Source organism: Geothermobacter hydrogeniphilus, from assembly GCF_002898515.1.
Classification (GTDB): Bacteria; Desulfobacterota; Desulfuromonadia; order Desulfuromonadales; family Geothermobacteraceae; genus Geothermobacter_A.
In genome coordinates this window covers 56734-112965 of the sequence record NZ_PPFX01000003.1, presented here as the reverse complement: position 1 = coordinate 112965, position 56232 = coordinate 56734, and the positions used below count along the sequence as shown (strand labels likewise).

Below are 56232 nucleotides of genomic sequence, written 5' to 3'. Positions count from 1 at the left end.
ACCGGGCTACGCCGATCGAAGTCTACTACCTGCTGGCTCTCTTCTCCGGCATCGGCGGCGGTAACTTCGCCTCCTCGATGTCGAACATCAGTTTCTTCTTCCCCAAACGGGTGCAGGGGACCTCGCTCGGATTGAACGCGGGACTGGGCAACTTCGGTGTCACCACCATGCAGATCGTGATCCCGCTGGTGATGACCTTCGGACTGTTCGGTGGTGAGCCGCAGACCCTGATCAATACCAGCGGCACCCTGATCGGCAAGATCCCGGCCGGCACCGAGACCTTTATCCACAATGCCGGTTTCGTCTGGCTGCTGCTGCTGGTGCCACTGGCCTTTGCCGGTTTTTTCGGCATGAACAACATCACCACCGAAACCGTTTCACCGAACCTGGCATCGACGCCGAAATGCTTCGCCATGATCCTCGGCCTGCTGGCGATCGCCTTCGTTACCTCGATTGGCGGCCTCTACCTGTTGCTGCCGCCACCGGTCGGCCTGGGGCTGCTGAGCAAGTGGATCGTGCTGCCGCTGGTGATCGCCGCCACGGTCTATGGCATGAAGCACCTGACCACCGGCGGGCTGCGTGAAAATCTCAACCGCCAGTACCGGATTTTCAACAACAAGCACACCTGGGCGATGACCATCATCTACACCATGACCTTCGGATCCTTCATCGGCTACTCGGCGGCCTTCGCCCTGTCGATCAAGGTCATCTTCGGTTTTTCGCACATCATGGTCAACGGGGTCATGACCCACAACACGATCAACCCGAACGGTCCCAGTGCGCTGATGTTCGCCTGGATGGGGCCCTTCATCGGCGCCCTGATCCGTCCGGTCGGCGGCAAGATCGCCGACAAACTCGGCGGCGCCATCGTCACCCAGTGGGTCTCGATCGTGATGGTTCTCTCGGCGCTGGGCTGCGCTTATTTCATGAAGGCCGCCTACGCTTCAGCGACGCCGGAGGACTACTTCGTTCCGTTCCTGGTGCTGTTCATCGTGCTGTTCACGGCCACCGGGGTCGGCAACGGCTCGACCTTCCGTTCCATCGCGGTGATTTTCGACAGCGAACAGGCTGGGCCGGTACTGGGCTGGACCTCGGCGGTCGCCGCCTACGGCGCCTTCATCATCCCCAAGGTGTTCGGCGAGCAGATCAAGGCCACCACGCCGGAGTATGCGCTTTACGGCTTCGCGATCTTCTACTTCGTCTGCCTGGTGATCAACTGGTGGTTCTACACCCGCAAAAACGCTTATATCCAGAACCCGTAACGGAACTCACAGATTCAGGAACCAGCTATGGAGCAGATCTTATGACTGATTTTGAGACCGGCAAACTCTGCGAACGGATTGTCAATCAGGCCCCGGACGCGATTCTGTTCGCCGACAACCGGGGTGTCATCCGTCTCTGGAACCAGGGGGCGGAGCGGATTTTCGGCTGGCCGGCCGCCGAAGCTCTGGGTAAGCCCCTCGACCTGATCATTCCCGAGAAGCTGCGTGGCAGGCACGGGGAGGGTTTCGCCAGGGTGATGGCGAGTGGCCAATCGCAATACGGAACCGATCTGCTGTCGGTGCCCGCGACCCACAAGGACGGTCACCGGCTGTCGGTCGACTTCTGCATCGTCATGCTCAAGGATGATCAGGGACGGGTTGAAGGAATCGCGGCGATCATGCGCGACATGAGTGCCCAGCGGCAGAAGGAGAAGGAACTCAAGGAGCGGGTTGCCGAACTGGAGGGACCCCTGAATCAGTGAGTTCCTTTTTTACCCTTATGCAGATCTCTTCCACCACCTCTTCCAGGTTCTTCCCCCCCTCATCGATAGTGATTTCGGCCCAGTGCCGGTAACGCGGTAACCGTTCGGCATAGAGTTCGGCGAGACCGGTTCCGGGATCGATGACCAGCCCGCGGCTTTCCATATCATGCAGACGTTGTTCCAGTTCGTCCAGCGGGACATCGAGAAAGATGAGGGTGCCGATGGCGGCCAGGTGGCGCATCGCCGCCTCGCTGTAGATCGCCGAACCGCCGGTGGCGACCACCGCGTTGCAGACGTTGCATTCCAGCAACACCTGTTCTTCCAGTCGACGGAAAGCGGCTGTCCCATCGCTGTCGATGGTTTCCTGCAGCAGTTTGCCAGTGCGCATCTGGATCAGCAGGTCGGTATCGACGAAGCCGAATCCGAGACGTTTGGCCAGTATGACGCCGACGGTGCTTTTGCCGGCGCCCGGCATGCCGGTCAGGATCAGGTTGGACCGTTCGTGACTCATAGAGGGAAACCTAGCATGGTTTTGCCGGCTTGTCTCCGCTCCCGGTCCGCTCATCGGCAGCGGCGCTGCCGGCCATGATGGCGGCGAGAATGGCAGCGAGAATGGCAGCCAGCCGCCGACCTTCGGTATCGGCGGCATAGCTGTGTGGATCAGGGCGGCTGAGCCGCCGGCGCAGCTCGGCATCGTCCTGCAGCCTCAGGGCCTGGTGCTGAAATTCGTCATCGTCGGTATAGAGCAGGCCGTTGTGCCCGGGGCGGACCACAGCCCGGTTGCCGGGGATATCCCGGGCGAGAATCGGTCGGCCGATGGTGGCCGCCTCGACCAGGGCGTTGGCAACCCCTTCGGAAACCGAATTGTTGAGAATCAGGTCGGCCTGACGCATCGCGGAAGGCATGGCGGCGCAGGGAATTTCGCCCAGGTAGCGAGCCCGGGGATGGTCCTTGAGCGCGGTGATGAAGGCCGCGCCGTAGCTATGGTCGAGGATGGGACCGCAGAAAGCGAGGCAGGCCGGTCTCCCGCTCCGGAAGATAGCGGCACTCATCCGCAACAGTTCCAGGTTTCCTTTGACCGGCCTGATGCTGGCCGGGTGAAGCAGCAGCAGATCTTCGCTGTCGAGCTGTAATCGCTCCCGCAGGGGAAATTCGGCCGCGCCCAGTTCGATGCCCGGTGGCAGCAGCCGCAGCTTGTCGAGCCAGGGGAGGTCTTTCTTTTGCAGTTGCTCAAAGGCGATCCGGTTCTGCACGATGACGGTTGCCGCCTGCTGGTGAACCTGCCGGATGACCGCGGCCCGGCCCGGGATGTCAAGGTCGCGGTTGATGTCGGTGCCGGTCATCAGCACGGCGAACGGGATCCGGTCGGCGGCCGGAACCTGCAGCCAGGGCCGGCCGCTGCGCCAGGCATGCAGCAGCAGGGCGAGATCCGGACGCTGTTGCCTGAGTTCGGCGACAATGGGAGCGGGGTCCCAGGGGTCGGTTTCCACCCGTCGGATCTCCCAGCCCAGTTGTCGCAGTCGGCCGGCGAAGCGGGAGGCGGTCACGTGGTTGCCGGTAGTCCGGGACTGGCGGGGGATGACGATCAACAGCTTCACTGTAAAGCTCCAAAATCGATCAGGCGGATGCCGTGTTGTTCAATCAGGTTGTCGAGATGAGGGTCCAGCAGAGCCTGCAGTTCAATTTCGCGCGGCGGGCCGCCGAAGGGATTCTCCCGATCGACATGGCCGGGGTGGACCATCAATTCCCAGTCGCCCGGCGGCAGCTGCCGGATGATCTGTTCCAGTGCCGGGCGGTCGAGCCGGTTGAGCCGGGGCATGCCGAACAACCCCCGTGGCGTCCGGACGGACCGTTGTTCAAGTTGCTGCCGGAGCGCGGGAATGAGCCGCCGGTAGAGTGCCAATTCCTCTCCCAACGCACCCTCGGGATCGTCTGCCGGGTCCTCTGCCGGCAGCGGCATGCGCAGCGCCCGGATATCGTACTCGCCGGCCAGATCAAGAACCAGCCCGGTCATGGATGGAAAGAGGAAAAAGTGCTGATGGGTATCGATGTGGTCCGGGGTCGGACCCAGTTCCAAGATTCGTTCGATCTGGGCGGCCAGCTCCCGGCGGATGGCATCCGGTTCGGGATTGCCGCTGATCAGTATCCGGCGCAATTGTTTTTTCCCCGGAAAACGGCCGTTGCCGGCGCTCAGCCCGGGGATGGGACCGGTCAACGGGTATCCGTCAGCCAGGTTGAGGTGGATGCCGATGGGCAGACCCGCATCCTCGGCCATGGTGACCGCCCCGCTGGTGTGAGGGGCATTGGCCAGCAGCGAGGCGCTGGTGACGATGCCCTGGCGGAAGGCTTGCAGGATGCCCCAGTCGGTGGCACTGCCGGCGCCGAAATCATCGGCGTTGACAATCAGGCGTCGCATGCGCAGACCCCCCGACAATGATGTGGGCCCGGTCGATATGGGAACAGGTTGTTGATGTTCACTGTTGCTTCACCCTGAGTTGATGCCCTTACCGTGGTCGGAAGGATAGCATAAATGTTCAATTCTCTTTTCATCTTTGATGGTCTCGCAAAAAAGCATCAAAGATGATGGGGTCGATTTTTTTTACAACCCGCGAATGGTTATTGTTGCGCGAAACGCCGTTGTTTTTCTGACTGTCGTTGAAGCTGCTGAAATAAAATGGTTTTCAGGGGTCGTCCGGTTTACGGCCGGTTGTCGTCGGGTTTTTTGACAGAGTTTCTTCCCGGCCCTCCTCCAGCCTTTCAACTTATTGAAAATACATGAAAATCTTTTTGGCATCGAACTTGATGTTCCGGGAAGCATGGACCGCTTGTCCGGTCGATGTTGACCGGCCATCTGCCAATCACGGTTGTCGTGCACATAAGAGGAGAGGACAATGAAGAAAATATGTTTTTTGTGGGCCCTGGGCATGGTTTTGACGGCTTCGTCGGCACTGGCGGTGGGGTATTATGAATTTTCCACGTTCGCGGGTTCCGGTTACGAAAATGATGTCGCGACCTATGGCAATGAAATCTACTATGGGGGGGGGACGAGTGTCTATCGGACCAGTGTCTCGGTCGCGGATATGGCCAAGGCGGACGAGCCCTATTACCTGGCCGACGGGACAACGCTGAATCCCAACTACCAGCCCCGGAGCTTCACCTCTCCGGTGGCCATCAGTCTTTCCGGTTACAACGGTTCCCTGAATGGCCGCAGCGTCGGCGAGATGTATGTCGACGACAGCTACCTGTATACTCTCGGTTACCGGCAGAATCTGACGGCTGCCGGCTACCGCAACGAGGTTGTCAAATTCGACAAGGCGACCGGCAATTATGTCGAAACCGTGGCGAGTACGCCCACGGCCGGTGGTGCCATTACCGGCACGGGCTGGGGCAACTTTTCCCTCCTCTCCTACGGTGATGGAAAATGGTGGGTGGGAAATGAAGATCGCAAGGTCTACAGCCTTTCTCCCGGGGACAGTGACTGGACCTACCAGTTTACCTGGGCCAACATGGCCGGTTCTCACGGTGACGGCCTGGAATTCGTCAACGGATACCTGTTCGTTTCCGACATGACCTCCAACTACATTGCCCAATGGGGAATGGGCGACAATCCCGACACGGCGACAACCGAGACCGGCTGGAACGAATGGAACCGGTTCGCTTATGAAGAGGTCCTCGGGACGAAGGGCAAGGCTGTTGAGGGCATGGGCTTCGGCGCCCTGAATCATTTCTGGGCCGGCAGTGGCAGTTATCTCTATGAACTCGGCGGGGGAGAAATCCAGCAGTATGTCGGCGGCGGTGATGACGGCCCACCGCCGGTGCCCGAACCGGGAACCCTCTTTCTGCTCGGCGCGGGCCTTTCCAGCTTGGTGCTGGCACGGCGGCGCAGATCCGAATGATCTGGTTCCTTTTCGTCGAGGTGATTGGATTTGAAAAAGGGATGATGTTGACGGTCTGTCGGGACCGGGTTCAGGCTGCCTTTTGCAACATCCCCCCAGGGCGGCCATGAAGAGAACCGGCAACGGAATGAATGATCCGTTGCCGGTTCTTGTTTTGTCCAACGGCAGGTGAATCTGACTCCGGAGGTTAACTGAGTTTCAGCACGATCTTGCCGAAATGTCTGTCTTCTTCCATCATCCGATGGGCGTCCCGGATCTGCTCGATGGGGAAGACCTGCTCGATGATCGGCACCACTTTGCGTTCGGCGAAAGCGGGCAGGGCGCGTTCCGTGAACAGGCGAACGATCTCCCCTTTTTCCGACACCGGGCGGGAGCGCAGTACCGAGCCGATGATCTCCTGGCGTTTGACCATCATCAGCGCCAGATTCAGTTCCGCCTTGATGCCGCTGATGATGCCGATGATCACCAGGCGGCCGGCGTAGTCGAGAGAATCCATGTTTGGTTTGAGGTACTTGGCACCGACGTGGTCGAGGATCATGCCGACCCCCTTTTTGCCGGTGTTTGCCAGGGTCCATTCCTTGACCAGACCGGAAAAGTCGGGGGTGGTGGTGAAGTCGATGCACAGGTCGACACCGAGTTCCCTGACGCGTGCTTCCTTGTCGGGGTGGGTGGTGACAATCAGCCTGCTGTTCGGCGTCAACGCCCTCGCCAGTTGCACCGCCGCGGTGTTGACGCCGCCGCCGCCGCCATGGAAGATGGCGGTTTCGCCGTCGGCCAGGCGGCCGAGAACGAAGACGTTGTGAAACGCGGTGATGTAGGATTCGCAGACACAGGCCGCCTCCTCGAAGCTCATGCTTTCGGGGATCGGCATCAGATGGCAGCCGTAGGCGACCGCGTACTCAGCATAGCCGCCACCGCCGACCAGTGACATGACCCGGTCGCCGACCTTCCAGCCCTTGACATCGTTGCCGAGTTCTTCAATGGTGCCGGCCACTTCGAGGCCGAGAATCTCCGAATCTCCCGGCGGCGGCGGGTACTTGCCTTCACGCTGCACCAGGTCGGGGCGGCTGATGGAACTGGCCACTACCCTGATCAGCACTTGATCCGCTCTCGGCGCCGGTTTCTCGGCTTCGCCGACTTTCAGGACTTCGACCCCGCCGAAGCCGTCCATCAAAACTGCTTTCATTGTCTCTCTCCTTGAATAGACTCACTTTGGATGATGCGCAGGTGCCTTGATTATAGGCATTTGCCCGTTGCTTGCAAGCTTTTCACGGTGATGGCGCTTGCCTGGCAGGATTGTCTCCGTTAACATCTTGGAAGACCGTTCTCCGTGCCCGTTTGCTCTCCGCCGGGAAAATCGATCCCCGATGAAGGTATCTGTCAATGGCCAAGCAACAATGGAAGTGCATCGTCTGCGGCTACATCCATGAAGGTTTGGAGCCGCCGGAGATCTGCCCGGTCTGTGGTGCCGGACGGGACCAGTTCATTCCACTGGAGGCGCAACCGACGAACCTGATCCATGATCTCTGGCATACCTTCCGCCTACACGCGGTGATGGCTCATTTTCCCAATGGACTGGTTCCGGCGCTGTGGGTTTTTCTGCTGCTGTTCTGGGTCACGGCGCGGCCTGCATTGGCCGAGGCTGTCTTCTGGCTGCTCCTGCTGACGGTGCTGACGGTGCCGGTTTCGCTGGTTTCGGGCATTTATGACTGGAAAACCCGTTACGGCGGTGAAAAGGCTCCCATCTTTTTGAAAAAAATCATCCTGGCGGCCGTCCTGTTCGTGGCCGGTTGCGGTGCCCTGTTTCTGCATCTTGCCCACCCTGAATTGCCTGCCGGGGGGGGCGTGGCGGCGTTTCTTTACCTGTTCTGCCTGGCGGTGATGATGGCCTGCGCGGCGCTGCTCGGTCATTATGGCGGCAAGCTGGTTTTTCACTGGAAAACGCGCCGCTGAGAGGGGCTGAAAGAATGCCGCCAAGATACCAAGAACGCCAAGAAAACCCTTTTAACGGAGAGACGCAGAGAGGGAGAGGCGCAAAGAAAATCAAATCTGGCTTATGGGTTTGAACCCAGGCAAGGGGGTTTGTCTTTCTCTCCGCCTCTGCCCCTCTCCGTCTCAGCGTTGAGAGCTTTTGAATTTCTTGGCGCCCTTGGGAGCTTGGCGGCCCAAAGGGTTTTAATTTTTTCTTTTTTTCGCGTTGATCGCCTTCTTTTTGTTGTCACGAGGTTTGTTGCATGAGTGAAGAAGTGCCCAAAAAGGATCTCCCGGCCAAGGGGGCTATTGTGCAGCGCGACCGGCAGACCTATGGCGTGGCGCCGCACACCCCGGCGGGCATCGTTACCCCCGATGTTTTGCGCAAAATTGCCGATGTGGCTGAACGGTTCAAGGTCGGCCAGATCAAGCTGACCAGCGCCCAGCGCATCGCCCTGCTCGGTCTTGAGGAAGAACAGCTTGACGCAGTCTGGCGGGATCTCGGCATTCAGCCGGGAGCGCCGCTCGGGCTTTGTGTCCGTTCGATCAAGGTTTGTCCCGGCACCGACTGGTGCAAGCGCGGGCAGCAGGATTCGCTCAGGGTCGGCCTTGAGGTCGATCGCCGCTACCATGGTATGCAGCTACCGTGGAAGTTCAAGATGGGAGTTTCCGGCTGCGCCAACGACTGCGCCGAGGCCTGCCTCAAGGATATCGGCCTGATCGGCACCCTGAAGGGCTGGAATCTGATGGTCGGCGGCAATGGTGGTGGCCTGCCGCGTCTTTCACGTCGCCTGTTTCAGCATGTTCCGACGTCTGAAGAGGCGCTGGTGATGGTTGACCGGCTGGTGGCGTGGTTCAGGCGTCGAGAGCGCAAGTGCCGGTTGGGGAAATTGCTCGACGAGGTCGGGGAGGAGTATATGCGCCAGGTGGCGCTGGGGAAAGAGGACTGAAAAGCACCCGTCTGCAGTGTTGCCTGCAACCCTCGTCGTTGCGGAGCCGCTGCCGCTGCACCTCACCCCTCGGGCCGCAAGACGCCTTGCATCCAGGCACTTTTGTCGTCTCCAACAACGCGTTCAGATAATAACAAACCCAAACCTTCAACAAGCTTAAGGTGGGCCTCCCTGCTTCAGTCCTCTCCCCGCACAAACCGGTAGCCTCGTCCGCGGACGGTGAGAAAGTGCCGCGGCTCGGCCGGATCGGGTTCGAAGTACTTGCGCAGCCGGGCGACGAAGTTGTCGAGGGTGCGGGTCTCGGTGGCGGGGTCCATGCCCCAGGCCTGTTGCAGCAGTTCGCCGCGTGACAGGATTTCCCCCTCGTGTTCGAAGAAAACCTGCAGCAGGCGGATTTCCTGCTCGGTCAGGCGAATTTCTCCCCTCCTCCCGTCTGCCAGGCCTTCAGACAGATCGACCCGGTTGTTGCCGAAGATGGTCTCGCCGGTTGCTGCTGGCCGGTACCACTCGGAGCGTTTCAGCATCCCCCGGACTCTCAGTAGAAACTCGTCCAGGGAGAAAGGTTTGGTCAGGTAGTCATCAGCGCCGAGCTTCAGCCCCTTGATCCGGTCACGTTCCTCGGATCGGGCGGAGAGGATCAGCACCGGCAGGCGCGGCAGTTTTTCACGCAGCCGGCGACAGACTTCGTAGCCGGAGATGCCCGGTAGCATCAGGTCGAGAACCAGCAGGTCGATCTTTTCCCGTTGCAGCAATTCCAGGCCGGTTTCGCCGCTTTCCGCGAGCAGCACCCGGTAGCCTTCGGCCTCAAGATTGAAGACCAGACCGCCGGCGATATGCTGTTCATCCTCGATTACCAGAATACAGGGACGGTTCATTCACCTTTCTCCACGATCGGTCCTTGCCAGGCCGGCAGCAGAATATGGACCGTTGTCCCCTGCCCCTTGCCGGCGCTTTCCAGCCAGACCCTGCCCTTGTGCAGGCGGATGATGACCCTGACGATGAACAGGCCCAGCCCTGATCCGCGAATGGTTTTTCCGGTTCCCCGCACCCGATAGAACATCTTGAAGACCTTTTTCAGGTCTCTTGCGTCCAGGCCGCGTCCGCGGTCGCTGAAGCGGATATGCAGCTGTTTTTTTTCCCGCTGTAGTGAAACGTTGATCTGTGGCGCGTCTTCCGAGTAGAGCAGGGCGTTTTCAAGCAGGTTGCGAAAAACCGTTTCCAGCGATTCGGGATCCATGCGCGCCCACAGTCCAGGGGGGATGTCGAGCCGCATTTTTCCCGCGCGCGGCAGGGAAAACTGGAGATCCTTGAAATAATTTTTCATCAGGGCTGAAAGATCACCCGGTTTGAGAGTCAGCTTGAGTCCCTTGTGTTCGAGTCGGTTGACAGTCAGCAGGTTGCTGGTCAGGGTGTCGAGCCGCTGGGTGTCGGCGAGCATGGTGTCGATGAAGGAAGCCAGCTGGTCCGGGTCCGGTTGACGCCGGCGGATGGTTTCCAGGTGCAGGCGCAGTGAGGCAAGGGGGGATTTGAGTTCGTGAGTGACCTGGGCGATGAAATTACGCTGCGCGCGGTTGAGGCTGATCTGCCGGCGCCAGTAGATGAAGATGACATAGACCCCGGCCAGGATGGCCACCAGCAGCAGGATGCCCTCCACCAGGATCATCCAGTCCAGTCCTCCGGTCGGCAGTTCGGTACTGTATTTTTCCGCCAGTGCGCGCACCTGCCGGTGCTTGCCCATGAACCAGTAAATCCAGCCGACCAGCAGTACGATCCAGACCAGTTGCAGACCGATGAAGGTGAAGATGGGATTGACCAGTTTCTGAAAGAGTTTCATGTTGTTGGATATAGCATCCTCCCGGTTTTCCGACAAGTTTTACAGAACTTTGACAGAAGAAGTTGGCGTATTTTGCTAACTTTTATCTTGAAAAGTAAGATCAATCACCGATTTCACGCGATTCAACCAAGGAGAGTCTCATGTTGCCAGCTTTGACCATTGGAAAACACCAGGTCCCGTTTCCCCTGATCCAGGGGGGCATGGGGGTGCGTATTTCCGGCGCCTGCCTGGCTGGCCACGTGGCGCGTTGCGGCGGAGTCGGCCTGATCGCTTCGGCCGGGATTGCCCTGAACAGCCGGTTTTATGACGGCAGCAACTATCTGGCTGCCGACACGCTGGCCCTCAAGGAAGAGATTCGCAAAGCCTACGAGATTGCCCCTGACGGGGTCATCGGGGTCAACTGCATGGTCGCTGTCAGCGATTACGACGCATTGATTCAGGCCTCCTGCGAGGCGGGCGCGAAAGTCATTGTCAGTGGCGCAGGGTTGCCGCTCAACCTTCCGGGGTTGACGGCCGATTACCCGGATGTCGCCTTGGTGCCGATTGTCTCCTCGGTCAAGGCGGCCGACCTGATCGTGCGCAAGTGGATCAAGGGTTATGACCGGTTGCCCGATGCGGTGATCGTCGAGGATCCGGATACCGCCGGTGGGCATCTTGGTGCCAAACCGGAGGATATCGGCAACGGCAGCTACGACCAGATGGCCACGGTGCGCGGTGTCAAGGAACTGTTTCGCTCTCGTTATGGCGCCGATGTCCCGGTGATCACCGCTGGAGGCGTCTGGGATCGCGACGATTTTCTCCGGGCCCTGGAACAGGGGGCCGATGGCGTGCAGATGGGCACCCGTTTCGTCACCACCGAGGAGTGTGATGCCGACCCGGCCTTCAAGCAGGCCTATCTTGACTGCCGTCAGGAAGATATCGGCCTGCTGATGTCCCCGGCCGGACTCCCCGGGCGGGCCTTGACAGCCAATGTCGCGGCGGTGGAAGAACGGGAAAAGCGCCTCGCCACCCGCTGCCCTTCGGGTTGCCTGAAGAAGTGCAGCTACAAGGTCAACCAGGAACGCTTCTGCATCGTTCACGCTCTCGACCGCGCCCAGCGAGGCGATGTCGAAACCGGGCTGATCTTCTGCGGTACCAACGCCTGGAAGGCCGACCGGATCGAGACCGTGCAGGAGATTTTCAACGAATTGTTCGACCTGGACAACGAAGAGGTGGTCAACCAGTAGCCACCACCGGTTTGTTCCGGGATACCGACCTGAAAAGCCCCGCCGGCAGTTGCCGGCGGGGCTTTTATCATGTTTGCCTGAACGCGCTGTTGAAGGCGACTCAAAAGGGCCTGGATGCAAGGCGCCTTGTGACCCGAGGAGTGAGGTGTAGCGGCAGCTACTCCGCAGCGACGAGGGTTGCAGGCAACGCAGCAGACGGGTGCTTTTCAGTCGCCTAGAACTTGAGCTTGTTGAAGGGGGATGCTGCCGACGCCATCAACACCTCCTCCAGGGTGTTGATACCCTTCGATTCGAGCAGGGCGATCAGCTTGACCAGCACCTCGGCGGTTACCAGCGCGTCGCCGAGGGCGGTGTGACGACCGACGATGGGGATGCCGAAGCGCTTGGCGATGGCGTCGAGGTTGTGGTCGTCCTGGTGGGGGCTGGCGACCCAGGAGAGGAGCAGGGTGTCGATGACCGGGTGGTCGAATTTGAGGCCGGTCAGTTCCTCTTTCATCTGCAGGAATTTCATGTCAAAGGCGGCGTTGTGGGCGACCAGCACCGAGCCTTCACAGAAATGATGAAATTGCGGCAGTACCGTTTCGATGGTCGGCTGGCCCCGCAGCATCTCCGGCTGGATACCGTGGATGGCAATCGAGGTCTGTGGCAGATGACGCCTCGGGTCCACCAGTTGATCAATGGTTTCGTCGTAAAGAATTCGGCCGTTGACGATGCGTACGGCGCCGATCTGGATAATCTCATCTCCCTCCGAGGGGGAGAGCCCGGTGGTTTCGGTGTCGAAGACCACGTAGGTCAGCTTGCGCAGCTCCATCTGTCCCATTTCCTGCCAGCCGGGCTGGTGAAACAGATCGAATTCGTAATAGATCGGACGGTGTTCGGGGCCGTTCTGTTCTTCGAAATGGGTTTCCGGATCGGCTTTGGAAAGCGTAACCATGACCCCTTCGCAAAGCTCAGCATCAGCAGGGATCGGCTGCACTTGGCCGCCGGCGCGTTCGATCACTTCAACGACCGAGACCATCCGGTCGCGGGCGTCGCGGATCAGCGGGCGGCGCTGCCAGCGTTTGATCTCCCTGATGTCGAGCCGGCATCCCGACCAGTGAATTTCGAGGGCGGCGAACTGCTCGGTGAATTCCCTGATCCGAATTTCGATGCCGGCCAGGTCGGGATGTTTCTGCAACTGACCGGTGAGCTGGGAGATTCCCTGCAGGACCGTGTAGCTGCCGGTGCGCAGCCAGAGATCGGCAATCGCTTCGCCCTTGATCGGCATGTGGAGTCGCTCTCGCATATGCCGACGGATCAGTTCGAGCAGGTCGGCGGCGAGAATATTTTCGGTCTTGCTCGGCGCGACCAGGTGCCTGGCATATTCATCCTTGGCATAGAGCAACTGTTCTTCCAGCGCTTCGGAGGCCCGGTCAATGATCTGTCGCTGGTTGTTCAGCTCGTCCGGGTGTATTTCCGAACTACTGAGGATAGTCAAGATGGCGGAACGTATCTCGCCAGTTGAGTAGCGCATCGCCTCGGTCAGGGTCTGGAACAGGGCATCCCGTTGCAGCTCGGCGGAGAGCTGGCCGGTCATGTCCTCCATGGCCAGGACAAAGCCGGAAATGCGAACCTGGTCGCTGCGTTCATCAAAAACCGGAGCCATGTTGACCCGCAGGCTCAGGTTGTCGTGCACGGTCATGACGAAATGAGTGGTCGGGGCCTTCTGACCATTGCGAACCGCGTTCTGCAGGACATCCAGCCCGTGAATGATAGGCTCCCGGTCGAGGACGGCAAAGATCGAACGACCGAGTCCGACCAGTTTGTCGGGTTGCTGAAGCAGTTTCTGCGCCTGGGTGTTGTAGAGCAGCACCAGTCCGTCGGTGTTGCAGACCAGAACGCCGTTGGGCAGTTCGGACATCAGCGCCGCCAGTCGGTTGCGTTCGGCGTGCAGTTCCGCCCGGGCCTTGTCGATCTGTTCCCGGACCTCGGTCTGCAACTTCTGGTAGGCCTCGGCCGATTCATTGATGACATGGGCCAGTTGGACAACTTCCTTGGCGCCCTTCGGTTCGATGCGGTGTTCCGGGTTGGCGATGGAGATCAGCTTGGTCTCCTCGCCGAGGCGCAGGATTGGGATGATGTAGAAATGGAACAGCAGGCTGACCAGCCCGCCGATAATCAGGCAGAGAGTGATCGCACCGAGGATCGGGTAGGGGACCAGTTTGTCGGAGAGACTCTCGAAGTACTGCTGTTCCTCACCGCTGAGGTGATACCAGGAGGCGAGAAAACTGCCGAGGATGACAGAGAACATGATCAGGACGACGGCCAGCAGGAACAGCCAGTATTTGACAATCGGTTTCATAGCGGTCGAGGTAGGCGGTCCCGTGAGGGCGCAAGGGTTTCTTTCAGGATGATCACATCCGGGGGCAAAACAACGTTTGCGATCATACACCTGAAAGGGCCCGTTGACAATCCTGCCCCGACAGTCTCCTCGACGACTGAAAAGCACCCGTCTGCTGCGTTGCCTGCAACCCTCATCGCTGCGGAGTAGCTGCCGCTGCACCTCACTCCTCGGCCCGCAAGGCGCCTTGCATCCGAGCACTTTTGAGTCGTCTTCAAAATCGCGTTCAAAAAATAACAAACCCAAACCCTCACCAAGCGCTTGGGGCCGCTTCATCCTTGTCTGCCGACAGGCGCTGGTGTATGATCAAAATTCATGCCGGAAGGGTTCCACACGGGGATTTCGGTCTGGCCCGTCCCTGTTTCGCCGCCCTTTCAGGTGTCAGTCCGATTAAAGGAGATTGCATGAGCACTCAGGAAGAAAAATTTATCCCCAAGTGGATCGCCTGGGAGACCACCCAGCGCTGCAACCTTAATTGTGTGCACTGTCGTTGTTCATCCGATATGAGCGCGGCGGCCGGGGATTTCGATACTGCCGAGGCCAAGAAGTTGATAGACGATATCTGCGAGGTTTCCAGACCGGTGATGGTCCTTTCCGGCGGGGAGCCGTTGCTGCGGAAGGATATTTTCGAGATCGCCCGTTACGGCACCGAGAAGGGGCTGCGCATGTGCATGGCCACCAACGGCGTGCTGATCACCGACGAGGTCTGCCGGCAGATGAAGGAGGCCGATATCAAGATGGTCTCCCTCTCGCTCGATGGCTCGACCGCAGAGATCCATGATAACTTCCGCAACTGCAGGGGGGCCTTCGAGGGGACCATCCGCGGTGCCGAGACCCTGAAGCGCAACGGCATCAAGTTCCTGGTCAACTCCTCCTTCACCAAGCGCAACCAGCAGGACATCGGCAATACCTTCAAGCTGGCCAAGAGTCTCGGTGCCACCGCCTGGTACATGTTCATGATCGTGCCGACCGGACGGGGCGAGGAGATCATGAGTGAACTGATTTCAGCCGAAGATTACGAAGAGATTCTCGCCTGGCACTACGAGCAGGAGAAGCATGAGGACGAGATTCTCATGCGACCGACCTGTGCCCCGCATTACTACCGGATTGTTCCGCAGATGGCCAAGGCCGAAGGGGTCGACTTCAAGCGTCGCAGCCTGACCTTTTCGACCGGCGGCGGCAAGGGCTGCATTGCCGCTCAGACCATCTGCCTGATCGATTGCTTCGGCAACCTCAAACCCTGCTCCTATTTCCATTCCTCGGTCGGCAACGTCAAGCAGATTCCCTTCAAGGACCTCTGGTTCAACGCCAAAACCTTCAAGGATCTGCGCGATTTCGCCAGCTACAAGGGCAAATGCGGGGAGTGCGAGTTCATCAATGCCTGCGGCGGCTGCCGCGCCAGGGCCGATGCCGTCTATGGCGACTACATGGAAGAGGAGCCGTTCTGCAACTACATCCCCGCCCGCACCCGCGAGCGGTTGGAGAAGGAAGCGGCGGAGAACGCACCGAAGTAGGGGCGCTGCTTGCCGCGCCCCGTTTACTGGTGCAAAAGAAGGGCGCGGCAAGCAGCGCCCCTACAAAATTCATAAATTTACCAGGAGGCAACAAGCCCATGTCCCAGGATTACACTTTTCTTAAGGCCTGTCGCGGTGAAAAAACCGACTATACCCCCGTCTGGATGATGCGTCAGGCGGGTCGTTTTCTGCCCCAGTACCGTGAGGTGCGTTCCAAGGTCAGTTTTCTGGAACTCTGCAAGACGCCGGAGTTGGCTGCCGAGGTGACCATTCAGCCGATCGACTACCTCGACGCCGATGCGGCGATTCTCTTCTCTGACATCCTGACGCCGGTGGAGCCGATGGGCATGAAGCTCGATTTCGTTCCCGGCCCGGTGTTCGAGAACCCGGTGCGGACCCAGGCGGATATCGATGCCCTGCGGATTCCCGAGATGCAGCAGGATGTCCCTTATGTCTACGAGACCATCCGTATCCTGCGTCGCGCGTTCGAAGGCCGGGTGCCGCTGATCGGTTTCGGCGGGGCGCCCTTCACCCTGGCCTGCTACATGGTCGAAGGCAAGGGAAGCAAGGATTTCGCCCAGATCAAGCGGATGATGTACGGGGCTCCCGAACTCTATGCCCAGTTGATGGAAAAGGTCACCGAGATGGATCGCCTCTATCTCAACGAACAGGTCGCGGCCGGCGCCCAGGCGATTCAGATCTTCGACACCTGGGGCGGCATCGTTTCACCCCTCGATTATGAAAAATACGTTCTACCCTACACCCGGAAGCTGATCGAAGGGCTCGACAAGAGTGTGCCGATCATCCATTTCGTCAAGGGCTCCGGCACCATGCTCGACAAGGTCAGGCTGGCCGGCTCTGACGTGGTCGGGCTCGACTGGCACGTCAACCTCGGTGCCGCCCGTGACATCCTCGGTACCGACATCGCGGTGCAGGGCAACCTCGACCCGACCGTGCTTTACGCGCCGAAGGAGCACATCCGTCGCGAGGTGCAGCGGATTCTGGATGAAAACGGCGGCCGCCCCGGGCATATCTTCAACCTCGGCCACGGCATTCTGCCGACGGTTGATCCGGAGCATGCGAAGTACATGGTCGAGTGTGTCCATGAATTAAGTGGCAAGTAAACAATCCTGGGCCGCCAAGACGCCAAGATCGCCAAGAAAAACAAGAATGCAGAGCAAATTCAGGCCCGGAATAAATTCTCCTGAATGGGTCTGCCCCTGTTCCTCTCGACTTCTGCATTAAACAGATTTTGACTTTCTTGGTGCTCTTGGCGCCTTGAGCGAGCAACGCGAGCGGGCGGCGAAAAGGGTTTCTGAAGTGGTGAATAAAGATGTCTGACAAACTCGGACTGGTTCTGCTCAACATGGGAGGGCCCGACTCGCTGGCGGCGGTCGAGCCCTTTCTCTATAACCTGTTCAGCGACCGGGAGCTGATCCGGCTGCCGGGCGGCGGGCTGCTGCAGAAACCGTTCGCGAAGCTGATCTCCCATTTCCGCAGTCGCCATGTGCGGCTCAATTACCGGGATATCGGCGGCTCCTCGCCGCTGCGTGACTGGACCGAAAAGCAGGCGGCGGGTATTGCCGCCCGGCTGACCGGCGAGGTGATCCCCTATGTCGCCATGCGCTACTGGCACCCCTTTGCCGATGAGACGCTGAGGCGGATGAAGTCTGACGGGGTGACGCGCGCCGTGGTCCTGTCCATGTACCCGCACTATACCGGCGCGACCTCCGGCAGCAGCGTCAATGATTTTCGTCGTCGGGCGGCCCAACTCTATCCCGAGCTGACGTTTTCGGTCATTGAGCAATGGTACGACTGGCCGGGCTATCTCGATGCGCTGGCCGTCCGGATCAGGGAGGGTCTGGACCAGTTTCATGAACTGTTGCGGGACGAGGTGCGCATCCTTTTTTCCGCCCATGCCCTGCCGCAGAAGTTCATCGACCGTGGTGACCCTTATCTCCGGCAGGTGACGGCAACGGTCGAGGGGGTCATGCAGCGGGTCGCCCATCCCCACTGGACGATCGCCTTCCAGAGTCGCAGCGGGCCGGTTAAATGGATGGAGCCGGATACGGTCGACGTGATCAGGAGATTCGGGGAAGAGGGCCACAATGCCCTGCTGATGGTGCCGATCTCCTTTGTCTCCGACCATATCGAGACCCTGCACGAGATTGATATCCAGTACCGGGACCTGGCCTTCGAGGTCGGCATCCAGAACTACCGTCGCGCGCCGAGTCTCAATGACGGGGCGGATTTTCTCACCGCCATGGCCGCCCTGGTCCGCCGACACATGGAGGGACAGTGAAGGTCTGCAAGGTCTGTCAGCAGGAGTTCGACCCCACGCTGGCGGGCGGGAACGCCGCCGAGGAGATGGGGGCCTTTCTGGCGAAGGAAATGTACGCCGATGCCGGGGAACTCTGTCCCCGGTGTCTTGAGAACCGCGGTCGGCTGGCAATGATGTACATGCGGGACATGGACTGAACCGACCTTTTTGATCCTCAGATCCCTTTTGCCCGCAATTCCTCCAGCAGCCGGCGTTGTTCTTTGTCCAACTCCTTCGGCACGCTAATCACCACCACCGCGTAGAGATCGCCGTTGCTCCCCGTACGACGCGGTACGCCGAATCCCTTGAGCCTGATCTTGCTTCCCCCCTGAGTGCCCGGTCTGATCTTGACCCGCTTGCTGCCCTCCAGGGTCGGGATGTCGATGCTGGTACCGAGACAGGCGCCGGTGAAGGAGACCGGGACCTCGACGTAGAGATCATCTCCGTCGCGACGGAAGAGTGGATCGGGGTCGATGTGGATTTCCAGCAGCAGGTCGCCGCGAGGGCCGCCGGGACTGTGGCCGCCCTTGCCGGCCACGCGCAGGCGCTGGCCGTCTTCGACCCCGGCCGGGATGCGGACCTGGATCTGCTCGACCCCCTGGTCGCCGCGATAGTCGATGCGGCGTTCTCCGCCCTTGACCGCCAGCCGGAAAGGGATGGAGAGCTGCATGACATAGTCCTGCCCGCGTCGCGGTCCATGCGGCCTGCCACGGTGAAAGCCGTTCTGTCGACCGCCGCCGAAGAGATGACTGAACAAGTCTTCACCACCGCCGAAATCGCGGAAAATATCACCGAAATCGAAGTCGCGGAAAATATCTTCCTGGCTGAATCGCTGGTGAAAGGCGGCATCCCCGAACTGGTCGTACTGCTGTTTCTTCTCCGGGTCGGAAAGGACCGCGTAGGCTTCGGAAATATCCTTGAACCGTTCCTCGGCTTGCTTGTCGCCGGGGTTCTTGTCAGGGTGATATTTCAGGGCCAGTTTGCGGTAGGCCTTCTTGATCTGGTCGGCATCGGCACCCTTGGCGAGACCGAGGGTGGCGTAATAGTCTTTGCCCATTGATTTCGTTCCTTGAGAGTTATTTCGCAGCCAATATAGGTATTGACCGGACGATCGTCAAGGTAAGGGATCTTGACAGTTCGTGAATCGTCCGGGTATAAAAAAGTGTTTTTATTCTTTTGAATTGTGATTTTTCCTTTTCCAGGTGGGACTGCCGCTGTCGGCAGATGGTCCGGAATGCGGATTTTTCGTAGTTACCCCTCTGCGGGGGGGCAATTTCAGGAACTCTTTCCGGCTCGTTCGCGGGATGAATTCGCGCCAGGTCTGCCGGTCAGGAACCTTGATGCCGGCACCGGCACCGAGATCGTTGTCGGTGACCGTACGTTTCAGGCGGTCACGGTAGAGACCGGCGATGCCTTTTCTGCGGAAAACTTCGCGCCGGCACCGAACGAACCACTTTCTTTCATCGCTCTCCCGGCAAGCACTGACTGAGCCTTCTGCGGTCGCGGCAGATTTCTTCGATTCCTTTCGGTTTTTCTATTTCCCCGCAAAGTGTGTCCTCTTCAGTCTTCATTGTGGTAAACTTGGCCACTGAAAGGAGATTTCATGGCCAAGGATAAAGCGGGTAGCGGCATGGTCAGCGGGATCTTTCTGACCCACCTGATCCTGTTGATGCATGGCCTGGTGATCATCATGCTGGCGCTGCTGGTGGTGTTCTTTCGCGGCGTGGTCAGCTACATGCCCTGGCTGGTTGGCGGCGGGGTGTTGCTGATCCTCTTTTCCGCCTGGTATCTCTGGCGTCGGATTCGTCGCAGTCAGCGTGATCTGAAAGATCTGCTCAACAGCCCGTTGCTGCAGGATCGGGCCGTCGAAATCAGCTTTCTGGGCGGAGTTGCTTCTTTGCGCCTCGGGCAGCCGGGCAGTGCCGGAGGCCAATTGCCGGTGCTGGAAGCCCCGGTTGTCGAGTCGACTGCCCGGCTTGAAGGCCCTGAAGCGCAGCGGTTGCGTGAATTGTCACGCCTGGTGAAATTGCGCGAGGCCGGGCATATCAGCGATGCCGAATATGATATGCTGAAAGCGGGCTTGTTTCAGACTGGCAATGATGTCGGCATGAGCCACTAAACTTTCTCGTTCAGGAGGTCGAAAAGAACAGGACGGCGTAGCCGGCTTGTCCGCAGCGTCATCGACGATGATGAGACTGCGGGAGGGGGAATATGAACGATCACACCGCAACATCCGGCCGCCGGTCTTTTTTCGGGCCGGTCCTCAGGCGCCTTATTCTCAGCCTGCTGCTTCTATTCGCCGCGGCGGGTTTGCCGTCGGCTCCGGATGCCGCCCGTCTGACCGCCATCCCGGAGCTTTTCGCGCCGGGTTCCTATCGGCTGGAGTTTCTTGCCGATGGCGCATCCGATCTGTTCGCTCTCGATATCAATCAGGATGGCCGGGTTGTCGGTCGCTATCATGTTTCGGGTCGTCCGATGGGGGTCTTCGTCTGGGACGGTATGCTGTTGAGGAAGTTTGACGGTGCCGCCCGGCCGACCACCATCGCCGATGACGGCCGGGTCCTCGGTTGGCGTGGTCCGGTCCACCGGGCCCGACCGATGTATCTCGATGCAACCGGTCGTGACTTGTCTCTGCCCTTTGTTTTTGGGCGTGCCCTCAGGACCAATCTGCTCGGGCAGATCGCGGCGGTAACCACGGGGGGTGGTGATGAACGGCTGGTTCTTGTCGACGGGAACCGGGCACGGATCATTGCCCGGGCGAATCGCTGCCGGGTCGGGGGAATAACCGATAACGGCCAGTTGGCCTACGCGCTGAAAAGCGGGGAGAAGTGGAAATCCTACCTGCTTCGGGCTTCCGGACAAAATCTCGAGCTCGGCGACCTGGGGGGAGGAGAAACCCTGGTCAAGGGACTGAACGCTTCCGGTGTGGTGGTTGGCGTGTCGCGACTGGCGGACGGGAGTCGCCACGCTTTTCTCTGGGATCAGGGCCGGATGCGGGATCTCGGAACCCTGGGGGGGCGGTTCAGCCAGGCGCTGGCGATCAACAGTCGCGGCCAGGTGGTCGGTTGGAGTCATGATGCTGATGGCCGTCGACACAGTGTGCTCTGGCAGAACGGTCGGATTTACGATCTGGAGCCGCTGCTCGGTGTGGGAAGCGTGATTGTCGGCCTCAATGACCAGGGGCAGCTTGTCGGTTGGAGACCGGCTTCTCAGGGACGTTGGCAGGCGCTGGTGGCGACCCCGAAGGCATCCTGATCAGGGTTCCCGGGGCTCTTGCAGGGTCTTGAGGATGCGTGCCGCCAGTTCCTTCGGCAGGCCGGGGACCGCTTCCAGTTCAGCCAGCCCGGCAGAACGAATTTTTTTCAGGCTGCCGAAGTGCTTCAGCAGCAGTTTGCGGCGCGCCGGACCGATTCCGGGGATCTCCTCCAGGCGAGAATGGAGGCTCGCTCGACCGCGCAGCTTGCGATGATATTCAATGGCAAAGCGATGTGCCTCGTCCCGCAGTCGCTGCAGCAGAAAAAGTTCCGCCGACCCCTGGCGCAGGATAACCGGATTTTTCCGGCCGGGCCGAAAAAAACGCTCTTCACTGCGTTCCACCACCTTGCCCCTGACATTGGCCATGACCCGGCTCTTGGCCATGCCGATCAGGTCGAGTCGCTCTTCCAGTCCGAGCGTCCTGACCACCTCTCTGACCCTTCCCAGTTGCCCTTTGCCCCCATCGATCAACAGACAGTCGGGCAGATCATCATCCTTGCGGCCCCGGCTCAGCCGCCGTTGCAGAACTTCGGCGAGGGAGGCAAAATCATCACTGCCGATAATGGTGCGGATGCGAAAACGGCGGTACTGTTGCGGGGCCGGTTCAGCGTCGATAATCACCGCCATGCTGCCGACTGACTGACGGCCCTGAAAGTTGGAGATGTCGAAACATTCGATGCGGCGCGGTAAATGTCGCAGTTGCAGCCGTTGCTGCAGGGTCTCCAGCAGCCGGAGCCGGTTTTCGTGGCGCCGCCCCCTCTCCCTCCGGCTTTCTTCCGCATTGCGGTTGGCCATCAGCACCATTTCGCGATTGACACCACGCTGAGGAGCCAGAAGTTCAACCCGCCGGCCGCGCATCTCCCGCAGCCATTCGCTGATGCCCTGATGTGTCTCGGGGAGAAAGGGGAGCAGAATCTGGTCGGGGATCAGTAGGTCGCGACGATAGAACTCCTGGAGAAAGGATGCCAGCAGCTCATTCTCGTCCAGGCGCCATTCGAGATTGTAGCTGCGATGCCCGGTCAGTTTCCCCCGGCGGATGAAGAGGATGCTGACCTCCACCTCTCCACCGTCGCGATGCAGACCAAAAACATCCTGGTCGCGGTCGGCGGTTGACACCACTTTCTGTCTCTCCACGGTCGCCTCGATGGCCCGGATCTGGTCCCGCAGGCGGGCCGCTTCTTCGAAGCGCAGGGCTGTGCTCGCCACCTGCATGCGTTGTTTCAGTTCGGCGATGACCTCCGACTCGCGGCCGCTCAGCAGGGCGATGACGCCGTCGACCAGGCGCTGATAGGCCTCCTTGTCGATCAGCCCGTGGCAGGGGGCCGAACACTGGCCGATCTGGTGAAACAGGCAGGGTCGGCCACGTTTCCGGCAGCGTTGCAGGGGGTAGTGGCGCAGGGGAAAAATCCGGTAAATCTCTTTCAGGGTCTGACGTACGGCGGCCGAGGAAGCATAGGGGCCAAAATAGCGGGCGCCGTCTTTTTTCACCTTGCGGGTGATCTGCAGCCCCGGAAATTCTTCTCTCAGGTCGATACGCAGCGAGACGTAGGTCTTGTCGTCACGCAGGTTGATGTTGTAGCGCGGACGATATTTCTTGATCAGGGTGTTTTCCAGGATCAGGGCTTCCTTGTCGGTGTCGGTGACAATCACCTCGATGTCCCGGATGCGGGACAGCAGGAAACGGATGTGCGCCCTGCCGTCACCGGTGGTCGAGAAGTAGCTGCGCAGGCGGTTGCGCAGGTTGATCGCCTTGCCGACGTAGAGGACCTTGTCGTCGGTTCCTTTCATCAGGTAAACGCCGGGTGTGGTCGGGAATTTTCGGGCGTCAAAACTGAAGGGAGGAGTTTCGGTCATGGGCTCCGATCCGGCTGGTTTCTAGCCGACGTTAGCGGTGCCGGTGAATGCTGTCAAGGGAATCCGACGACGTGATTTCAGCTTGTTGTCAGCTTCGGTTCGGTTATAATAACAAATAGTCAAGTCTGGTCGAATGTGATCTGCAGGGTCGCATGCCGCCCGTTGCGGGTTGTCGTTTTTTCTTCTGCCTGAGGAGGTTCCGGGTGAAAAGCCTGCTGCTGTTGCCTGTTTTATTGCTGCTTGCCCTGCCCTCCCTGGCTGATGAACTGCAGTCGGTTGAAATGGTCGCACGGGCGTATGCCAAAAAACAGCCGGCCCTGGAAAACTACCAGGTGACCATTCAGACCGATCAGATCGCCCGGATGATTGAGCGTATGACCGCCAACCTGCCGGCTGACGCCCCCCGTCCCGAATCCCCGGTGGTTCGCAAGTACTGGCAGCGCAATACCGGTAAAAGTCTTTTTCGGGCCGAGGGGCCGAATGTGTTCCCCTACATGCAGGAGATGGTTCAACGCTTTTCCCGTGATTTCGCCCTGGAGCTCTACAGTTTTCTGCTGCCGGCCGGCCGTTCCGTCGACCGGGCCGCTCTCGCCGCCAGGGCCGAGGTCAGGGTTGCCGACAATGACCTTGCCGGCGTCAAACTGCAGACCACGACCCTCAAGTTCAAGACCCCGGTTGATCTCAAGGGGGCGTTTTTTGCCGATGGGCTGGGGTTGCCCCAGCGGCAGGTGACCCGCCTGGTGATCGACGTCAATCCCGAACAAGAAATCTTAACCCGTCTTGAATTGACCCTGGTTGACGGTCAGGTGCTGAGCCTGGAGGTCCGTTATCGTGAAGTACCCGCCGGGCAGCTGCCGGAAGAGTTCATGCTGACTTCGCTGGACGGCCGGGTCGACACGCGTTTTGCCACCAGGTTTGAACTGGTGGACGATATCTGGCTGCCGGCAAGCCAGGAGCGGGTTGTTCGCCATGATGGCAGAAAAGAGGTCGTCAAGGTCGATTTTGTTGATTACCGGGTCAATGTCGATTTCCCCAGGGAAATACGCAAACTGCTGGCTCCCTGATGATGCCCTGAATCAACGATCTGTACTCACTTGTCCGGCCGGCTCCTCTGCGGTACTTGGGTATGTGAAACGGGGATTTTACTGTGCGCCCCGGTTGGAGTCCTGTTATAGTCCCCAGGTTGTCGTTATTGATATGGAGGGATTTGTGAGTCCGCTTTGGAGCAATATTTTTCGCCAGAAACCTGAAGAAGAATCACTGGCCTATTTTCTCGGTACCCTGCCCCTGTTCAGTGACATGACCGAGCGTGAACTCAAACGTCTCGAAACGTTGGTCCATGTGCGGGAATATGACGCCGGTGAGACGGTCTTCAGCGAAGGGGACCCGGGTTCGGGACTCTACATTGTGCGTACCGGCCGGGTACGGATTTCTTCCCGCAGCAATCAGGGCCGGGAGATTGAACTGGCCGTCCTTGCCTCGGGGGATTTCTTCGGCGAGACGACCCTCGCGTCGCCGGCGATGCGGGTGGCTTCGGCCCGGACGCTGGAGAAGGCGCAACTGGTGGGCCTGTTTCGGGCCGACCTGCTTGAAACCGTGCAGAAGAATCCGGCCATGGCCAACAAGCTGCTGCTCGGCCTGACCCGGGTCATGAGTGAGCGGTTGCACGCCGCAGGCCAGGAGTTGATGCGACTGCAGCAGGCCAGATCGACCGCTCCGGCGGGAGAGGAATGAGGCCATGCCGGAACAACTGTCATTGACCCGTACCCAGCTGCTGTTGATTTTTCTTGTCCTCACGGCAAGCATCGCCAGCGGCCTGGCTCTGTTCACGTCAGCTTCCCGGATTACCGAACTGCTGCATGTTGCAACCACCGGCATTGTTCTGCCGGTATTGTTGTCGCTGGTGCTGGCGTTTCTGCTTGAACCTTTGGTGCGCCGTTTTGAACGCGGGCCGTTCAACCGGACCGCCAGCATCTTCCTGGTTTCCCTGCTGACCGCGGTCCTGCTCTATCTCGCCGGACGCTGGCTGAGCCCGCACTGGCTGGCGATGTGGGGGTCGTTGCGGACCGATCTGCCGCGTTACCTGGCCCGCGGAATCGAACTGCTCAATCAGTTCGAGGTGCGTCTCAACGAGTATTTCCCCTTCGTGTCCGGGCTCGACCTGCCGGGGCGCGGCCGGGTTCTGGCCGAGCACCTGTTCAATGAAATGCTGTCACACACCACTGGTTCGGCTCTCCGACTCGGCAGCCTGATGCTGCTGGTGCCCCTGTTTACCTTCTTTTTTCTGCGTGACGGGCAGAAGATCATCCGTTTTTCGGTCGGCCTGGCACCCAATCGTTATTACGAAATGGCTCACGACCTGTCCTACCTGATCAGTCGCCAGTTGAGCCATTTTGTCCGCGGTCGCATTCTCGAAGCGGCCATTGTCGGAATCGTGGTCGGGTTCGGCCTCTCCTTTACCGATATTCGCTACGCTCCCCTGCTGGGGCTGTTCGCCGGTGTGACCAACCTGGTTCCTTACCTGGGGCCGATTGTCGGCATGATCCCGGGGATCCTGATCGCGCTGGTCGATCTCGGTATGGGGGGGCAGTTCTGGTGGATCCTGGCGACCTACCTGCTGATCGGGCAGGTTATTCTAGACAACTTCATCCTTATTCCGATTCTCATCTCCCATGTTTCCAACCTGCATCCGTTGTGGGTGATTATCGCCATCATCATGGGCGGTAAGCTCTACGGAGTGCTCGGCATGATTATCGGGGTTCCGGTCGCCAGTATCATCAAAATCATCATCATCGAAATTCGTTATTATCGCCGAACGTTTGCCCTGCCGTTGGCCAGCCAGGACAGCGAACTGACGGGTTGATTCCGTTCGGGAAAAGATTGTTTCCGACCATATTTGGAGGGGGAAATGAAGAGAAAATTGTGTGGCCTGCTGGTTGCGGGTCTGGTGCTGATGTTGCTGCCGGAGCATGCCCCGGCCGAGGAGTTGGCGCAGTTCAATCTGTCGCTGTTCGGTTACCGGATCGGCATGAGTTTCGATGAGGCGAGTGCGGTTCGGCCCTTTGCACGGATTGAAGACCGGCCGGGACAGAAGGGAGAATACTGCGGCATCATTGACGATCTCTGGATCGATGATGTTGAAATCAGGCTCCAGGTCTGGTTTGTCGACGATCGGATCTACAAGGTGGTCGGCAAATTTTCTCCGGCCCTGGTGGAGGATCTGGTCTCGCGGCTCAGATCGGTATTGGGCAAGGGGGATGATGAGTCAATACTGCTGCAGCCCCCCGATGGCGGTCAGATCAGCAACCGGGTGCAGAAATGGCGATTTCCGGGGATGTGGGTTGTTCTGATCGGATCATCGGTCAACACGCGATTTGCCACCCTGAGCTTGGTGGCGAGGCCGGATGCCGGAACGATCTCCCCCGGGGAAGAGGGAGCTTCCTGAAAAATATTCGGTTTGCTTCGAACCCAAATCCACCGGCGGTTTTGTGGACCGAGGGTGGCGGGATGGGTGGAGATGCAAGGCGCCGTGCCGATTCGGGCGGAAACGTAGCCGAGCTACGTTGAGCACCGAATCGGTGAAGGCAACGAAGCAGATTCAGCCGTAACGACAGCTGAATCCCGAAATTGCCGGTGGATTTGGGTTAATGTCCCGCCCTTGCAGCGGGACTTTTTTTCTGCTACTGTCCGCAACCGTTGCGAGGCCTCCGCCAGACTTGCCCCTCACTGCTTCAGGTTCTCTTTTCTCCTCGATGAAAAAAGCACATCGCCAGAAAAAAACCACCAGGCCGGTCTGCCCGGAGACCCCGGATACCTGGGTCAGATATCATGGTCGCCTGTGTGACAGTTGCAGCGCCGGCTGTTGCCGTCTGGAGGTCGAGGTCGATGTTGCCGACCTGGTGAGAATGGGGCTGATCGATGACTTCGATGTCGGTACTCCCGCCAAGCTGCTGGCAAAGCGGCTGCGCAGGGACGGGGTGATCGAACACTTCAATCACAAACGCGAGATCTTCAGTCTGACCCGGCGGGCCAACGCCGACTGTATCTACCTGCATCCACGGACGCGGCGCTGCACCATCTACGAAAAACGTCCCGTCACCTGCCGCAACCACCCCCGTATCGGGCCCCGTCCCGGCTATTGTGCCTATCGACAGCGGGCCTGAACGGCCGGCGTGCAATGACGGATCAGAGTGCTTCGCCGATCACCGCGGCCAACTCCACCAGGGCATTCGCCGCCTGATCATCGAAATCGGCGAGTTCGTCACCTTCTTCTCCCTTGCGCGAAATCTGGATGACGCCGCGAATCTCGCCGGCAACGACCATCGGCACGCTGATGATTTTCTGAATCGGCTTGGGGCGGTCGGCAATGCCGTCCTTGAGGCGGATTTTTTCGAAAAAGGAAGCGTGATGGACCGAGGCGAAGGTGTTGTTGAGAAAGACGCGACCCTCACGGGCGGTGCGCGCCGCCAGGGAGTCGAGGGAAGAGTAGGGGATAAAGCCTATCTGGCGGAACCTTTTCGGCCAGAGAAAGTGCAGCACCGTTTTGCGCTCATCGAGCAGAAACAGGGCGACCTCATCTTCGGCGACCCGCAGCTGTCGGCTGAGGGCGGCCACGGCAACCGCGCTACAGCTGTCGAGATCATCCCGCTCAGCCAGTTGCTGTCGCAGTTCGGTACAGAGTTCGCTCACTGAGTCGGGATAATCACTCATGATGCCTCCAGGAACGTTGGTCAGGTCAGTTTACAGGTCCTCGGGAGTAAACGCCACCACTTCGGCGATATCCTCCTGATTGGTCAGCAGCATCACCAGCCGGTCGATGCCGAGGGCGATGCCGGCGGCCGATTTGAGCTGGCCGAGTTCACGCAGAAACCGGGTCGGTACCGGATAGGGCGGTTTTCCGGCCAGTCGTCGCGCCTCTTCTTCCGCGGCGAAACGCCGGACCTGCTCGACCGGGTCGCAGAGTTCGGAAAAGCCATTGGCCAGTTCGATGCCGGCGACATAGAGCTCGAAACGTTCCGCCCAGCGTGGATCGTCCGGCTTGCGTCGCGCCAGGGCGCCGAGGGGGAGGGGATAGTCGCAGAGCAGGGTCGGCGTCTCAAGGCCCAGGCAGGGTTCGACCGTTTCCACCAGCAGTTGGTCGAAACGGTCCTGTTTCAGGGCTTCCAGGCAGCTGCAGCCGGCATAACGCTGAAACGCCTCATCAACGGTGAGCCGTTGCCACTCGGAGGCCAGGTCGATTTCCCGTCCCTGCCACTGCAGTCGACCACCCGGGACCAGATGACTCAGCAGCTTCCGGCAGTCCTCCATCAGGGCATGGTAGTCGGCACCGCCCCGGTACCATTCCAGCAGAGTGAACTCGGGCAGGTGGCGGCGTCCCCGCTCTCCCTGCCGCCAGCAGCGGCTGATCTGGAACAGGCGTGGACAGCCGGCGGCCAGCAGACGTTTCATGCAGAGTTCCGGCGAGGTCTGCAAAAACCAGGGGCCGGAGGGTTCGGCGTCGATATGCAGTTCCGGGGCATTGCCCGGCAGGCGCTGTGGGGTTTCGACTTCGAGGAACTCGGCGGCGATGAAAAAGGCCCGGATCGCCTGTAGGATCCGGGCCCTCTGCATCAGGGTCTGCTGCTTGCGGGCCAGAGCCACGCTGAAATCCATTGTCACTCCTTGACCCGGGTGACGTATTCGCCGGTGCGGGTATCGATCTGGATCAGGGTGCCTTCCTCGACAAAGGAGGGGACCTGCAGGGTGTAGCCGGACTCGACCGTGGCCGGCTTGTTGTTGCCGGCGGCGGTGTCTCCCTTGACCCAGGGATCGGACCGGGTAACCCGCAGGTTGACGAAGTTCGGCAGGGTGACGCCGATGCCGCGTTCACCGAACATCAGCACCTTGACCTCCATGTTGTCGATCAGGAAATAGCGATCGTCGCCGAGAACCTCCTCGGCAATGGTCGTCTGGTCGTAGGTCTTCTGGTCCATGAAGACGTAACCGTTGTCATCCTGGTAGAGGTACTGCATGTCGCGCTCAACCAGGTTGGCCGGTTCGAAACTCTCGCCGGAGCGGTAGGTGCGGTCGAAGAGGGCACCGGTCAGCATGTTGCGCAACTTGCATTTGTAGAGGGCCTGCCCCTTGCCGGGCTTGGTGAAGTCGAACTGGGCGATCACGTGCGGCTCGCCGTCGATAAGGATCTTCAGTCCTTTTTTCAGATCGGAACAGGTGTACATGAAACACTCCTTTTATAGGGGCCTGAACTCACGGGGTCGGGTTGTCTTCACGTCTGTGAGAATAGGATGTCGAAACGCCGCATTTAAGCATAACAAACAGAGACTTGTCACGGAAAACCTTTGCCGGAGAGGGGGGCTGTGCTATAACCTGAATCCGTGGGTTCATGGCGGATGAAGAGTGCAAGGGCTTGATCTGAATGCGATTTTCAAAAATCTGAGGCGCACCCAATAGGTTCGTCGGTGATTATTGAAAAGTACAGACAGGTCAATGACTTGTGCTATTCGCCGGCAATGAACTCACGGATTCAGGTATAAGGACGCGGTAGAAAAACAGGGCGGCCGGACCGCCCATGCTCAGCGAGGAGAAGCGCAGCATGTACACGACAGCCGATTTTAAAAAGGGACTGGTCATCCAGCTCGAAGACGCCCCCTGCATCCTGATGGATGTCAGCCAGCACAGCCCGACCGCGCGCGGCGCCAACACCCTGGTCAAGACCAAGTATCGCAACCTGCTGACCGGCCAGGTGCTGGAGAAAACCTTCAAGTCGGGCGACAAGGTTGACGAGGCCGATTTCGAGAAGCGAAAAGGGCAGTTTCTCTATGCCGGCGCGGCTGAAGAAGGCACCTTCATGGACCTTGAGTCGTATGAGCAGTATGAACTCGGTCCCGACCTTTTTGCTCCGGTCAAGGGCTACTTGCTGGAAGGCGCGGAGGTCGTCCTCGGGGTGTTCCGGGAACAGGTGGTGTCGGTCGAACCGCCGATGACCGTTGAACTGACCATCGTCGAGACGCCGCCATCATTGAAGAATGCCACCGCCACCGCCCAGACCAAGGAAGCAACCCTGGAAACCGGCCTGATCCTGCAGGTGCCGCCCTACCTGGAAGCGGGGGACAAGATCAAGGTCGACACCCGCGAGTGCCGGTTCGTCTCGCGGGCGTGAGCGACCAGGGAAAAGTGCACCAGGCCAGGTTGTCGTTGGTCCCATTCATGTACGCGGTGTTGGCAACTTGGAAAATTTGAGATTTTTTTGAGATCTTGCTTGTATGCTGACCCGTTATAGGAACTGGAGTGGATGTTGTGGTGTATTTTGAATCGCTGGAGGTGGCATGTATTGGTTCGAGTCAGAGGCCGCCGGACCGCATGGGGAGAACTCGGGAACCCTGCGGCGCGCACGTTTGTTCGGGCAGGTTGAGGCCCGGGGAGGAGCGCGGAAAAAGATCATTTTTATCGTCGCCGGGGCGGGCTATGGCAAATCGTATTTTGCTGCCCAGTTGCTTGCCGGATTTGACCGGCCCTATTTCTGGCGGCAGATTGGCTTTCGGGATCAGGATCCCGTTGCCTTTATTACCGACCTGGTTACGGTTTTGCGCGACCGGTTCCCAGAAGCGGATTTTCCCTTACTGCAAAAACTGATTGACAATGGCGAGCTCGGCGCCGTGGCTTCGGCCCGCCTGGGTGAGCTTCTCGCCGCCGAGCTTGACCGCACTCTGCCAGGTATCCACTATCTGGTTTTCGACGATATTCACCTGCTCGAAAACTCACCCGCCAGCCTGCATTTTTTACGGACGCTCATTGAGGCCGCAAGCGGCAACCTCCGTTTTATACTCATCTCTCGTCATGCCATCTTGACGGAATTGCAAAGTCGAGCGCTTCAGATTGGGAGTGACGATCTGCGGTTGACGCATGACGAAATCGCCGAGTTGTGTGTTGCGATGCTGCAGTTTCCGGCTTCCATCGAGATTGTGCGGCAACTTCACCGACTGACCGGTGGTTGGATCATGGGGGTACTCCTCCTCCTGAAAACCCTTCCTGAGCACGATGAACAGGCGATTCTGCGACGACTCGAAGAGTTGCTGAAGCAAAAGCATCCCGATATTCATACCTATTTCCAGGTTGAAGTCTTGGCCCTGCTGCCGGAGGATTTACGGTCCGGTTTTTTTAAGTTGTCTCTTCTGGAAAAGGTTCCGGTTGCTTTGGCGCGGCAGTTGACGATGGTGCCGGACATAGAGCAGCATTTGGAACGGGCCGCAAGACGAAACCTGTTTGTTGCCCGGAGTGATGGCAAAAGATCCGTATATATTTTTCATCAACTGCTGCGCGACAGTTTGCGGGCGGCTGCTGGTGAGGTACTGTCCCCACAGGAACGCAGTCAGGTGTTTCGCGATGCGGCCGCCTGGTTTCGGCAACAGGGTCGGGTGGAAGAGGCTGTGTATTACGCCCTGCAGGCGCAGGATTATTCGGTTGCGCAAACCCTGTTGCAGAAGGTCGGTCTCAAGCTGCTCGCGGACAATCGTGTTGATACCTTGCGGGAGATGGTCAGTCAGTTTCCCGAGGCCGTCGTATCCGAAAGCAACTGGCTTTCATTTTTTCACGGAAAATTGAGCCTCGAAATCGATCCGCCCGAAGCCTATCAAAGCCTTGAACGGGCCAGAGCCGGATTCAGCGAAGAACAGGAGTTCGTTGGCGAGTTTCTGGCCACCGGCGAGCTGATCTATTTTCACTGTTTGGTTGATGGCATGTTTGAGCAGGGGCGCTGTCTTCTGGCGCGTGCGGAAGAACTCTATGCCCTGTTGCGGCACGAATTACCCCCCATCGCCCACTTCAATGCCGCACGCATGTTGAGTGTCGGTTTCAGCTATGTCGATGCCAATGCCAATGCCGCCCGTGCCAGGCAGCACGCAGAAACGACCCGCCAGTTGGCAGAAGAACTCGACTATGACAATTTTCGCGTTTCCGCCCTGTTGGTTGAGATTTACCTGCATGGTGTTCAGGCTGACTGGGGTGTGCTGCGGAACATTGTTGAAAAGCTCACGGCACTCGCTGGCCGTCCCCTGATCAGCGAGATGAACCGACTATTCGTTCACCTCAACCAAGTGAACCTGTTGGGTTTAGAGGGCGATTTCGATAATTACCCCGTCCACCGTGACCGCCTGCTTGATGATGATCGGGCGGGGTTGTCGGGTAAGACTGTGTTTCTGCCCTTTCTGCTGTTATGGGATATCGACATGCATTTCGCCAAGGGAGAGTATGTTGAGGCCCGACGGGCGCTGCAACTTGCTCTGCACGGGGATGGTGCGGCACGGCGGCCGCATCTGCGCAGCCAATATCTCCATTATTCTGCCTATCTGCTGGCTCTTCAGGGCGACCGGGAACAGGCCGTTGCTGCGGCTGAAGAATCCCGCCAGCTGAGATGTGCGGCTGGTGGACACTATTTTGTGGCTTTCAACAACATGATTCTGGGGGGCGCCTATGTCCAGTTGGGTATGCGGGGGCGGGCTGAACAACTTCTTGAGCACGCCAGGGAGCTCAGCACCGACATGGGAAACGATTTTGTCCTCGCCGGCACCCATGCTCACCGTGCCTGTCTGTGTCTGGACTGTGGAAAACAGGCGGAAGCTCTGCACGAAATCCGCCGGATGTTGGAGTTGTTGCGTAAAAACCGTTATGTCCATTTCTTCAGTTGGACACCTTCGGTTATGGAGAAGCTTCTTTCGGTGGCCTTGGCACAGGGTATCGAGGCCGACTATGCCGCGTTTTTGTTAAGTGAGCGTTTGGGGAAAGTCCGACTTGCGGATGGTCCTATTGTTTCACTGCTGCAGATCAGGACCTTGGGTGGCCTGGAGCTGAGTGTGGGAAAGAAAACCTGCAATCACCTGACGGCGGGACAGAGAGAGCTGCTGGCGTTGTTGGTCGCAACGCCGGGGTGTGCCTTGCCACTAGGAGAAATCCAGGCGGCGTTGTGGCCCGACAGTGCCGAGAAGAAGTCCCGGGTCAAGTTTGACAACCTGCTTTTCCGGTTGCGCCGGGTGTTGGACGAACACTTCGGGGCTCAGAGCTCAAAAATCTATTTGGTGCTGGAAAAGGGCATATTGTCTCTGCGCAACGTTCGGGTGGATGTCGCTGAGTTTCAGGATAAGGTGAAAGAGGGACTGTGGCATGCGCGGCGTAAGAAGGCTTGGCAGGCCGGCAATGTGTTGCGCCAGGCCCATCGGCTTTGGGTGGGTGAGTTCGTTCCGGGTGCCCAGGCCAGCGACCGGGTGTGTGATTTTCGCCGAAATCTGCACAATCGTTATCTGGAGTGTGTCTGTCGCCTGGCCGAAACCCATTATGCCAACGGGTTGCATGAAGAAGCTGTGCGAATTGCTGAGGACGGTTTGAGATATGACCGAACCAACGAATCCTTGATTCGGTTGCTCTATGAGCATCATGCCCGTTACGGCAACCATGTGCAGGCGCGCAGAACGATTCGGGACTACCGGGACGCTTTGCGCGAGGATGGGTATGTCCCGGCCGAGGTCGAGGAGATTCTGGAAAGTTTTTTTGCCGAGGACGGAATGTAGCTGGTTTTGCGCATTGTTGCGGACAGTGGGGCTGCGGAAGCGATTCTTATTGCTTTCGTGGCCCTTTTTTGTATTTGCGATGCGAAATCTATGAAAAAAACGAGATGGTGTTGGTATGTACTGAGTCGTACCTGAAAAATTCGAAATCGGCGCTCCAGCAGACGCAAAACTGGCGCTCCGAGTTCAACATTGTTTTCTCAAGCCGTCACATATCCTTCGGACCGATCCGTTTCCGCCAGCGCGTCATGGAGGTCGGGTCGACCGGAAGTTGGTGGATGAAAAACTCGAACCCGCAAAAGTACTGCCAATACGGGTTCTCCAGCAGCCCGGCGACAACTGATTCGTCACTTTCGTTGAAGGCATGCTTCAGATAATGCAGGCCGACCATCAACCGCGTTGGCTTGCCGGGGCGGCCCTTCTTTTCGGCATAGTAGGGGGCCGAACTTGTTATCAAAGACCTCCCAGTCGATCTGATTCGCCAGCACGAACAGCGGGTGTTTCCGGTTCAGAATCTGGTCAAGCCGGGAGCGAAACAGGTCGTCGGTTACTCGGTTGCGGAGCTTTTGGTTTCATAAAATCACCACGTTTTTGAGGCTGAAGTACTGTACTTGGTGGTTTTAATAATTTGCCGTGAAATTTTAGGCAATAATTACAACAAGTTGCCCTTTTTCAGGGACGACTACTTACTGTCAGGAGGTAAATGATGGCAAAATTTATTTTTGTGATTGCAGTGGTGATGCTTGCTGGCTGTGGAGGTGGCGGGGATAGTGTCTCCACCACCTCCACAGGACAAGGATTGTTCAACCAAGTGACCGTTAGTGAAGTAAATTCATATCTATCTAATAATGGTTTAGTGGGTAGTAATACTAGCATTGTTCATGAAGATGGATTTGGAAATGGTGGAGACCAGATTGATATTGGTAGGGTGATTTTGACACGGATCAATGGTGGATATTTTGTGAATGATATAGGATATGCATTTGATTTGAAATATATTGGTAATTTGTCAAGTTACCCAAGTGGAGTTACAAAAGTATTGTATTTGGATGTAGACAATAATATTAATACTGGAATGGTAATAAACGGGATTGGTGCCGATGTTCGCTTGACTGATTCTGGTCCAAATAACACTTTAACATCAGGATATTGTGAGTGGGATAGCACAAATAGTTCTTGGACTGAGGTTTTTAGTGGCTCGAATGGGTCTGCTGACGACGCGAAGTACGTCGATGGGGGGGCGCATGTATATGTGGGGGTTTATGGCACTTCCTCACTTCTTAATTCTGATGGGATGGGAGTGGTCACTTTGGAAATTCTGACAAACGATAGCTCCGGCACTGCATACCGGTACGATGCGACAAGTTCGTTTTCTATAGCGGCATTCTAGTGGATGTTGGGAATATTACACGTTAGCGCTCTTCAATGGTGGCAATGGTGGAATGGTCCACCCGCGCAAAGTTCTGTCCCCTATTATTATAGGTTGATAGCCTGGAAAAGATACTTGCAACAAATTATGCTTTCTCAGGGTCGACCATTGAAGGCAAACTTATTATTTTGGAGGGAAGATGAAGTGTACTGCGATACGAACTCTGTTCAAGATAGTGATAAGTATATCGTTTGTTTTGTTTTTGGCCGGTTGTGGTGGTGGGGATAGTAGTAGTGGAAGTCAAGCAAACATCCAAACAACTGGAACTTTGAGAGTTCATAACACTACTGATACTGCTGTTTTTTATCTAAATATAAGTCCAACATCATCTTCAACTTGGGGGACAAACTACCTCGGATCGTATGATATGATAGCTCCAGGACAGTCTTTTTCGGTTACTGATATCCCTTGTAACAAGACATATGATCTTAGAGCGCAAGGCCCTGGAGGGAGCCCTACTGCCACCAGAATGGGGGTTACCATTGGGTGTGGTTCTACTTTGACTTGGACTCTGTATTGAAGGAGGAAAATATGAAAGTTTTATCAATTTTTGTAGTTTTATTTATGTTGACAACAACGGTATGCTGCGCTCTTGATCGTCAAGATGATACCGGGTATGAACCGAGCCAAGAAAAAGACAATTCGACGTATCTCGGGAATGAAGGAGACACATCGATTGAAGAAGATGGCCATGTTGTAACCTATAAATTATCTGATGAAGAGCAAATCGATGTTCTAAGGCAGGCTATTGAAAAGCAACAAAATAAAAAATAGAGAAGCTCAATTTTATACAATAATTTATACACTATTGTGTCAAGAAATTATTACGTGGAGGATGAGAAATGTTTGGAACTGGAAATAAATTATTATTTGTTATGATTTCATTTATCGTTTTTCCCGCTAATGGCTTTTGTAGTAGTTTTGGATTCTTTGGTGGCCATATTGGTTATATGTCAGCACCAAGTTATCTTGAGACTGCGTTTGAGGATAGTAGCACCGTCTCTTATGGCGCTGACGGAATATATCTCTTTTCGTCTAAGGACGATGGGATGTCTTTCGGAGTGAGTGGGGCATATTCCGCTGCAACGTTTGATGCATCCGATGTTGACGCTGAGATGGATTTTAGCTCTTTTGGTATCGCTCCCATTGTAGGGGCAGTGACTGATTCTGGTAACGGGCAAAAGACTGCGTGGTGGGTTGGTTATGAGTTTGACTCGATCAATGTTGACTTAAACTTCAACGATAGCTCTCTTAGCGGTTTCGATTTTTCTGAGGACACAAGCGGGAACGCCGTTATCGCTGGATTTGGGTCCGTAAATGAGCAATCTAATTTAGGATTTATACTCGGTGCGAGATATTATTTCTTTGATAATTCCGATAGTACATTTGAAGTATTTTTGGGGGCAGGTTTGGGTTTTTGATACTGCTGTAAGTTCTCAGATTAGTCTGCCCGTCATTTCCTGATTATCTTGATACTCCTTTCTGATTATTTTGAAACGCCCCGAAGGCCGAATTCAGCCTTCGGGGCGTTGGTGCGGAGGGGCAGGTTAAAACGGATCGTCGCTGTTCTCCTGCTCCATGCTCCAGTCGGTGACCATCGTCATGGGCGGTGAGTTGGCGGGGAGGGCTGAGCAGGCGGTGAACTGTTGACCCAAACGGAAATGTGGTGATTGGAAAAGGTTGCCAAGGCACGAAGACAGGAGCGACCCTCGTTTCGCCGATTTGCGCTGCTGCTTGCCGATTTTCTGAAATACGGTTATTCTGTATTCAACCTGAATCAGTGAACTCCTTGTCGGCGGGTAGCACAAGTCATTGACCTGCCTGAGTTTCCCAAAAATCACCGGCGAACCTATGGGTGCGCCTCAGATTTTTGGAAACCTCACTCAGATCAAGCACGTGCACTCTCCATCCAACAGGTGCTCACTGATTCAGGTTCAAGTCAGAGCGGAGGTTGCCATGCGTGAAAATATCATCGTTTCCAGCAGGGGGCAGATTACCCTGCCGGCCGGCATGCGTAAGAAGCTGGGCATCAAGCCGGGAGGGGTTGTCATTGTCGAGGACCGGGATGGTGAGGTTGTCCTGCGGCCGGCGGCGGTTATTGAGGTCGACATCTACGGGGATGCCGAGATTGACCGTTGGCAGAGTGAAGACCGGCTTTCGGCGAGCGAAAGAAAACGTATTCTGGATAAGCTGGGGAGCCGGTGAATCGCTATCGACTGTTTCTTGATGCCAACGTGCTGTTCACAGCCGCCCACAATCCTGACGGCAAGGCTGCCTTTCTTATCACCCTGGCCAATGACGGCTACTGGCAGGTTGTTACCAGTGATCTGGCCATTGAGGAAGTGCGGCGGAACCTGGAACGAAAATATCCCCGGGCCATGGCGCAGCTCGAAGTTCTTCTGAATGCTGTGCGAATTGTAGCGAGCCCGGCCGTCACCGACAGCCCCATCAACCTGCCTGAAAAAGATCGCCCGATCTTTGCTGCGGCCCGAAGCTGCCGAGCAACCCATCTGCTGACGGGTGATCGAAAACATTTCGGCCCTTTCTTCAACCAGCCCCAAATCTGTGCCGGCATCATGATCCAGACCGTCAGCGACTTTCTGGCCGCAATCTGAGGGTATGGGGACGGCGGGGGCCAAGATCAAGGTCGATACCCGCGAGTGCCGGTTCGTTTCGCGGGCATGATTTGTTTTGGGGGGCCGCGCACCAATTCTTTAACGGAGAGCCGCAGAGGGGGAGAGGATGCGGAGAAAAGCAGGCTTGGGTTTTCTCTAAACCAAAAGTCCGAATTTTTTCCCTCCGCCTCTGCCTCTCTCCATCTCTGCGTTGAAATGATCCTAGCGGCCAAGTGTCCGTACCGGGCTATGTTTGCCGATACACCACCCGGGTGCCGTCCGGCGCCCGCAAGACCAGTTCATCCCCCCATGTTTCGACATAGTCATCGTTGACCGGCACCTTGCCCTTGCCGCCGGGCAGGTCGATGACGTACTGCGGAATCCCCATGCCGGTGATGCGCCCGCGCAGACGGGTACTGATTTCGCGGCCTTTTTCCACCCGCACCCGGAAGTGTCCGGTGCCGGCGGTCAGGTCCATCTGGTGCAGGTAGTAGGGGCGCACCCGCATCTGCAGCAGGTTGCGGTTGAGCTCCAGCAGGGTTTCGAGATCGTCGTTGACGCCGCGCAGCAGCACCGTCTGGTTGCCGAGTACCACCCCGGCCTCGGCCAGTCGGGCGCAGGCCTGCCAGCTCTGCTCGGTCAGCTCCCGCGGATGGTTGAAGTGGGTGTTGAGGTAGAGCGGTGCACACTGTTTGAGAGTTCGGCACAGTGACGGTGTGATCCGCTCCGGCAGTACCACCGGGACCCGGCTGCCGATGCGGATGATCTCGACATGCGGGATCGCCCTGAGCCGGTCGAGCAGTTCCTGCAGCATGGCATCATTCAGCAGCAGCGGGTCGCCGCCCGAGATCAGCACATCGCGGATTTGCGGAGTGGCGGCAATGGTGGTGATGCCCTGCTGCAGTTCGGCGAAACTGATATTGAACTCGGGGCGGCCGATACGTCGTTTGCGGGTGCAGAAACGGCAGTAGCCGGCGCAGCTGTTGCCGGCCAGCAGCAGCCCGCGGTCGGGATAGCGATGCACCAGGGCCGGCACCGGCGAATGCGCTTCCTCGGCCAGAGGATCGGTCGGCAGCCCGGCGTCGTCCAGTTCCGCCGGGTCGGGAACGCACTGGCGCCAGATCGGATCACCGACCTCGCGGATCAGCCCTGCGTAATAGGGGGTAATGCGCAGCGGATAGCGGACGCAGACCGCTTCCAGCGGACGCGGGTCGATGTCGAAGCGTTCGGCCAGCTGTCGCGGTGAGGTGATGGCCGCGCGCAGGCTTTGTTGCCAGGATTCCATGTCAGCGGCTCGCGCGGGGCGTGGTGAAGCGGTTGCGCAGGTGAAAGCTGAAGTGGGCCAGGATCAGCAGACCGAGATCACGCAGCAGGGCCTCGCCGATGCTGGTTTTCGCTTCCGGGCTGAAACAGCCGCAACTGATGTCGAGACCGCGCATCCAGGCTGACAGCAGCGCCCCGATGAAAACCAGCGTCAACAGCCCGCAGAGCAGGGCGGCCGGACGTACCCGCCGGCCGGTCAGCAGCAGTACCCCGGCGATGATCTCGATGTAGGGCAGGCAGGCCGCCAGCAGATAGTTGAACTGGTAGGGGAGCAGCTGGTAGGCGGCGATATTGCCGGCGAAGGCGACCACATCCTGCGCCTTGATGAACCCGGCGAACAGGAACAGTCCCCCCAGCAGCAGTCGGCTGCCGTGATACAGGTATTTGAGCAGGCTGTTCATGGCGCCTTCTCCGTCACCACCGGCAGCCCGGCGTCCCGCCACTCCGGGAATCCCCCTTCGTAGACCTGAACATCCTGGTAACCGGCCGCCAGCAGCTTGACAGCCAGATCGAAAGAGTCGGGACAGCCGTATCCGTTGCAGTAGATCGCCAGGGGACGGTCGCCGGGTATCCGTTGACGGAAGGCCGGCAGCCGGCTTTCGATTTCGTCCAGCGGCAGAGAGACGGCGCCGGGGAGATGTCCCGCGGCATAGAGTTCGCTGATGCGGGCATCGATCAGCAGCAGTGAGCTGTTTTCGATGCTCCGGCGCAGGCTTGCCAGGTCGATCGGTCGTGGCGTGTTGTCTCCGGCGGGGGCGGTGGCGTCACTGCTGTGGGTGGTCGGGGGGGAGCCCTGCAGCACCTGAAACACCAGTTTCAGGTTGGCGCTGAGACCCATGACTACGCCCAGCGCGACGATGACCAGCACTTCCAGCAGGACGCGGCGCAGGTTGGAATAGTCGTGCATGGCTATTCGTCTGGCGAGGGGGTCAGTTCGGGTTGCAGTCGCTGCAGGGCCTGTTGCAGCACCTTGACCTCGCGTTTCAGTTCGGCGATCCGGCGGTCTTCGGCGGCAACCACTTCGTTCAGTTCCTCGATCATCCGTTCCTGGTGGGTCGAGCGGATTTCGAGTTCGATGAGGCGTTGTTCGAGTTCATTCATGGTGGGGGTATGCTAGCAGAAGCGACGAGTGCCGACAAGCGGGATGAGATGGGAGATGGGGCCGCGGACGGGTGGCCATCCGCGGCCGTTGTGGTCAGTCTGGTGTTCAGGCGACCTTGACTTCGACGGTACCTTCCCAGACGCCGTGCAGGTTGCAGCGCTCAAAAGCGCGCAGGGTGAGGTTTTCGATGCCGTGCGGAATGGTGACCGGAATCTTCAGGGTCGGCTGGGTGGTGACCGCGCTCAGGTCAATGCGGGCCAGGAAAACCCAGTTGGCGTAGAGGTCGATCCATTCGATGAAATGACCGGGCTCATTGGGATGGGCCAGCAGTTTGCCGACCTCGACCGTTACCTCGACGGTTTCGCCGGCCCTGATCTCGGCCGGGACGCTGATCACCGGGGTATGTTTTTTCTCCAGGTCGGTCATGTTGTTGCTGTCCTTGGCCTTGTTGACCTGGCAGAAGAGGCTTCTTTCTTCGCTCATGGTGTTTATCCTCCCTTGATGATGAGATTCGGACTTCTTAAGCTGACGAAGTCCCCTATGGTTTATCATGGCCGGCGAAGATTGCAAGAGAAAAAAGACAAATACGGTTATAATTAACCGCTGGCCGGCGGTCGGCTATTCGTGTAGCGATTCCCGACAGTTGCAGATCAACCGGGGCACGGTATGCTTATCCTTACTATGCTTGGTCTGCGCTGCCTGATTGTCATCTGTCTGCTGTTGCCAGGTCTCTCCGCGGGGGCGGATGATGGCGTGGCGCCGAAAATGCCGCCGAAGGTCGGGCTGGACGAGAAACTCGGCGATCGGGTCCCGGCCGACCTGGAATTCACCGATGAACTTGGTCGCAAGGTGCGGCTTGGCGACCTGGTCGATCGTCCGACCCTGCTGGCCCCGGTCTATTTCCGTTGCAGCAACGTCTGCAACGTCCTGCAGAGCGGTCTGGCGCAGACCCTGCCGCGCCTGAACGAAGATTTGAAAAACCGGATCCGGGTGATTTCCTTCAGCTTCGATCCGCGGGAAACCCCGGCACTGGCGCGCGGCAGCAAGAAAATCTACCGGGCCGCGGTGAAAGGCGGTTTTCCGATGGACAACTGGAGCTTTCTGACCGGGAGCCGGGAGGCCATTGCCCGTCTGACCGATGCTATCGGTTACCGTTTCTATCAGGATGGTGCGGAGTTTGTTCATCCGGTGGCGGTGGCGGTTCTTTCCCCGGAGGGCAGGATCGTTCGTTACCTGGAGGGCACCCGCTTTCTGCCGACCGATCTGACGCTTTCCCTGATGGAAGCCTCTGATGGCAGACTCGGCAGCACCATCAGTCGCCTGGCCAGTTTCTGCTACAGCTACGACCCCGAGCAGCGGGGCTATGTTTTCAATATCCTGCGCGTTACCGGTATCGTCGTGACGCTCAGCGCCGTCGGCCTGTTTGCCGTGCTGGTATTCGGTGGGCGCAAACGGCGCAGGAAACCCTGAGGGATCTATGAATCAGACGACTTCATCTCCCCTGCAGCGCGGCTTCTGGGAGGCCACGGGAGGGCGGCGCGGCATCGGCGCGTGGATCTTTTCCACGGATCACAAACGCATCGGACTGCTTTATTTCTATTCGACTCTGCTCTTTTTCTGTGTCGGAGCGCTGTTGGGACTTGCTCTGCGGCTGGAGCTTTTTTCTCCGGGAGCCGATTTTTTCACCCCGCAACAGTACAACGCGCTCTTTACCCTGCACGGGGTAGTGATGATTTTCCTGTTCATCATCCCCGGTATTCCGGCGGCCTTCGGCAACCTGGTGATGCCGATCCAGATTGGCGCCGAGGATGTCGCTTTCCCGCGCCTGAACCTGCTTTCCTGGTGGCTCTACGCCATCGGCGCGATTCTGGCGCTGACCTCGCTGTTCACCGCCGGCGGGGCGCCGGATACCGGCTGGACCTTTTACGTGCCCTTTTCGGTGCGGACCACCACCAACGTTTCGCTGGCGACGGTGGCGGTGTTCATCATCGGTTTTTCCGGGATCCTGACCGGCCTCAATTTCCTGGTCACCATTCACCGCATGCGGGCTCCGGGGATGACCTGGTGGCGTATCCCGCTGTTCACCTGGTCGCTCTATGCGACCGCCTGGGTGCAGGTGCTGGCGACCCCGGTGCTCGGTATCACCGTGCTGCTGATCTTTGCCGAACGGATTGTCGGCAGCGGGCTGTTCGATCCGACCCGCGGCGGTGACCCGATCATGTACCAGCACCTGTTCTGGATCTACTCCCACCCGGCGGTCTACATCATGATTCTGCCGGGGATGGGGGTGATTACCGATATTATCCCGGTCTTTGCCCGCAAGCCGGTGTTCGGCTACAAGGCGATCGCCATCTCCTCGCTGGCGATCGCCGGCGCCGGCTCGGTGGTCTGGGCGCACCACATGACTACCAGCGGCATGTCCGACACGGCGGTGCTGGTTTTTTCGCTGTTGACCTTTCTGGTGGCGATTCCCTCGGCGGTCAAGGTCTTCAACTGGGTGGCGACGCTTTACAAGGGATCGATCTCCCTTGATCCGCCGTTGCTGTTCGCCCTGTCGTTCATCTTCCTCTTTTCCATCGGCGGGCTGACAGGGCTGGTTCTCGGGGCGGCAGCGACCGATGTTCATGTTCACGACACCTATTTCGTCGTCGGTCACTTCCACTTCGTGATGTTCGGCGGCACCGGTTTTGCCTATATTGCCGCCATGCACTACTGGCTGCCGAAAATCTATGGCCGGATGTACAACAGGAAGGCGGCGGTCTGGGGGTGGGCGCTGATGACCTTCGGTTTCATCGTTCTTTACATGTCGATGATGATTGTCGGCATGGAGGGGATGCCGCGCCGCTACTACGACTACCTGCCGAAATTCACCTTCTGGAACCAGTTGTCGACCATCGGCTCCTGGATTCTGGCGTGCGGGTTGATCGTCATCTTCGTCAACATCTTCCGCGGCCTGTTCCGGGGCAAGCCGGCCGGTGACAACCCCTGGGGCGGAGCCAGCCTCGAATGGCAGACCTCGTCGCCGCCGCCGCTGGAGAATTTCGACTATGAACCGGAAGTGACCCACGGGCCTTACGATTTCAAGAGGGGCTGCCCATGAGCGAGACGACGCACGCCGAACATCCCAAGGACTACTCCGGCGCCAAGCTGGGCATGTGGCTGTTCCTGTTTACCGAGGTGCTGCTGTTCGGCGGGCTTTTCATCCTCTACGCGGTCTACCTGCAGCGTTACCCGGAAGGGTTCAAACTCGGCGGCGATCAGCTCAATGTCTGGTTTGGCGGCGGCAACACCCTGGTGCTGCTGACCAGCAGCCTGAGCGTGGCGATGGCGATCACCGCCCTGCAGCGCGGCCGGGTGAGGCAGGCGGCGAACCTGGTCGGGGTGACCGTCATCATGGCGCTCTGGTTTCTGGTCAACAAGTTTTTCGAGTGGAGCGCCAAGATCCATCACGGCATCTATCCCAGTTCGGGACATCTGAAGGAGATGCCGGGCGGCGAGCAGGTTTTTTTCAACATCTACTACCTTACGACCGGCCTGCACGGGATTCACGTGCTGGTCGGCATGTTTGTCATGACCTGGGTGCTGATCCTGATCAGGAAGGGCAAGGTCAATCCGGACGACTACGTGACCCTGGAAAACGCCGGGCTCTACTGGCACCTGGTCGACCTGATCTGGATTTTTATCTTCCCGCTCTATTACCTCATTCTTTGAAGGTGGTGGAAGGTGAAAGGTGGAAGGCGGCTAAAGGCCAAGGGCTAAAGGCTAAAGGCGGGCGAGGTGGATATGAGTGAACATGGTGACAAGGGGCATATTGTTCCCTATGCGACCCTGGTGATTGTCTGGGCGGCGCTGCTGACCCTGACGATCCTGACGGTGGCTGTTTCACGCATTGATCTCGGCATCCTGAATATATGGGCCGCCCTCGGGATCGCCTGCAGCAAGTCGGTGCTGGTGATTTCCTTCTTCATGCACATGAAGTACGAAAACCGGCTGTTCAAGCTGTTTTTGATGATCGCCCTGATCACCCTGGCGACGTTTATCGGCTTCACCTTCTTTGATGTGATGTATCGTTAGTACCATGTAACCCATAATCTTTCGCATCTTGCTGGTTATTTTCCGCGTCAGCTGCGTTGCGCTTCACCGCTTCATAGCTACGGCTATGCAGCGGAAAGCGCGCCTTGTTGACACGGAAAATCCCGGCGCAATATTACGAAATCCTATGAGTTACAGGGTACTGGCCGGGGCAGGGGAAGATCGTCCGGAGGGTCCGGACCCCGGGTCTGATTACGGATTTCGCCAGGAGAAAGTGGTGGATGCCACCCTTTGACCCATGAGCGATACCCTGATTCAAGGATACTTTAAGAGCAAAGGAACGAGCAACGTGAATCCGGCACTGATCACGACTCAGGACGCTGTTGATCCCGTCTTCTGGTTTATTCTCGGGATCTCCGGGGTGATACTGTTGGCCATCACTGCGACCATGATCTGGTTCGTCATCCGTTACCGGCGTTCACGCTGCCCGGAACCGACCTCGCAGTGTGACAGTAATCTGACCCTTGAAGTCATCTGGATCGTGGTGCCGACCATCATCGTTCTGGCGATGTTCTACTACGGCTGGGCCGGCTACCTGGCCCTGCGCCAGGTCCCTCCGGGCGCCATGGAGATAACGGCCACGGCGCGGATGTGGTCCTGGGATTTTGAATATGCGAACGGCAGGCACAGCGACCGGCTGTATGTTCCGGTCGGCAGGCCGGTCAAGGTCAGGCTGTTCTCAAAGGACGTGCTGCATGCCTTCTTCGTCCCGGCCTTCCGCATCAAGCGCGACACCGTGCCGGGCATGGAAAACTATATCTGGTTCGTCGCCGATGAGCAGGGCTCCTACGACATTTTCTGTGCCGAGTACTGTGGTGTCGGTCACGCCGACATGCATACCACCGTGGAGGCGGTGCCCCCGGCTGAATTCGAAGAGTGGCTGGCCGGTATGAGCGGTTCTCAGAATACGGAGAAGGGACGCTCGCTGCTGGCCCGGTACGGTTGTCTCGGTTGTCACAGCCTCGACGGTTCGAAGCTGGTTGGCCCGAGTTTCAAAGGGCTTGGCGGTCGCCAGGTGACCATTATCGCTGATGGGGAAGAGCGGGTCATCACCAGTGATCGGGATTACATCAGGCGTTCGTTGATCGCTCCGGGGGCGGCGGTGGTCAAGGGCTACCCGCCGGTCATGCCCTCCTATGCAGGCCAGATCCCCGGGCCGGAGGTGGAAGAGATGATCGATTACCTGCTGCGGATCGGACAACCTGTGAAAAACGGAGAAAGCGCAGAGTCTGAAGCAGGTCTCGACGGGGCGGATCTCGCCCGCCGGCAGGGCTGCCTCGGCTGCCACTCGCTCGACGGCAGCCGCAAGGTCGGCCCGAGCTTCAAGGGGCTCTTCGGTCGTGAACGCAGGCTGGCGGGGGGCAGGACCCTGATCGCCGACGAGGCTTACCTGACCCGCGCGATCCGGGAGCCGACCGCCGATGTGGTAGAGGGCTACCCGCCGGTGATGCCTCCCTATCCGCAACTGCGGGCCGAAGAGGTCGAGGCGATCATCGAGTGGCTGGAAGGGCTCAGAGAGTAACCCCTTGCATGGGTCATCGCATGAACAGGAAAAAGAGCAACTGTCATCTCTCTCTTGCCGAATGGCGACTGCTGTTGCGTCCGCGACTGCTGCTGATGGTCTGTGCCTCGACCCTGACCGGCACGGTGCTGGCCCCGGGAAGCGTATCCTCGTGGACGGTGCTGCAGGTGGTCCTTGCCGTCGGCCTGCTCACTGCCGCCGGTACATTGCTCAATCAGGTCCAGGAGCGGGGTCTCGACGCGCGGATGGAACGAACCCGTGACCGGCCGCTGGCCACCGGCAGGCTGGCCGTACCCGTGGCCCTGTGGCTCTGTGCCGGGTTGCTGCTGCCGGGCCTGCTGCTGCTTGCGGGCAACCCGGTCGCCCTGGGGCTCGGGCTGCTGGCGGTGGCCTGGTACAATGTGGTCTATACTCCTCTCAAACGCCTGACGTCCCTGGCGGTTTTGCCCGGTGCCCTGTGCGGCGCCCTGCCGCCGCTGATCGGTTGGGTCGCGGCCGGGGGCGGTCTGCTGGACCGCCGGGTGCTGCTGTTGTCCGGACTGCTGGTCCTCTGGCAGGTTCCCCATTTCATGCTGCTGGCGCTCAGGTATCGTGACGACTACGCCCGCGCCGGCCTGCCGGTTTTTGCCGCGGGGTTGAGCGAGGGGGGCGTGCTGCGGGTGATTTCGGCCTGGACGCTGGCGGCCGCTTTCGCCGCTCTGGCGATGGCCGCTTGCGGTGGTACGTCGGGATTGTCCGGCAGGCTGTTGCTGCCGGCGCTCGGCAGCTGGCTGATCTATGGATTCTGGCGGCAGGCCCGGAGGGGCAGCCTGGCACCGTTTTTCATGCGGTTGAATCTCTTCATGCTGCTGGTTCTGGCGGCGCTGCTTGCTGATTATCTGGTCTGAATTCTCATCGACAACGGGGCCGCAGGGTGCCGGTCAGTAAAATGCCTTGATCCGGTACCGTTAAATCACCAGCCTGCAGAGCGACGTCCCTGACGTCGGCTGTTTTTCCCCCGGGGATTCTGCCGCGACCCGAGTGATCTTCAGGCTTTTTTACAGTCTGCCGCCGAATTGGCTTATTTAGTGCAAAATCGGCAGTCATGAGACCATTTCCAGTCATCCTCGGGGAGGGGCAGCATGGACCGTGAACACCCGTTGGGTGAATATCTCAAGGGCGCATTGGCGGGCAAGCTGATTGACAGCAATGCCCGCCGGGCCAATTGCGAAGAGCAACGGACCGCACGGGAAGACTCCAGCGTGCTGCGGCTTGACGCTCCCGAAGTGCTGCTGGTTCGCTCCCGGCAGGATCTCTGTGTCCATGTCAACAACTTTTCTTCGCGCCCGGCGCGGGGGACGCTGCTGCTCAGGGGCGATGAAACCGCCCGCGGCGTCAGTTACGAATTCGACGCCCCCTTCGAACTCGACGCGGATGACGGCCACTGCTGCATCTCCTTTCCCTGGCGTGCTCCCGCTTATCCGACCCGCATCAAGTGGTCGGCCTCGGTTCATTTCGAAAATCAGATGGGGTTCAGTCTGCCTGAATGCTCGGCCGCCACTGTTGTTGTCCGAGAGTTTTCCAATCCGGTTCATTTCAGCTGAAACCCTGAATCAGTGAACTCATTGCCGGCGAGTCGCGCAAGTCATTAACCTGCCTGCAGTTCCCAAAAATCACCGGCGCACCCATTAGGTTCGCCGGTGATTTTTGAAAACCGCATTCAGGCCAAGCACTTACACTCCTCATCCGACATGAACCCACTGATTCAGGGAAACAGCCGCCGGCCGTTCCGCCACATCTTTCCCTTCAGAACGACTGATCTGCTGCCGGTTTCCGGCTGTTCCTTCCCTTTTTCGCGGGGTGCGATGTCCGCTCGGCGAGGCGGTTGCGCATTTCATCCCGGGCACGATTGTCGGAGGCTGGAAATCCCCGGCAGTGCATGTTAAAAGGAAAGGAGCAAAACAACGTCGCGGGGGGAAGGTCGGGTTTTGGATATCCCGGGACGTCCTCGTACCCCCGTCACAAACGGTGCCGGACTCCGCTGTTTCGGCTTGCGGCCACCCAGGAGGGACGCTTCATGAATCATTACGCCTTGACCATCATTGGTCGTGACCACCCCGGCATCGTTTCCCGGGTGACCGAAATCCTCTATCGCCGGGGGTGCAATATCGCCGATTCAAGTTGCTCGATCCTCGGCGGTCAGTTTGCCATGCTGTTGATCATCTCCCAGCCGGAAGAAGAAAGCGGTGAGGATCTGCTGCACTATTTCGCCCCCCTCGAAGAGGAAAACCTCTCGGTTTTCTTGCGGACGCTCCGGCCGGGGGGGGAAATCCGGCCGCATCTTCAGGGTGAGCTGTGCATGGTTTCGGTGTACGGTTCGGACAAGCCGGGCATCGTTTACCGGGTCGCCCGCGAACTCGGTGAGCGCGAGATCAATATCACTGATCTCAATACCAAGCTGATCGGCAGCGTACAGCGGCCGGTGTATGTCATGATGCTGGAAGCGACGCTGCCGGCCGGAATGTCGGTCGAGGACCTTGAGCAGGCGATGGCCGCAGTTGCCGGGGAACTGCAGGTTGATATTTCGGTTCGCGCTATCAACCCGGTGGAGCTGTAACCGATGGCGGTTCGCGATATCCTGCTTTATCCCGATCCGCGGCTGAAAATGGTCTGCGACCCGGTTCCGGAATGTCAGGAACTTGAGCCCCTGATCCAGGATCTGCTTGACACCATGTACGAAGCAGGTCATTCGGTCGGTGTGGCCGCGCCACAGATCGGGGTGCCCCTGCGGGTGGTGGTGGTCGATGTCTCTGCCAGCAAGCTGGGTCGGAAGAACAACCACGGCTGCCTGGTGATGGTGAATCCCGAGATTCTTGAGCGGGAAGGATCCATGACCATGCGTGAAGGGTGCATGAGCGTCCCCGACTATACCGGAAACGTGGCCCGTGCCGAAGAAGTTCTGGTGCAATTCAATGACCGGGATGGCACCGGGAAAGTGATTCGGGCGGTCGGTTTCGAGGCGGTGGCGATCCAGCATGAAATCGATCATCTCGACGGCTATCTCTTCCTTGACCGGGTTTCGAGTCTCAAAACCGATCTTTTTCGCCGCAAACAGCGATGATTTTCATCGCCTCCCCTTCCGGAGCGCCCTCTTCGGTTGACATGGCGCTGTAATTCCACTAAGAATTGCGCTAGAACATTGTTTTCTTTTTGGGGCGAGCGTGCCATGAGGGGGCGTTGTGAAAATTTCCATCCGCAGTGCGCTGCTGGTCAGTTTCCTGGTCGTGATCTGGGGGACCTATCTGATCACGGCCTCGCTCGGTCGCTACAGTTCTGAAAAGACACTGGAAAATCATGCCCGCCTGATCATGGACGGCATCGCCTCCTACGCGATGGAGCAGAGCCAGAACTACCTCGGTAAAGCCGAAAAGGCCGCCGACCTGACCAAGCGGTTGCTCAAATCGAAGGTCCTCGGTCAGAACAACCTGCCCGCCCTCGAAGCCTATTTTCTCAACCAGCTGAAGATCTATCCTGATATCGCTGGTATCTATCTCGGAACTCCCGAAGGTGAGTTTTACTACGTCAGCCGCAATGACCAGAGGTCGGCGGGAGGTTTTCGGACCAAGGAGATTACCTTCGACAAGTCCGGTTCCCGGCGGGTCCGTCTCGATTGGTGGGATGCCGATGGTGCCGCTGTCGGCACCGAAACCGCCGCTGACGATCGTTATGATCCGCGTCAGCGGCCCTGGTATCGTGGGGCCATTGACAGTGGTGGTATTTTCTGGACCGATCCCTATATCTTCTATACCTCGCAGAACCCCGGAGTGACCATCAGTGGGCCCTCCTATCGTCGTGACGGCAGTCTGCGGGGCGTGGTCGGAGTCGATATCGAGATCGACCAGCTTTCGACTTTTATTGCCAAGTTGCGTATCGGCAGCCACGGGCAGGCCCTGTTGCTCAATCGCAACCGGGAAGTGGTTGCCTTTCATGACGTAGAGCAGATCAAATACCATCAGCAGGGGGAAAGCAACAGCAAGCGCCTGGTCACCATCGACGAGTTCTCCGACCCGCTCAGTCGGGCCGCGGTGGCCGCTGTCGGCCTGCCGCTGGCGGGGGACAAGGAGTTGCACCTCAGTCGTGCGCGTTATGCCAAGTTCAGTCACGACGGCATTTCTTACCTGGCTATGTTCACGCCCTTCCCCAACCCTCACTGGCCCTGGGTGATCGGCATGTACATGCCCGAGGATGACTACCTCGGAGCGCTCAAGGCTTCCCGCCATCGAACCCGCCTGGTCGCCCTGGGCATCTCCCTGCTTGCCAGCCTCTTCGCCTGCTGGTTGGCAGCCTCTTTGAGCCGGCCGATTCTCGGACTGAGACGTTATGCCACCCGTGATCAGGAACCCGTGGCCGGGGATGTTCCGTCCATCAGCGCCAGTCGGTTTTTTGAAATCAGTGAAACCGCCAGTTGTTTTGAACGCATCCAGCAGGATCTTGCCGACCAGACCCTCGGCCGGCGGCATGCCGAGCTGTTTCTGCAGCGGGCCGAGGAACAGTATCGTTCCCTGGTGGAGAATCTCAATGTCGGTGTTTTCCGTACCCGGCTTGACGGTCGTATCGTCAATGCCAACCCGGAGCTTGTACGGATGGCCGGTTGCAAGGACCTGGAGGAACTGAAACACCGCCGAATCGAAGATTTCTATGCCGAACCGCAGGATCGCCGGCGGCTGATCGAGCTGTTACGCGAACAGGGCAGCGTCCGCAACTGGGAAGTGCGGATGTTGAGTCGACGACGCAGTGAACCACACTGGTCGCTGCTGCACGTGACCCTCAACCGCAGCGGAGACGAGGAATTTCTTGACGGCCTGGTGGAGGATATCAGCGACCGCAAACGTCAGGAGGAGATGCTGATTGCCGCTGAACGGATGGCGGCGGTCGGAACCCTGACCAGCGGGGTTGCACATGAATTCAACAATATCAACACCGGTGTTCTCGGATATGCCGAACTGGGCCTGCAGCAGAAGGATCTTCCGCCCCAGGCGGCCGCCTTTTTCGACCTGGTACGTGCTGCGGCCCTGCGCAGCAAGGAGCTGACCAGCAGCCTGCTGTCGATATCCAACCGCAACCAGACCCGTATGGCGCCCGCGCTGCTGCATGAAGTGGTGGAGGAAAGCCTGTCCCTGGTCAAGGGTGAGATGATCAGTGACGGGATTGAGCTGCGGCAGGAGATCAGGCCCATGCCGCCGCTGCTGTTTGATCGGGTGCAGATCGGGCAGGTGGTTCTCAACCTGCTGCTGAATGCCCGTCACGCCCTGCTGGGGCAGCCGACCAGGCGGATCTGCATCAGTACCGGTGAGGATGGTGACGAGATCTGGGTGCGGGTTGAGGACAGTGGTTGCGGTATTGATCGTGAAGATCTGCCGCGTATCTTCACGCCCTTTTTCTCCACCAAGGGAGAGCACGCCTCGCCCGAGAGCCACCAGGCGCTGGTCAGGGGCAGCGGTCTGGGGCTTTCGGTCTGCCACACCATTGCCGTCAATCATCACGGCAGCCTCAGTGTTGACAGCACTCCCGGACAGGGGAGCTGCTTCACCCTGACTCTGCCACGGGTACCGGCGAATGACGATTCAGAATGCGAGCCGGTGACAATTCCACCGCCGATTGTTCGGAGTCGAATTCTGCTGCTTGATGATGAACAGGTGGTGCGGGATATCGTCTGTCAGGTCCTGAGTAACGATGGCTACAGCATCGAAGCGACCGACGACGGGAATGAAGCCCTGCGGATTGCCGGTGAGAAGCCGCTGGATCTGATCCTGGTTGACCTGCAGATGCCGAAAATGAGTGGCCGTGATTTTCTTGCCCGGCTGAAAGGTTTGGGGCTCGATACCCCCCCGCGGGCCCTGATCCTGACTGGCCAGGTTGCCGCTGAACAGGATATCGCCGAGTCGCTGCACGAGTTCGGGGTGATCGGCCTGGTGCCGAAACCCTTTACCCTGGTGGAATTGCGGGAGCAGGTCAGTCGGGCCCTCTTCGCAGCGACTGCCCAGGTTGGCTGATAGCCGCAGCCTGCCCGCTGTTCAACGGGCTATCCGATAGCCGCCGGGGATGCCCTGTCGTGACAGGACGATCTGCCAGACCTGGTTTTCCCGGGCGCGGAAGGCCCCGGCGCTGCTCAGCAGGTAATAATTCCACATCCGTCGGAACCGTTCGTCGTAGATCTTCCGCAGATCGGGCCAGGCCTCCTCGAAATTTGACTGCCAGGCCATCAGCGTGCGGTCATAGTCGGGGCCGAAATTGTGCCAGTCCTCCAGCACCAGCAGCCCTTCCCATGCTTTGGTGACCTGGGACGCCGAGGGAAGCATGCCGTTGGGAAAGATGTAGCGTTCGATCCAGGGATCGGTTCGCACCGTGGTTTCGTTGCCGGCAATGGTGTGCAGCAGGAAGAGACCGTCATCGGTGAGCAGGTTACTCACCTTGCGGAAGTAGGTCGCGTAGTTCTTGTAGCCGACATGTTCGAACATGCCGACTGAAAGGATGCGGTCGAAGCGACCCTTGAGGTCGCGGTAGTCTCGGACCAGGATTTCGATCGGCAGATCCCGGCAGTATTCCCGGGCCAGTTCGGCCTGGGCGGTGGAGATCGTGATACCGGTGACTTCAACGCCGTGACGTTCTGCCAGGTAGCGTGCCGTGCCGCCCCAGCCGCAGCCGATATCGAGAACCTTCTGTCCTTTGGCCAGTTGCAGTTTGCGACAGATCAGGTCAAGTTTGTTCTCCTGCGCCCGGTCAAGGGTGTCGGCGTCCTGCCAGTAACCGCAACTGTAGATCATGCGCTCGTCGAGCATGCGGCGATAGAGGTCATTGCCGATATCATAGTGCTGTTTTCCTACCTGGAAGGCGCGGTGCCGTGACTGGCGGTTGGAAAGGCGCGCCCGCAGGGCGTCGATGAGGAGGGCCAGGCTGTGCAGCCTGCGGTCAAGTCGGGCACGCATGGCGCGGCAGATCATCTGGTCGATGGCCGGACAGTCCCACCAGCCGTCCATGTAGGCTTCACCGAAACCAAGTGATCCTTGCGCCAGAATCCGGTGAAACAGATCCGGATGGTGAACGCGGAGATCCCAGGGACGGTCGCCGTCGATGAGAATATCGGCGGCGGCGAGCAGTTTTTCCAGTCGGCGACGGTAATTGACCCCGGTCATGATGTCCTCCAGGAATAAAGACCACGCAGCTGCGGCGGCAGAGCGGTGATGGAGGCCGCTCAGTTTTTCCGGCCGCGCACGAAGTCGATGATTCTCTCCGCTACCCGGTTGCCGGCATCAACACAGTCGTTGAGACCGACGCCGAAAAAGGCGTTGCCGCTGACGAACAGACCGGGCCGGTTCTGCAATGCGGTTTCGAGTGCCTGCAGTCGATGTTGATGCCCGACCCGGTACTGCGGGATCGCCCTGTGGTGACGGAAAATCCTGATAAAATCAGGTTCGGCATCGATATCCATGATCTGTTTCAGGTCGGCACGGACCTGACGGATGATTTCGTTTTCGGGCAGGTCGATGGCCGCCGGGTTGGTCGCACCGCCCAGCATCGACCTCAGCATGACCATCCCTTCCGGTGCGCGACGGGGGAAGATACTCGAATCCCACAAGGTGCCGAGGGTGTGACGTCCCTCGCTGCGGGGGGTGAGATAGCCGAAACCGTCGAGGGAGAGCGGTATTTTATCCTGATGGTAGCCGAAGCAGACTACGTTCATGACCGCGTAGGGAATTTCATCAAGGATGGGTTTCAGTTCCGGCAGCAGTTCCCGGGTCATTCCGGTCAGGGCATAGGCGGGGGCGGTACACAGGATCAGGTCCGCCTCCAGGGAGTTGCCGTTACCGAGTTGCACCTGGTAGCCGCCGCTGTTTTTCCTGATGTCGGTGACCTCGCTGTCACAAAGGATTTCACCATGCAAAGCTCCGGCGAGTGCATCGGTCAACTCCTGGAGACCTTCGCTGAAAGAGGTCAGTATGCCTCCCGGCCCGGCGGCACTTGCCACCTGCCTGCCGGCTTTGCGCTCGGCTTTTTTCTTTTTTGCCAGCCTGATCATTGCCTTCAGCAGCCCGCCATATTCTTGCTCCAGTTGCTGAATACGCGGAAAACAACTGGCGAGGCTCATCTGTTCCGGATCGCCGGCAAAAATACCGGAGACCATCGGCGCGATCAACTTGTCGAGGGCTTCGGCGCCGAGCCGGCGCCGGGCAAAATCGGCCAGGGTCTCATCCTCACCATCTTTTTTGGCCGGGATCAGGAACTCGCCGGCCAGGCGCACTTTCCCCGGCCAGCTGATCAGTTTTGATTTGAGAAATGCCGCCCCTGATTCGGGTAGCTGGTGCAGTCGCGCGTTACTGTAGATGAAGCGTTTACGCGCGTTGTCGTTGGAACGCAGCAGGTGATCGTCCAGGGCCAATTGGGCGCAGAGGTCCAGGGTGTGTGGTTTGTTGTCGAGAAATCCGTTCGGTCCCCATTCACAGAGAAACCCCTGATCATGGATGCTCCGGATCTTACCGCCGACGCGGTTGTCCTTTTCGAGGAGGGTGGTCGCTATTTCCAGTCCCTGTCGTGCGGCCCGCTGTTGCAGTGCGTAGGCTGCTGAAAGGCCGGAGATGCCGCCGCCGATAATGATGATTCTGTTCATTCTGGTTCCCGGTATGTTGTGGTTTGATATCGTCTGGATACGAATCTGAACTTATCGTCCGGTTACGAACCGGATTTTACCTTGAATCAGTTGCCGTTGCATGGATCAGGGTTCGGCCTGCAAACGTTTGAAAAAATCGGGATCGAGCCGCTTCATCTCTGCCACGGAAGCTGCCAGCCCTTTTTCCAGGGTCGGGTAGAGCAACCGGACCCCAAGCTGTTCGAGCATTCGCCGGTTGTCCATGCGGCGTGATTCCTGGAAGTAGGAGAACATCAGCGGGTTCATCACTTTCTGTGCCTCGTCCCGGTCGATCTGCGGTGGACGGGGCAGACCGAAGGCATCGGCAACGGCATTGAAGTAGTGGGTCATGGTGCTGGTCTGCCCGTCACAGACATTGAAAATATCGCCATCGCGACCTTTTTCAAGGGCCGCCAGGCAGATTCGGGCGAGATCGTCGGCATGGATACGGTTGGTCAGGCTGGCCTGGTCTTCGCGCAGCAGGGGGTGCTTTTCGAGGATCCTGTGCAGGGCGAAGCGAAAGGGGCCATAGATCCCCGTGACCCGCAGGACAATGCTCGGCAGCTTGTGTCTCAGGGCGAAGCTGCGGATGGTTTTTTCGGCGTCAAATCTGCGTCTGGCCCGCGCAGTCTGCGGATTGGCCGGGGTGTCTTCATTGACCGGTCGGTCGCCGCAGTCACCGTAGACGCCGCTTGTACTGAGATAGACAATACGGGAAGGTGTCTTTCCCGCCGGTATCGCCTGGCAGAAATGCCGAACCTTCGGGTCTTCGAAGCCGCCGCCCGGCGGTGGCGCCGCGTAGAGAACCCGGCTGCCGGCGACCGGCAGACCATTGAGGGAGTCCGGATCGCGAAGATCGGCCAGCAGGGGGCGGACACCGATAGCGGCCAGCTTCTCAGCGCTTTGCGCATTGCGTACCAGGCCGAAAACCTGTTGTCCCGCTGCCATGGCGATCCGGGCGACCCGGGTGCCGATGTCGCCGCAGCCGATGATCAGAAGTGGTTCGTTCATGCTTTCTCCTGCCGCAGGGAAGATTCGGACGCAGTGGGTTCAGTTTATAACTTGCAGCTATGCTTCTGGCAAGGGTTCTTCCGGTCAGAGAACCGACTGTTCAAATGCACAGTCGGCAAGGGGCAATCCGCAGAAAAACTAATACGGGAAAACACGTGGCCACAGATCGGGATTGTCGATATATTTCAGCACAAGTCAGGAGCCGTTGTGGCAGGCGGTTCCTGCTGCGAGTGCCCAACTCGTTTCCTTACCCACCTATAGCAACACCAGCGTCACAACCCTTCTGTTTGACGCGTCGCCTTCACCCTCCTGAGCGGCGCGTCTTTTTTTTGCTGCGAGGGGCGGGTCTTTTCCGCCAACTCTGCGTTGCGTCCTTCTTCGCTTGTGCGACATAGCTTCCGCTATGTCTCCGCGTTCATCAGTCCGCGCCTTGATTTGACGAAAAATCCCTCGCCCTTGGGCCGGGGGAGGGAGGAGGACGGGGACTGTCCCCGAAGCGGGACTGTCCCCCTCGAAGTTGGTCACCAGCGTCACAACCCTTCTGATCGGCGCGTCTTTTTTTTGTCTTTTTCCCGTCCCTTGAGAAACTCCTAAAGTCTGTTTCATTCCCTGTCGATAGATCAATCATGGCCGCAAAAACGACAGGCCGGCGGAGGATCCGTTCCATCAGGGTCAGACTTCGCCGGTTGTCGGCCGACATAGATCCAGGATTTCATCTCCATTGGCGCGTCGCGTTCTCCCTCCTGACCGGCGCGTCTTTTTTTTTTGCTGCGAGGGGCGGTGCTTTTCCGCCAACTCTGCGTTGCGTCCCTTTTCGCTTGTGCGACATAGCTTCCGCTATGTCTCCGCGCTCATCTGGCCGCGCCTTGATTTGACGAAAAATCCCTCGCCCTTGGGCCGGGGGAGGGAGGAGGACGGGGACTGTCCCCGAAGCGGGACTGTCCCCCTCGAAGTTGGTCACCAGCGTCACAACCCT

The 56232-nt window shown here is 58.6% G+C and carries 55 protein-coding genes and 1 pseudogene (1 of these 56 only partly in view); 35 read left to right on the top strand and 21 right to left on the bottom strand.

All coding sequences use genetic code 11. From position 1 onward, the window contains the following. A protein-coding gene (locus C2E25_RS02470) for an antiporter (protein ID WP_103114207.1) crosses the window boundary here: on the top strand, window positions 1-1262 show its 3' portion. It extends 343 nt beyond the left edge of the window; the window shows 1262 of its 1605 coding nt (coding positions 344-1605); its start codon lies off the left edge, out of view; it ends in the stop codon at window positions 1260-1262. 41 nt (window positions 1263-1303) lie between these two features. After that, complete coding sequence (locus C2E25_RS02465) at window positions 1304-1744, top strand: PAS domain-containing protein (protein ID WP_103114206.1); 441 nt, start codon at window positions 1304-1306, stop codon at window positions 1742-1744. Here the strand turns inward: C2E25_RS02465 and C2E25_RS02460 are convergent. Genes C2E25_RS02460 through C2E25_RS02450 form a run of 3 tightly spaced genes read right to left on the bottom strand, consistent with a single transcriptional unit; the run spans window position 1701 to window position 4160 of the window. Then, window positions 1701-2255, bottom strand: coding sequence for a shikimate kinase (locus C2E25_RS02460; RefSeq protein ID WP_103114205.1), 555 nt, complete (start codon window positions 2253-2255; stop codon window positions 1701-1703). The two genes, C2E25_RS02465 and C2E25_RS02460, sit on opposite strands and share 44 nt — an antisense overlap. A 10-nt stretch (window positions 2256-2265) precedes the next feature. Then, window positions 2266-3342: a GPMC system family 4 glycosyltransferase gene (locus C2E25_RS02455; RefSeq protein WP_103114204.1), complete on the bottom strand. Its 1077-nt coding sequence runs from the start codon at window positions 3340-3342 to the stop codon at window positions 2266-2268. Next, complete coding sequence (locus tag C2E25_RS02450; protein ID WP_103114203.1) at window positions 3339-4160, bottom strand: carbohydrate deacetylase; 822 nt, start codon at window positions 4158-4160, stop codon at window positions 3339-3341. Before C2E25_RS02450 ends, C2E25_RS02455 begins: the two co-directional genes overlap by 4 nt. Window positions 4161-4635: 475 nt before the next feature. On the opposite strand from C2E25_RS02450, the gene C2E25_RS02445 reads away from it, so the two are divergent. Next, window positions 4636-5640, top strand: a complete 1005-nt coding sequence (locus C2E25_RS02445; protein ID WP_233189306.1) for a PEP-CTERM sorting domain-containing protein — start codon at window positions 4636-4638, stop codon at window positions 5638-5640. Between the two features lie 187 nt (window positions 5641-5827). Here C2E25_RS02445 and C2E25_RS02440 read toward each other — a convergent pair whose 3' ends face one another. Continuing rightward, window positions 5828-6826, bottom strand: a complete 999-nt coding sequence (locus C2E25_RS02440; RefSeq protein ID WP_103114202.1) for an NAD(P)H-quinone oxidoreductase — start codon at window positions 6824-6826, stop codon at window positions 5828-5830. A 197-nt stretch (window positions 6827-7023) separates the two neighbouring features. On the opposite strand from C2E25_RS02440, the gene C2E25_RS17770 reads away from it, so the two are divergent. Then, the gene (locus C2E25_RS17770) at window positions 7024-7593 is read left to right on the top strand and encodes a rubredoxin-like domain-containing protein (protein WP_233189305.1); all 570 of its coding nucleotides are present in this window, start codon (window positions 7024-7026) and stop codon (window positions 7591-7593) included. 281 nt (window positions 7594-7874) lie between these two features. After that, window positions 7875-8561 carry an NAD(P)/FAD-dependent oxidoreductase gene (locus C2E25_RS02430; RefSeq protein ID WP_103114201.1) on the top strand — a complete coding sequence of 229 codons (687 nt, stop codon included), beginning with the start codon at window positions 7875-7877 and terminating at the stop codon, window positions 8559-8561. Between the two features lie 176 nt (window positions 8562-8737). Here C2E25_RS02430 and C2E25_RS02425 read toward each other — a convergent pair whose 3' ends face one another. Next, entirely contained in the window at window positions 8738-9436 is a 699-nt protein-coding gene (locus tag C2E25_RS02425; RefSeq protein ID WP_103114200.1) for a response regulator transcription factor, read from the bottom strand. Continuing rightward, on the bottom strand, window positions 9433-10395 hold the full coding sequence (locus tag C2E25_RS02420; RefSeq protein ID WP_103114199.1) for a sensor histidine kinase: 963 nt from the start codon (window positions 10393-10395) through the stop codon (window positions 9433-9435). Before C2E25_RS02420 ends, C2E25_RS02425 begins: the two co-directional genes overlap by 4 nt. Window positions 10396-10535: 140 nt before the next feature. On the opposite strand from C2E25_RS02420, the gene C2E25_RS02415 reads away from it, so the two are divergent. Further along, window positions 10536-11621, top strand: a complete 1086-nt coding sequence (locus C2E25_RS02415) for an NAD(P)H-dependent flavin oxidoreductase (RefSeq protein WP_199177352.1) — start codon at window positions 10536-10538, stop codon at window positions 11619-11621. Window positions 11622-11835: 214 nt separating this feature from the next. Here C2E25_RS02415 and C2E25_RS02410 read toward each other — a convergent pair whose 3' ends face one another. Continuing rightward, on the bottom strand, window positions 11836-13962 hold the full coding sequence (locus tag C2E25_RS02410; RefSeq protein WP_158247095.1) for a 3'-5' exonuclease: 2127 nt from the start codon (window positions 13960-13962) through the stop codon (window positions 11836-11838). Between the two features lie 443 nt (window positions 13963-14405). On the opposite strand from C2E25_RS02410, the gene C2E25_RS02405 reads away from it, so the two are divergent. The 4 genes from C2E25_RS02405 (at window position 14406) to C2E25_RS02390 (ending at window position 17993) form a co-directional block, all read left to right on the top strand. Beyond that, on the top strand, window positions 14406-15515 hold the full coding sequence (locus tag C2E25_RS02405) for a radical SAM/SPASM domain-containing protein (RefSeq protein ID WP_103114243.1): 1110 nt from the start codon (window positions 14406-14408) through the stop codon (window positions 15513-15515). A 98-nt stretch (window positions 15516-15613) separates the two neighbouring features. Then, window positions 15614-16639, top strand: a complete 1026-nt coding sequence (hemE, locus tag C2E25_RS02400; RefSeq protein ID WP_085010526.1) for a uroporphyrinogen decarboxylase — start codon at window positions 15614-15616, stop codon at window positions 16637-16639. A gap of 209 nt (window positions 16640-16848) precedes the next feature. After that, entirely contained in the window at window positions 16849-17817 is a 969-nt protein-coding gene (gene hemH, locus C2E25_RS02395) for a ferrochelatase (protein WP_103114197.1), read from the top strand. Beyond that, a complete protein-coding gene (locus C2E25_RS02390) occupies window positions 17814-17993 on the top strand; it encodes a hypothetical protein (protein WP_103114196.1) in 180 nt (59 codons plus the stop codon). Before hemH ends, C2E25_RS02390 begins: the two co-directional genes overlap by 4 nt. 17 nt (window positions 17994-18010) lie before the next feature. On the opposite strand, the gene C2E25_RS02385 is transcribed toward C2E25_RS02390, so the two are convergent. Then, window positions 18011-18892 (bottom strand): DnaJ C-terminal domain-containing protein, encoded by an 882-nt coding sequence (locus tag C2E25_RS02385; RefSeq protein ID WP_103114195.1) that lies wholly within the window; start codon window positions 18890-18892, stop codon window positions 18011-18013. A gap of 177 nt (window positions 18893-19069) precedes the next feature. Between C2E25_RS02385 and C2E25_RS02380 the strand changes: the two genes are divergently transcribed. The 3 genes from C2E25_RS02380 to C2E25_RS02370 all read left to right on the top strand — a co-directional run bounded on the left by C2E25_RS02380 (window position 19070) and on the right by C2E25_RS02370 (window position 21090). Beyond that, window positions 19070-19324: a hypothetical protein gene (locus C2E25_RS02380; RefSeq protein WP_103114194.1), complete on the top strand. Its 255-nt coding sequence runs from the start codon at window positions 19070-19072 to the stop codon at window positions 19322-19324. A gap of 114 nt (window positions 19325-19438) precedes the next feature. Next, entirely contained in the window at window positions 19439-19954 is a 516-nt protein-coding gene (locus tag C2E25_RS02375; RefSeq protein WP_103114193.1) for a hypothetical protein, read from the top strand. A gap of 92 nt (window positions 19955-20046) precedes the next feature. Then, window positions 20047-21090 (top strand): hypothetical protein, encoded by a 1044-nt coding sequence (locus tag C2E25_RS02370; protein ID WP_103114192.1) that lies wholly within the window; start codon window positions 20047-20049, stop codon window positions 21088-21090. On the opposite strand, the gene uvrC is transcribed toward C2E25_RS02370, so the two are convergent. Beyond that, complete coding sequence (uvrC, locus tag C2E25_RS02365; protein WP_103114191.1) at window positions 21091-22944, bottom strand: excinuclease ABC subunit UvrC; 1854 nt, start codon at window positions 22942-22944, stop codon at window positions 21091-21093. A 203-nt stretch (window positions 22945-23147) separates the two neighbouring features. Between uvrC and C2E25_RS02360 the strand changes: the two genes are divergently transcribed. The 5 genes from C2E25_RS02360 (at window position 23148) to C2E25_RS02340 (ending at window position 27107) form a co-directional block, all read left to right on the top strand. Beyond that, a complete protein-coding gene (locus C2E25_RS02360) occupies window positions 23148-24008 on the top strand; it encodes a hypothetical protein (protein WP_103114190.1) in 861 nt (286 codons plus the stop codon). 145 nt (window positions 24009-24153) lie between these two features. Next, window positions 24154-24678, top strand: coding sequence for a Crp/Fnr family transcriptional regulator (locus C2E25_RS02355; protein ID WP_158247094.1), 525 nt, complete (start codon window positions 24154-24156; stop codon window positions 24676-24678). A gap of 4 nt (window positions 24679-24682) precedes the next feature. After that, window positions 24683-25807: an AI-2E family transporter gene (locus C2E25_RS02350; protein ID WP_233189304.1), complete on the top strand. Its 1125-nt coding sequence runs from the start codon at window positions 24683-24685 to the stop codon at window positions 25805-25807. 45 nt (window positions 25808-25852) lie between these two features. Then, complete coding sequence (locus C2E25_RS02345) at window positions 25853-26389, top strand: hypothetical protein (protein ID WP_146032881.1); 537 nt, start codon at window positions 25853-25855, stop codon at window positions 26387-26389. A gap of 307 nt (window positions 26390-26696) precedes the next feature. Beyond that, window positions 26697-27107 carry a YkgJ family cysteine cluster protein gene (locus C2E25_RS02340; protein ID WP_103114187.1) on the top strand — a complete coding sequence of 137 codons (411 nt, stop codon included), beginning with the start codon at window positions 26697-26699 and terminating at the stop codon, window positions 27105-27107. Between the two features lie 22 nt (window positions 27108-27129). Here C2E25_RS02340 and C2E25_RS02335 read toward each other — a convergent pair whose 3' ends face one another. The 3 genes from C2E25_RS02335 to efp are packed head-to-tail and all read right to left on the bottom strand — an operon-like array spanning window position 27130 to window position 29162. After that, a complete protein-coding gene (locus C2E25_RS02335) occupies window positions 27130-27654 on the bottom strand; it encodes a GAF domain-containing protein (RefSeq protein ID WP_103114186.1) in 525 nt (174 codons plus the stop codon). Between the two features lie 30 nt (window positions 27655-27684). Further along, on the bottom strand, window positions 27685-28596 hold the full coding sequence (gene epmA / locus C2E25_RS02330; RefSeq protein WP_103114185.1) for an EF-P lysine aminoacylase EpmA: 912 nt from the start codon (window positions 28594-28596) through the stop codon (window positions 27685-27687). A gap of 2 nt (window positions 28597-28598) precedes the next feature. Further along, window positions 28599-29162: an elongation factor P gene (gene efp, locus C2E25_RS02325; RefSeq protein WP_103114184.1), complete on the bottom strand. Its 564-nt coding sequence runs from the start codon at window positions 29160-29162 to the stop codon at window positions 28599-28601. Between the two features lie 374 nt (window positions 29163-29536). On the opposite strand from efp, the gene C2E25_RS02320 reads away from it, so the two are divergent. Beyond that, window positions 29537-30103 carry an elongation factor P gene (locus C2E25_RS02320; RefSeq protein WP_103114183.1) on the top strand — a complete coding sequence of 189 codons (567 nt, stop codon included), beginning with the start codon at window positions 29537-29539 and terminating at the stop codon, window positions 30101-30103. A gap of 166 nt (window positions 30104-30269) precedes the next feature. Continuing rightward, entirely contained in the window at window positions 30270-33503 is a 3234-nt protein-coding gene (locus C2E25_RS02315; RefSeq protein WP_103114182.1) for a BTAD domain-containing putative transcriptional regulator, read from the top strand. Window positions 33504-33711: 208 nt separating this feature from the next. Here the strand turns inward: C2E25_RS02315 and C2E25_RS02310 are convergent. Continuing rightward, window positions 33712-34076 (bottom strand): annotated as a pseudogene (locus C2E25_RS02310) (transposase); the annotation flags it as partial. A gap of 130 nt (window positions 34077-34206) precedes the next feature. Between C2E25_RS02310 and C2E25_RS17245 the strand changes: the two are divergent. The 5 genes from C2E25_RS17245 to C2E25_RS02290 all read left to right on the top strand — a co-directional run bounded on the left by C2E25_RS17245 (window position 34207) and on the right by C2E25_RS02290 (window position 37544). Further along, window positions 34207-34890 carry a hypothetical protein gene (locus C2E25_RS17245; protein WP_146032880.1) on the top strand — a complete coding sequence of 228 codons (684 nt, stop codon included), beginning with the start codon at window positions 34207-34209 and terminating at the stop codon, window positions 34888-34890. Between the two features lie 570 nt (window positions 34891-35460). Further along, entirely contained in the window at window positions 35461-35703 is a 243-nt protein-coding gene (locus C2E25_RS02305; RefSeq protein ID WP_103114181.1) for a hypothetical protein, read from the top strand. A gap of 68 nt (window positions 35704-35771) precedes the next feature. Beyond that, window positions 35772-36350 carry a hypothetical protein gene (locus C2E25_RS02300; protein WP_103114180.1) on the top strand — a complete coding sequence of 193 codons (579 nt, stop codon included), beginning with the start codon at window positions 35772-35774 and terminating at the stop codon, window positions 36348-36350. Between the two features lie 535 nt (window positions 36351-36885). After that, complete coding sequence (locus C2E25_RS02295) at window positions 36886-37134, top strand: AbrB/MazE/SpoVT family DNA-binding domain-containing protein (protein ID WP_158247093.1); 249 nt, start codon at window positions 36886-36888, stop codon at window positions 37132-37134. After that, window positions 37131-37544, top strand: coding sequence for a PIN domain-containing protein (locus C2E25_RS02290; protein ID WP_103114178.1), 414 nt, complete (start codon window positions 37131-37133; stop codon window positions 37542-37544). Before C2E25_RS02295 ends, C2E25_RS02290 begins: the two co-directional genes overlap by 4 nt. A 247-nt stretch (window positions 37545-37791) precedes the next feature. On the opposite strand, the gene C2E25_RS02285 is transcribed toward C2E25_RS02290, so the two are convergent. The 5 genes from C2E25_RS02285 to C2E25_RS02265 all read right to left on the bottom strand — a co-directional run bounded on the left by C2E25_RS02285 (window position 37792) and on the right by C2E25_RS02265 (window position 40452). After that, the gene (locus C2E25_RS02285) at window positions 37792-38829 is read right to left on the bottom strand and encodes a KamA family radical SAM protein (protein ID WP_103114177.1); all 1038 of its coding nucleotides are present in this window, start codon (window positions 38827-38829) and stop codon (window positions 37792-37794) included. A 1-nt stretch (window position 38830) separates the two neighbouring features. Next, window positions 38831-39268 (bottom strand): MauE/DoxX family redox-associated membrane protein, encoded by a 438-nt coding sequence (locus tag C2E25_RS02280; protein ID WP_103114176.1) that lies wholly within the window; start codon window positions 39266-39268, stop codon window positions 38831-38833. Continuing rightward, window positions 39265-39774, bottom strand: coding sequence for a rhodanese-like domain-containing protein (locus tag C2E25_RS02275; protein ID WP_103114175.1), 510 nt, complete (start codon window positions 39772-39774; stop codon window positions 39265-39267). Before C2E25_RS02275 ends, C2E25_RS02280 begins: the two co-directional genes overlap by 4 nt. A gap of 2 nt (window positions 39775-39776) precedes the next feature. Further along, window positions 39777-39968: a SlyX family protein gene (locus C2E25_RS02270; protein ID WP_103114174.1), complete on the bottom strand. Its 192-nt coding sequence runs from the start codon at window positions 39966-39968 to the stop codon at window positions 39777-39779. Between the two features lie 106 nt (window positions 39969-40074). Next, on the bottom strand, window positions 40075-40452 hold the full coding sequence (locus C2E25_RS02265) for a desulfoferrodoxin family protein (RefSeq protein ID WP_158247092.1): 378 nt from the start codon (window positions 40450-40452) through the stop codon (window positions 40075-40077). A 183-nt stretch (window positions 40453-40635) separates the two neighbouring features. Between C2E25_RS02265 and C2E25_RS02260 the strand changes: the two genes are divergently transcribed. The 10 genes from C2E25_RS02260 (at window position 40636) to C2E25_RS02215 (ending at window position 51615) form a co-directional block, all read left to right on the top strand. Then, window positions 40636-41439: an SCO family protein gene (locus C2E25_RS02260; RefSeq protein ID WP_146032879.1), complete on the top strand. Its 804-nt coding sequence runs from the start codon at window positions 40636-40638 to the stop codon at window positions 41437-41439. Between the two features lie 7 nt (window positions 41440-41446). Continuing rightward, window positions 41447-43069 (top strand): cytochrome c oxidase subunit I, encoded by a 1623-nt coding sequence (locus tag C2E25_RS02255; protein ID WP_103114171.1) that lies wholly within the window; start codon window positions 41447-41449, stop codon window positions 43067-43069. After that, a complete protein-coding gene (locus C2E25_RS02250; protein WP_103114170.1) occupies window positions 43066-43680 on the top strand; it encodes a cytochrome c oxidase subunit 3 family protein in 615 nt (204 codons plus the stop codon). The genes C2E25_RS02255 and C2E25_RS02250 overlap by 4 nt, the downstream gene beginning before the upstream one ends. Window positions 43681-43752: 72 nt before the next feature. Beyond that, a complete protein-coding gene (locus tag C2E25_RS02245) occupies window positions 43753-44043 on the top strand; it encodes a cytochrome C oxidase subunit IV family protein (protein ID WP_103114169.1) in 291 nt (96 codons plus the stop codon). A gap of 307 nt (window positions 44044-44350) precedes the next feature. Next, complete coding sequence (gene coxB / locus C2E25_RS02240) at window positions 44351-45583, top strand: cytochrome c oxidase subunit II (RefSeq protein WP_233189303.1); 1233 nt, start codon at window positions 44351-44353, stop codon at window positions 45581-45583. Window positions 45584-45603: 20 nt separating this feature from the next. Beyond that, the gene (locus tag C2E25_RS02235) at window positions 45604-46470 is read left to right on the top strand and encodes a protoheme IX farnesyltransferase (RefSeq protein WP_158247091.1); all 867 of its coding nucleotides are present in this window, start codon (window positions 45604-45606) and stop codon (window positions 46468-46470) included. Between the two features lie 234 nt (window positions 46471-46704). After that, on the top strand, window positions 46705-47166 hold the full coding sequence (locus C2E25_RS02230; protein WP_103114166.1) for a hypothetical protein: 462 nt from the start codon (window positions 46705-46707) through the stop codon (window positions 47164-47166). Window positions 47167-47639: 473 nt separating this feature from the next. Continuing rightward, entirely contained in the window at window positions 47640-48179 is a 540-nt protein-coding gene (locus C2E25_RS02225) for a glycine cleavage system protein R (RefSeq protein WP_103114165.1), read from the top strand. A gap of 3 nt (window positions 48180-48182) precedes the next feature. Further along, complete coding sequence (gene def, locus C2E25_RS02220; RefSeq protein ID WP_103114164.1) at window positions 48183-48683, top strand: peptide deformylase; 501 nt, start codon at window positions 48183-48185, stop codon at window positions 48681-48683. Window positions 48684-48801: 118 nt separating this feature from the next. Further along, a complete protein-coding gene (locus C2E25_RS02215) occupies window positions 48802-51615 on the top strand; it encodes an ATP-binding protein (RefSeq protein ID WP_103114163.1) in 2814 nt (937 codons plus the stop codon). Window positions 51616-51636: 21 nt separating this feature from the next. On the opposite strand, the gene cfa is transcribed toward C2E25_RS02215, so the two are convergent. The 3 genes from cfa to C2E25_RS02200 all read right to left on the bottom strand — a co-directional run bounded on the left by cfa (window position 51637) and on the right by C2E25_RS02200 (window position 55256). Further along, the gene (cfa, locus tag C2E25_RS02210) at window positions 51637-52755 is read right to left on the bottom strand and encodes a cyclopropane fatty acyl phospholipid synthase (RefSeq protein ID WP_103114162.1); all 1119 of its coding nucleotides are present in this window, start codon (window positions 52753-52755) and stop codon (window positions 51637-51639) included. 59 nt (window positions 52756-52814) lie between these two features. Continuing rightward, entirely contained in the window at window positions 52815-54227 is a 1413-nt protein-coding gene (hemG, locus tag C2E25_RS02205; RefSeq protein WP_103114161.1) for a protoporphyrinogen oxidase, read from the bottom strand. Between the two features lie 105 nt (window positions 54228-54332). Further along, window positions 54333-55256 (bottom strand): SDR family oxidoreductase, encoded by a 924-nt coding sequence (locus C2E25_RS02200; RefSeq protein WP_103114160.1) that lies wholly within the window; start codon window positions 55254-55256, stop codon window positions 54333-54335. Between the last annotated feature and the right edge of the window lie 976 nt (window positions 55257-56232).

Bases quoted from the DNA above. Each gene is read 5' to 3' on its own strand.
- C2E25_RS02465 (WP_103114206.1), top strand. From the start codon at position 1,304: ATGACTGATTTTGAGACCGGCAAACTCTGCGAACGGATTGTCAATCAG.
- C2E25_RS02460 (WP_103114205.1), bottom strand. From the start codon at position 2,255: ATGAGTCACGAACGGTCCAACCTGATCCTGACCGGCATGCCGGGCGCC.
- C2E25_RS02450 (WP_103114203.1), bottom strand. From the start codon at position 4,160: ATGCGACGCCTGATTGTCAACGCCGATGATTTCGGCGCCGGCAGTGCC.
- C2E25_RS02445 (WP_233189306.1), top strand. From the start codon at position 4,636: ATGAAGAAAATATGTTTTTTGTGGGCCCTGGGCATGGTTTTGACGGCT.
- C2E25_RS02440 (WP_103114202.1), bottom strand. From the start codon at position 6,826: ATGAAAGCAGTTTTGATGGACGGCTTCGGCGGGGTCGAAGTCCTGAAA.
- C2E25_RS17770 (WP_233189305.1), top strand. From the start codon at position 7,024: ATGGCCAAGCAACAATGGAAGTGCATCGTCTGCGGCTACATCCATGAA.
- C2E25_RS02430 (WP_103114201.1), top strand. From the start codon at position 7,875: ATGAGTGAAGAAGTGCCCAAAAAGGATCTCCCGGCCAAGGGGGCTATT.
- C2E25_RS02425 (WP_103114200.1), bottom strand. From the start codon at position 9,436: ATGAACCGTCCCTGTATTCTGGTAATCGAGGATGAACAGCATATCGCC.
- C2E25_RS02420 (WP_103114199.1), bottom strand. From the start codon at position 10,395: ATGAAACTCTTTCAGAAACTGGTCAATCCCATCTTCACCTTCATCGGT.
- C2E25_RS02415 (WP_199177352.1), top strand. From the start codon at position 10,536: ATGTTGCCAGCTTTGACCATTGGAAAACACCAGGTCCCGTTTCCCCTG.
- C2E25_RS02410 (WP_158247095.1), bottom strand. From the start codon at position 13,962: ATGAAACCGATTGTCAAATACTGGCTGTTCCTGCTGGCCGTCGTCCTG.
- C2E25_RS02405 (WP_103114243.1), top strand. From the start codon at position 14,406: ATGAGCACTCAGGAAGAAAAATTTATCCCCAAGTGGATCGCCTGGGAG.
- hemE (WP_085010526.1), top strand. From the start codon at position 15,614: ATGTCCCAGGATTACACTTTTCTTAAGGCCTGTCGCGGTGAAAAAACC.
- hemH (WP_103114197.1), top strand. From the start codon at position 16,849: ATGTCTGACAAACTCGGACTGGTTCTGCTCAACATGGGAGGGCCCGAC.
- C2E25_RS02385 (WP_103114195.1), bottom strand. From the start codon at position 18,892: ATGGGCAAAGACTATTACGCCACCCTCGGTCTCGCCAAGGGTGCCGAT.
- C2E25_RS02380 (WP_103114194.1), top strand. From the start codon at position 19,070: ATGCGGATTTTTCGTAGTTACCCCTCTGCGGGGGGGCAATTTCAGGAA.
- C2E25_RS02375 (WP_103114193.1), top strand. From the start codon at position 19,439: ATGGCCAAGGATAAAGCGGGTAGCGGCATGGTCAGCGGGATCTTTCTG.
- C2E25_RS02370 (WP_103114192.1), top strand. From the start codon at position 20,047: ATGAACGATCACACCGCAACATCCGGCCGCCGGTCTTTTTTCGGGCCG.
- uvrC (WP_103114191.1), bottom strand. From the start codon at position 22,944: ATGACCGAAACTCCTCCCTTCAGTTTTGACGCCCGAAAATTCCCGACC.
- C2E25_RS02350 (WP_233189304.1), top strand. From the start codon at position 24,683: ATGCCGGAACAACTGTCATTGACCCGTACCCAGCTGCTGTTGATTTTT.
- C2E25_RS02345 (WP_146032881.1), top strand. From the start codon at position 25,853: ATGAAGAGAAAATTGTGTGGCCTGCTGGTTGCGGGTCTGGTGCTGATG.
- C2E25_RS02340 (WP_103114187.1), top strand. From the start codon at position 26,697: ATGAAAAAAGCACATCGCCAGAAAAAAACCACCAGGCCGGTCTGCCCG.
- C2E25_RS02335 (WP_103114186.1), bottom strand. From the start codon at position 27,654: ATGAGTGATTATCCCGACTCAGTGAGCGAACTCTGTACCGAACTGCGA.
- epmA (WP_103114185.1), bottom strand. From the start codon at position 28,596: ATGGATTTCAGCGTGGCTCTGGCCCGCAAGCAGCAGACCCTGATGCAG.
- efp (WP_103114184.1), bottom strand. From the start codon at position 29,162: ATGTACACCTGTTCCGATCTGAAAAAAGGACTGAAGATCCTTATCGAC.
- C2E25_RS02320 (WP_103114183.1), top strand. From the start codon at position 29,537: ATGTACACGACAGCCGATTTTAAAAAGGGACTGGTCATCCAGCTCGAA.
- C2E25_RS02315 (WP_103114182.1), top strand. From the start codon at position 30,270: ATGTATTGGTTCGAGTCAGAGGCCGCCGGACCGCATGGGGAGAACTCG.
- C2E25_RS17245 (WP_146032880.1), top strand. From the start codon at position 34,207: ATGGCAAAATTTATTTTTGTGATTGCAGTGGTGATGCTTGCTGGCTGT.
- C2E25_RS02305 (WP_103114181.1), top strand. From the start codon at position 35,461: ATGAAAGTTTTATCAATTTTTGTAGTTTTATTTATGTTGACAACAACG.
- C2E25_RS02300 (WP_103114180.1), top strand. From the start codon at position 35,772: ATGTTTGGAACTGGAAATAAATTATTATTTGTTATGATTTCATTTATC.
- C2E25_RS02295 (WP_158247093.1), top strand. From the start codon at position 36,886: ATGCGTGAAAATATCATCGTTTCCAGCAGGGGGCAGATTACCCTGCCG.
- C2E25_RS02285 (WP_103114177.1), bottom strand. From the start codon at position 38,829: ATGGAATCCTGGCAACAAAGCCTGCGCGCGGCCATCACCTCACCGCGA.
- C2E25_RS02280 (WP_103114176.1), bottom strand. From the start codon at position 39,268: ATGAACAGCCTGCTCAAATACCTGTATCACGGCAGCCGACTGCTGCTG.
- C2E25_RS02275 (WP_103114175.1), bottom strand. From the start codon at position 39,774: ATGCACGACTATTCCAACCTGCGCCGCGTCCTGCTGGAAGTGCTGGTC.
- C2E25_RS02270 (WP_103114174.1), bottom strand. From the start codon at position 39,968: ATGAATGAACTCGAACAACGCCTCATCGAACTCGAAATCCGCTCGACC.
- C2E25_RS02265 (WP_158247092.1), bottom strand. From the start codon at position 40,452: ATGAGCGAAGAAAGAAGCCTCTTCTGCCAGGTCAACAAGGCCAAGGAC.
- C2E25_RS02260 (WP_146032879.1), top strand. From the start codon at position 40,636: ATGCTTATCCTTACTATGCTTGGTCTGCGCTGCCTGATTGTCATCTGT.
- C2E25_RS02255 (WP_103114171.1), top strand. From the start codon at position 41,447: ATGAATCAGACGACTTCATCTCCCCTGCAGCGCGGCTTCTGGGAGGCC.
- C2E25_RS02250 (WP_103114170.1), top strand. From the start codon at position 43,066: ATGAGCGAGACGACGCACGCCGAACATCCCAAGGACTACTCCGGCGCC.
- C2E25_RS02245 (WP_103114169.1), top strand. From the start codon at position 43,753: ATGAGTGAACATGGTGACAAGGGGCATATTGTTCCCTATGCGACCCTG.
- C2E25_RS02235 (WP_158247091.1), top strand. From the start codon at position 45,604: ATGAACAGGAAAAAGAGCAACTGTCATCTCTCTCTTGCCGAATGGCGA.
- C2E25_RS02230 (WP_103114166.1), top strand. From the start codon at position 46,705: ATGGACCGTGAACACCCGTTGGGTGAATATCTCAAGGGCGCATTGGCG.
- C2E25_RS02225 (WP_103114165.1), top strand. From the start codon at position 47,640: ATGAATCATTACGCCTTGACCATCATTGGTCGTGACCACCCCGGCATC.
- def (WP_103114164.1), top strand. From the start codon at position 48,183: ATGGCGGTTCGCGATATCCTGCTTTATCCCGATCCGCGGCTGAAAATG.
- cfa (WP_103114162.1), bottom strand. From the start codon at position 52,755: ATGACCGGGGTCAATTACCGTCGCCGACTGGAAAAACTGCTCGCCGCC.
- hemG (WP_103114161.1), bottom strand. From the start codon at position 54,227: ATGAACAGAATCATCATTATCGGCGGCGGCATCTCCGGCCTTTCAGCA.
- C2E25_RS02200 (WP_103114160.1), bottom strand. From the start codon at position 55,256: ATGAACGAACCACTTCTGATCATCGGCTGCGGCGACATCGGCACCCGG.